The organism is Bradyrhizobium sp. I71 (assembly GCF_022354745.1).
GTDB classification, from domain to species: Bacteria; Pseudomonadota; Alphaproteobacteria; order Rhizobiales; family Xanthobacteraceae; genus Bradyrhizobium; species Bradyrhizobium liaoningense.
Genome location: NZ_CP059398.1, coordinates 6975711 through 7030415, shown reverse-complemented (window position 1 = coordinate 7030415; position 54705 = coordinate 6975711). Strand labels below are relative to the sequence as shown.

Genomic DNA, 54705 nt, shown 5'->3' with positions numbered 1-54705 from the left:
GCCTGGACCCGCGTCAACGGCTTCTCTGAGGCCGTGGTCGCGTGGATCGCGGCGTCGGAGACGGCGTTGCACTGATGCGCACAACGACAGCGGCCCCGGACGCAAGAACTGCGCCCGGGGCTTCAGAACTCTCGGAAATGAACCGCCGGCCCGTTATGGTGCGAGCGGAATGACAAGGACTACGACCATGCGACGACCCGATCCCTACATGGAACGCGCCCGCGAGCTCTGCCTCGCCGCCGGTGTCGATCCCGACTCGCGCGTCGGCGAAGGACGCGGCCAGCCGGCCTGGTGTCTGTACAAGGACGCCGCGCGCAAGGAGCATCTGGCCCGCGAGGCCAATGCAACCGCGAGCTCGATCGCCGAGTTCCGAATGCAGGACGCCCGCTTCCAGAATGCGCCGCTGAAGGTGTTCGGCCCGCACGAGGACGCGACGATCGCGCAGATGCGCAACTGCATGGCGGTCGGCAACGTCGTGTCGGGCGTGATCTGCGCCGACGGTCATCTCGGCTATGCGCAGCCGGTCGGCGGCGTCATCGCCTACGAGAAGCAGATCAGCATCTCCGGCGTCGGCTTCGATATCGGCTGCGGCAACATGGCGGCAAAGCTCGATACGCGCTTCGACGACATCGCAGGCCTCGTGCCCACGATCATCCGCGACGTCGCCAAGACGATCTCGTTCGGCGTCGGCCGTGCCAATGCCGAGCGGGCCGAGCACGATCTGTTCGACGACGGCGATGCCTGGCGCGAGAGCGACATGGAGGCCTACCGTCAGAAGGCGGTGAGCCAGCTCGGCACGGTCGGGTCGGGCAACCACTATGTCGACCTCATGCGCGACGAGGAAGGCTTCGTCTGGATCGGCGTCCACTTTGGCAGCCGCGGTCTCGGCCACACCTCCGCGACGCGCTACCTCAAGGCCGCCGGCGGCAAGGACGGCATGAACGTCCCGCCCGCCGTGGTCGACGAGGATAGCGAGCTCGGCCGCCGCTACATCGCGGCGATGCAGCTCGCCGGGCGTTACGCCTATGCGGGCCGCGAGTGGGTCGTCGAGCGCGTCCGCCGGATCATCGGCGGCAGCGTGACCGAGAGCGTGCACAACCACCACAACTATGCCTGGCGTGAGACCCACGACGGCAAGGATCTGTGGGTGGTACGCAAGGGCGCGACGCCGGCGTTTCCCGGCCAGAAGGGATTCGTAGGCGGCTCGATGGGCGACGACGCCGTCATCCTCGAAGGCGTCGACAGCCCGGAAGCCAAGGCTTCGCTCTACTCGACCGTGCACGGCGCCGGCCGCCTGTTCGGACGACGGGAGGCGAAGCGGCGCTTCTCGCGCGCGGAGATGGACCAGTGGCTCAACGAGCGCGGCGTCACCTTGATCGGTGCCGACCTCGACGAGAGCCCGATGGCCTATCGCCGCCTGCCGGACGTGCTTGCCCAGCACGCAGGCACCGTGCGGGTGCTGCACACGTTGCGGCCGTTCGCCGTCGCCATGGCCGGCGAAGGCGAGTTCGATCCGTGGAAGGACTGAGGACAGCATCGCGAGCGGGAGGCAACGCCTTCCGCTCGCCTTGCTTGTCGCGGCAGAGCTCGATGACCGGGCCGCGTTTCGCGTCAGCCCGCGCCGACCGCCTGATACGCCAGGCGCTTGAACTCGAAGAAGAACGGATTCCAGAAGCCCATGTAGCGCTGCGTCATCAGCACGCCGGCGGTATCGGCCTCAGGGCAAATCCACCAATGGGTGCCGGCAAGGCCGCCCCACTGGAATTCGCCGATCGAGTTCGGCGGATCGAACGGCGTCGGCGCGAAGGTAACGGCGCCGCCGAGGCCGAACCCCTTGCCGGGGATCGGCCCGAGAGTGGCAAAGCGGATGGTCTGGCCTCCGGGCAGCTGGTTCGTCATCATCTGACGGAGCGTGTCCGGCTTCAGCAGCGTGTCCGAACCGGGCAGCAGCGCGCGGACCAGCGCGAGCATGTCCGGCAGGGTCGAGACCAGACCGCCGCCGCCCGAGAGCCGCGGGAACGGCCGCCGATAGGCTTGCGGAAACGGCAGATTGTCCGCGCGCGTCAGGCCCGGCTTCATGGGGTCGAGCACGTCGGCGCCATTGTAGAGCGCGACCAGCCTGCCCTGCTGTGCCTCGGGAACGTAGAAGCCGGTGTCGGTCATGCCCAGGGGATCGAAGATGCGCGCCTTGAGGAAGGCATCGAGGGATTTACCCGAGACGACCTCCACGACGCGGCCGAGCACGTCGGTGGCAACGGAATATTCCCAGGCCGTACCGGGATGATAGGACAGCGGCAGATCGGCCAGCCTGTCGATCAGGTCGGCGAGCGGCGTCAGCGGATTGAGCACGCGCGCCTCGTTGTAGCCCTTGAACAGCACCGTGCCGGGATCGAAGATGCCGTAGCTGAGGCCGGAGGTGTGGGTCAGGAGCTGGCGGATCGTGATCGGGCTCTTCGCCGGCTCGACGTCCGACAGACTTGCCGCACCCTGCTTCAGCACCTTGCGATTGCCGAGCTGCGGCAGGAAGTTCTCGATCGCATCATCGAGCCCGATGTGGCCTTCCTCCACCAGCAGCATGATCGCGCAGGTGACGAAGATCTTGGTGTTGGAAAACGCGCGGAAGATATGGTCGGGCCGAAGCGTCGTGTTCGCCTCACGGTCGGCAAAGCCGACGCATTGCTGGTCGACCACCTCGCGTCCGCGCAGAACCGCCCAGGATGCACCCGGAATGATCTCCTGATCGACATAGCGCTGCATCGCCGTCCGTGCGGCGGAAAAATCAGGTGTCCTCGCGTCCATGTATTCCCCCAATTGTGGTTGGCATCGATATAGCGCGAATTCGCGGGATATGAAGCCCGCCGCGCAGCTCATCCCTGTTTCATCAGCACTGTGACGTGCAGGCGACGCCGAATCCGCATGCCCTGCCGTTGGTACAGCGCAATCGCGGACGTATTGTTGGAAAACACGTGCAGGAACGGAATCTCGCCGCGCGCCTCGATCCGCCGCGCGACCGCAGCTAACAGCGCCTGCGCATAGCCGCGCCCGCGATATTCTGGATGCACGCAGACGGCCGTCATCTCGACGAACTTTCCCGGCTTCATCCGCTCCCCCGTCATCGCAACCAGTTCGCCGCCGGAGCGAATGCCGAGGAACGTGCCTAGCTCATGGGTACGCAGCGAGAATGGACCGGGCTTCGTCAGTTCGGTCAGCGCCATCATCGCGGGAACGTCGGCAGCACCCAATGTGACGATCTCGGCATCGCGAAGCGAGCTGTCGGCCGGCGAGCCGATCATCTGCTCGCCCGTATCGGCGAGCACCACCTTGAAGCCGCCGGGAACTTCGACCGGCTCCGGCGTGAACAGCGCGGCGACCTGAGTGCCGGACAGCAAATCTCCCAGCGTTGCAAAGCTTGCGGCGGACATGTCGACCATGTCGGCAAAGGGCGTCATGTCCACGGGGTAACGCAGCGCCCGCGGACCACCCTCGGCCAGGTGCTTCTGGCTGGTCGTCAGCGCGCTCCAGATCGGACGATCCAGCAGCGCCTCATCGCTGTCGGACATCGACCTAGTCCTTGTCGAAACTGACGATGACGGCGGCGTTGGCGATGAGAATGGGGTCGTTGGCCACTTCCGTGGCCGAGGGGATCTCCAGCCCGCCCTTGACCGCAGTCACGGTCACCGTGCCGTAAGGCAGCTCCTTGGCAACGGCTTCCTTGTCCACGCTTTCCGGATTGGGCACCGCGATCGTGACGTCGACGAACATGTCGTTTGCGGTCTTGCCGATCATCCGGAAGAAGCCGAGGCTCGAATGCCTGATGGCATCCGACACGGCACGCTTGGCCGCCTTGGTGGCGTCCCTGCCGTGAACGTCGACGCCCATGCCCATCTCGGTGACACAACGAACGCGGGTCATTCTCTATTCCTGTGGTTGATTTGGTGATTGCGAGTGTGGGCGATCGGGGCGCGCGAGACAAGTGCGCCCCTCATGCAGGCTGGACGTACCCGCCCAGACCTCCGTCATTGCGAGCGCAGCGAAGCAATCCAGGATCTTTCCGCGGACGCAGTCTGGATTGCTTCGCTGCGCTCGCAATGACGAGGTGAGAGCCACGAACATCAATCACGCCTTCGCCTTTTCATGCGCCCGCAGCTCGTCGACCAGTACCCGCACATTCTCCGAATAGTCGATCGGGATCGACACGAGGTGCACGCCGCCCTCCTTGAATGCCGCCTCCAGCGTCGGGCCAAAGCCGTCGATGCTCTCGATCCGATGCCCTTTCGCCCCATAAGCCCTCGCGTAGAGGACGAAGTCGGGATTGCCAAAGGTCATGCCGTAATCGGCGAATTGATCGACGGCCTGTTTCCAGCGGATCATGCCGTAGGCGTTGTCCTCCAGCACCAGCACGACGAGATTGAGCTTGAGACGGACCGCGGTCTCCATTTCCTGGCTGTTCATCATGAAGCCGCCGTCGCCGGCGACCGCGAGCACGCGGCGGTCCGGATAGAGCATCGCGGCCATCATCGCCGACGGCAGGCCGGCACCCATGGTCGCCAGCGCATTGTCGAGCAGAAGCGTGTTGGCGACGCGGGTGCGGTAGTTGCGCGCGAACCAGATCTTGTACATGCCATTGTCGAGCGCGACGATGCCGTTCTCCGGGATCACCTGGCGGATGTCGTGCACGATGCGCTGCGGCGTCGGCGGCCAGCGCGCCTCGGTGGCGCGATCGGCGATATGCCCCAGGATCTCTTCGCGTAGCGGGAGCAGCGCCGCGGCCTGCGGCAGCTTGCCTTCGAGCCGATCCGCCAGCAGCTCCAGGCTCGGGCCAACATCGCCGACCACCTCGGCGTCCGGAAAATAGACCTGCTCGACGCTGGCCGACGTGTAGCTGACGTGAATCACCTTCGGCCCGGACGGGCCCATGATGAAGGGCGGCTTCTCGACCGGATCGTGACCGATCGCGACGATCAGGTCGGCGGCGTCGATGGCATCATGCACGTAGTCGCGTTCCGAGAGCGCGGCGGTGCCCATGTAGAGGTTGGTGCCGCCGGGCACGGTCCCCTTGCCCATCTGCGTCGTGAAGAACGGAATGCCGGTGCGACGCACGAAACTCGCGATACCATGTGTCGACCGCGGCCGGCTGGTCGCAGCTCCCATCATCACCAGCGGACGCCGTGCGGCCATGATCATCTCTGCGGCGCGGTCGAGCGCGGCGCGATGGGCGACGGGAATCTCAATCGGATGGACGGGGACTACGGGGACATCAGGCACCTCGTCACCCGCGATATCCTCGGGCAATTCGAGGTGCACCGGTCCAGGACGCTCCTCCATCGCCGCGCGGAACGCATCGCGCACCACGGTCGGAATGCTGGAGGCACTGACGATCTGTCGTGACAGCTTCGTCAGCGGCTTCATGGTCGCGACCACGTCCACGATCTGGAAACGCGCCTGCCGGCTGCTCATGATCGGCTTCTGGCCGGTGATCAGGATCATCGGCATCGCACCGAGATGCGCATAGGCGGCACCGGTAGACAGGTTGAGAGCACCGGGGCCGAGCGTCGACAGACAAACGCCGGGCTTTCCGGTCAGCCGCCCGTGCGTGGCGGCCATGAAGGCGGCGGCCTGCTCGTGGCGGGTCAGGATCAGCTCGATCCTGGAGGCACGCAGCGATTCGACCAGATCGAGATTCTCTTCGCCGGGAATGCCGAAGATGCGATCGACACCTTCGTTTTCGAGCGCCGCTACAAACAGGTCCGATCCTTTCACCTTGCGTTCCCGCTCGCTCAATGTCGCCTCCACCTGTTGTAGACCCGAATTCCCCGCGCGGGCGCATGGTAGCGGCTCGCGGCACGGGAACAACTCACAAAGAGGCGCGCTACCGGAAGCTCGATCGGCTCTCGCGATTGACAGGCCACGATATCTGACTAAAGTCAGACATTATGCTCGATGCCGTCTCCCGCGTCCGCCGCTTCAACCGTGCCGTCACGTCCGCCGTCGGTGCGCTCGACAATTCCTTCCTCGGGCGCAGCCGGCCGCTCGGCGCGGCGCGCGTGCTCAATGCGATCGGGCACGGACGCTCTGACGTGGCGGAAATCCGCGACTATCTCGGTCTCGACTCCGGGTTGATGAGCCGGCTGCTCCGCAGCCTCGAGGACGAAGGGCTGATCGAGACCACCGCGCGCGAAGACGATGCGCGCCGGCGCATGGCAAAGCTCACGCGGGCGGGCCGTCGCGAGTTCGCGGCCTACGAGGCCCTGTCGAACGCGCAGGCCGAAGGCTTCCTCGCACAACATTCGCAGCGCGAGGCGCTGCTGGCGGCGATGGACCTGATCGCGTCCGCACTGACGCGCGAGCGCGTCACTCTGGACGAGATGGACCCGCGATGCGAGGAAGCGCGCTATTGCCTCGGCGAATACTATGCCGAGCTCGGCCGCCGCTTCAGCCAAGGCTTCGACGTCTCGCTGTCGCGCGACCCTGACGCCAAGGACATGCGCCGTCCGCGCGGCACCTTCATCGTCGCGATGTCGGACAGGCTGCCGATCGGCTGCGTGGGCTTGAAGGGAACCGATCACGGCTATGCCGAGATCAAGCGGCTGTGGGTGGCGCCTGCCGCGCGCGGATTGCGGCTTGGCCGCCACTTGATGGATGGGGCCGAGAACGCGGCGCGGGAACTCGGCATCGCGCTGCTGCGGCTCGACACCAACAGTGCGCTGCCCGAAGCCGGTCAGCTCTATCGCAGCACGGGCTGGCGCGAGATCCCCCGCTTCAACGACGATCCCTATCCGGACCTGTTCTTCGAAAAGCGGCTGTGATGCCGCGAGAGGGAATCACGTCGTCCGCGTCGGGCGCACGACGATCTCGTTGACGTCGACGTCATCGGGCTGCTCGATCGCAAAGCGCACCGCGCGTGCGATCGCATCCGGCTGAAGCGCGATGGCGCGATAGGTCTTCATCGCTTCGGCCGCTGCGGGATCGGTGATGGTGCCCGCGAGCTCGCTCTCCACCACGCCGGGATGGATGCAGGTGACGCGGATGTTGTCGTGCTCCTGGCGCAGGCCGTCCGAGATCGCCCGCACTGCATGTTTGGTCGCGCAGTAGACCGCCGCGGTCGGCGATACGCTCAGTGCCCCGATCGAAGCGATGTTGATCACATGGCCGGAGCCGCGCGCGACCATTTCCGGCAGCACGGCCGCGATGCCGTAGAGCACGCCCTTGATGTTGACGTCGACCATCCGGTCCCATTCCTCGACCTTGAGAGAGGCCATCAGCGACAGCGGCATCACGCCGGCATTGTTGACGATCACGTCGACGCGGCCCCACACCCCGCGCGCGGCGTCTGCAAAGGCTGCAACGCTCGCGCGATCGGTCACGTCGAGCGGATGCGCGAGCGCCGTCCCGCCCGCCGCCTTCAGCTCGGCCGCGAGATCCTTGAGACGATCGACGCGACGCGCCCCAAGCAGGAGCTTTGCGCCGCCTCTCGCCAATTCGCGCGCGATGCCCGCGCCGATGCCGCTTGAGGCGCCGGTGATGAGAATGACTTTGTCGATTGGCATGAGGTCCTTCCTCGCGTTCGGATTGATGGCGTGGAAGATGGACCTGGGCCGCTGTCGTGATAAGACGACGATCCCTTACCAGCACGGCAAGCATATCTAACCAATGGAACCCGATCTCAACGCTCTCGCCGTCTTTGCGCTGGTCGCCGAGGAGCGGAGTTTTCGTGCCGCCGCCGACCGGCTCGGCGTGACCCGCTCGGCCGTGAGCCAGACCATCCAGCGGCTGGAGGAAAATCTCGGAATCGCACTGGTCCAGCGTACCACGCGCAGCGTCGGCCTCACCGAGGCCGGTGAGCGGCTGCACGCGGAGGTCGCCCCCGCCATCGCCGACATGCGCGCCGCGCTCGGCAACACTGAAGCGCTGCGAGGGCGGCCGCGCGGATTGCTGCGCCTTGCGGTCTCCTCGATCGCCGAGCATTTTCTCTCGGGGCCGTTTCTTGCGGCCTTCGCCGAAGCCAATCCGGAGGTACAGCTCGACGTCACCGTGACTGACGCGGAATTCGACATCGTCGCCGCGGGCTTCGACGCGGGAGTCCGGCTCGGTGAGGTCATCGAGCAGGACATGATCGCGGTGCCGATCGCCGGCGAGGAGCGCCAGCTTGCGGTCTGCGCTCCTTCCTTTCGCGACCGTTTCGGCGTGCCGGCGCACCCGTCCGAGCTTGCATCGTTTCGCTGCATCGGCTGGCGGCCTGCGCCGACCGTCGCTCCCTATCGCTGGGAGTTTGCGGAAGACGGCAGGGAGTTCAGCGTTGCGGTCGCTCCTGACATCACGACCAACGACATGGCACTGATGATCAAGCTCGCCGTCGCCGGCGCCGGCATCACCTTTGGAATGGAGGCGAGCTTCCGTCCCGCGATCGAGCGCGGCGAGCTCGTGCCGATCCTGGAAGACTATTGCCCGTTCTTCGCCGGCTTCTATCTCTACTACCCGAGCCGCCGCAACGTCGCGCCGAAACTGCGCGCGCTGATCGAGCACTTACAGCGGCGCAGTTGAGCCGAAGGAACCTGCCATGACCAGGGACGAGCTTGCCGCCATCTATCGCGATTACATCGGCTGTCTCAATCGGCGGGACTGGCCGGCCCTCGGACAATCCGTGCATGAGGAGGTCGTCCACAACGCGCGGCCCCTTGGGCTGGCCGGTTATCGCGCGATGCTGGAACGGGACGTTCGTGAGATCCCGGATCTGCAGTTCCGCATCGAGATGCTGATCTCCGATCCTCCCCGCCTCGCGGCCCGGCTGAAGTTTGATTGCACGCCAGCCGGGACATTCCCGGGTCTTGCGGTCAATGGAAAGCGCGTGTCCTTCTGCGAGAACGTGTTCTACGAATTTCAAGGCCGAAAGATCCGGCAAGTCTGGTCGGTGATCGACAAGGCCGCGATCGAGGCGCAGCTCTGACGCCGCGCCTCGATCCGGAGCTCACGCCGCCGCCGGCGCCACCTCCCCTTGCGGCTTTGCGAAGGGGCGGAACGTCATCGCCATCAGGAAGGCACCCAGGCCCATCGCCCAGGAGGCGATATAGAGCCAGGCATAGCTGGAGAAGGCGTCATAGATCAGGCCTCCGGCGAGCGGGCCGGTCGCCATACCGAGGCTGCCGGCCATCGCGGTGCCGCCGATCACCGTGCCCATCATCTTGAGCGGGAAGTTCTCGCGGATGAGCACGGCGTAGAGCGGCATGGTGCCGGCATAGATGAAGCCGAAGATGGCGCCGACCGCATAGAACGTCGTGAGCTGGTGCGCGAAGACGTAGGCGAGCGCGCCGAACGCCTGCAGCAGCAGGCCCGAGACCAGCACGCGCTTGGCGCCGAAGCGGTCGCCCATCAGGCCGAAGGCGATGCGTCCGCCGAGGCCGGCAAACCCCTCGATGCTGTAGATCGTCACCGCCGCGACCAGCGGGATGCCGCAGCTCACGGCATAGCTGACAGTGTGGATGATGGGGCCCGAATGCGTCGCGCAGCAGAAGAAGTTGGTGGCGAGCAGAATGAGGAATTGCGGCGAGCGCAACGCTTCGCCCATCGACATCTCGCCTTGCGCAGCGCCCTCGCCCCCCGATGCGGCCGCGGCATGCACCAGCGCCGGCGGACGGCGCACCAGGAACGAGACCGGAATCATGATGGCGCCGACCACCAGCGCGACGATCTGCATCGAGGTGCGCCAGTCGTGGCCGGAGACGAGCCAGGCCGCCAGCGGCGACATCGTCATCGGCGCCATGCCCATGCCGGCGGAAACCAGCGACACCGCGAGGCTGCGATTTGTGTCGAACCAGCCGGTGACGGTCGCCATCATCGGCGCGAAGATCGCCGCACAGGAGGCGCCGACCAGGAGGCCGAATACGACCTGGAACACGAGGAGCGAGGTCGCGTGGCTCGCCGCGAACAGGCTGAGCGCCAGCACGATCGATCCCGTCAGCACCACCGGCAGCGGCCCGAACCTGTCCGTCGCCGTGCCCCAGGCCATGCTGGTGAAAGCCATCGCCAGAAAGCCGATCGTCATCGCGCTGGAGATGCCCGTCACCGACCAACCGGTGTCCTTTGCGATCGGCTGCAGGAACACCGGCAGCGAAAACATGCCGCCGATCGCGACGCAGCCGAGCAATCCGCCGGCGGCGACGATCACCCAGCGATAGTTGGAAGAGGTCATTTCGGTCTCCCGTCAGGTCTGTCCGGGTGGAAGACGAAGGGGAACGGCGCGGACCGACAACGCTCACGTCATTTTTGCTGCACGCTCTTGTGACCTGCCAACAAGAAAGTCGAAAAACAACCCCATGCACAGTAGCCGGCCATTGTGGAATCAATGACTTACGAGGTCCGTCATTTGCGATGCTGGACGGCGAGTTGACCTGTCGGGCAAAACACCGGCACAATGTCATCATCCCCCAATCGACAGCATCGCAGCCCAGAGGCCAACGCCAGCCTGGGCTCACCGCAGCGCCGCGCTCGGTCAAGCCTCGAACAAGGCCTTGACGTCGTCCTCGGTGATCGATCGAGGTCGGCTCGCGCTCGCCCGGCTATCTCACGACATGCTCCGACCCGACATGATCAGCGCGAATTCAGACGGTCGGTTCGCGCACAAGCACGATACCCCTGCCCGCTCAATCCACCGCCAAGATAACCTTTCCAAATCCTCCGCCGCGCTCCACGCTGCGATGGGCATCGGCGGCGCGTTCAAGGGGAAACACCTGGTCCACCAACGGTTTCAGCCCACCCGACGCAAACAGCGGCGAAAACCCCTCGGAGAAGCGACGGACCATTGCCCGCTTCTCGTCCACGCCTCGCGATTTCATGACCGTGCCCACCAATCGCAAGTGGTTGTGGAGCAGCAGGTTGAGCGGAATCGAGGTGGCGTGCTGGCCGCTCAAAATGCCGACCTGAACCAGGGTCCCGCCAGGCCGAAGGCTGCGAAGGTTGCGCGGCAGGTAGTCGCCTCCGACGAAATCGATCACGGCGTCGGCGCCGCGATGATCGGTAAGCCTCGCGACAACGCTTTCGAAATCGTCGGCACGATAGTCGATGACAGCGACGGCGCCGATGCTGCCGACGTCCGCCAACCGCGAAGCGCTCGCCGTTGCGTAGACGGTGGCGCCCAGCGCATGGGCGACCTGCACGCAGGCGGAGCCCACTCCGCCCGCGGCACCGTGAACCAGGACGGTTTGACCTTGCCCGACGCCTGCAACATGTGAAACCGATTCGACGGCCGTGACGAATGATTCCATGATCGCCGCGCCCTCGACGAACGGGAGATTGCCGGGAATCCCGATCGCCATGCGACGGTCGACCCGGGCGAATTCGGCATACGCCCCTCCGCCGACGATCGCCATCACACGCTGCCCGATCGAGACGTCGTCGACTTCGCTGCCAACGCCAACGACTTCGCCGGCCAGTTCGAGGCCAAGCAGCGTGCTCTCGCCAAAGCTCTGGTTGCCGTAGGCGCCGTTTCTCTGGAGAATATCCGCGCGGTTGACGCCTGCCGCCTTCACACGCACCAGCAGGTCGTGGGGACGAATCTCCGGCCTCGGCACTTCGGCCAGGCGGAGAACCTCCGCCGGACCGAAGCCGTCATAGACGACGCCTCTCATTTTGCCTGCTCCTGCGCATGGGCCTTGGCGCGCCGCGCGATGCTGGCGGCGAACAACGGCGTCTCGCGGCGATTGTGGTCGCTTCCGGCCGCTTGGCGGGCGTTGGCGGCGTCTTCGAAGGCAATGCCGTGCTTGTCCAGGAATGCCATGAAGACATCGGTCGGATGTGCCGTGACGCTGTTCGTATAGCGTGTGCGCCCGTCATCGATGGTTTCGGCCTTCAGCTCCCAGATCACGTTGACCTGGGTCCGGCCATTTGTCGTAAACACGTCCGAGATCGAATTCATGCGGCAGTAGGTCTTGCCGGCCTCCTCCGCGACGTAGTGTTGGATCACCAGCCCGGTGCCGATCTGCTCGACGTTGATCATCATGCGGCGTCCGTCGTCTGTGGTGCTGACGCCGGCCGCAATGTGATCAGGCGGGCAGCAGCGCAGATATTCGGCTTCGGAGAGCGTGAACAGCCATTCGGCGATGTCCACCCGGTCGAGCGGCACATCAATGACCGCGGTATAGGCCGATTGCGACAGGATGCGATCGAGAACCTTCATGATAATCTCCTTTCATTCAAGGGCTTAGCCGGCAAGGCCCGCCTTTCGAGAGAGGAGATACGGCCTTTGAGGGATGATGATAATGAACGCTGAGCTCGAAACCCTTTTGCGAAAGGTGCAAAGATGAAAGACCCGCGCTTTGCGGAACATCTGGCCATCTATGTTGACGTGGTTCGTGGCGGGAGCTTCTCCAGCGCCGCACGTCATCGCGGTGTGACGCCCTCGGCCGTCGTCCGGCAGATCGACGCGCTGGAGCACAGTGTCGGGGTGCCGCTGCTGGTGCGCTCGACCCGCGCGCTCGCGGTGACCGATGCCGGAGAACGACTGTTTGAACGCGCGCAGCGATTGCTCGACGACCTGGCCGACACGCACGCAGAGATCGCCGCTTTCAATGGTGCGGTCGCCGGCGTTCTTCGCCTTGCCTGCTTTCCGACCTTTGGCAAGCGCTACGTGGTCCCCACCCTGGAAACGGTCATGCGGAATCATCCCGGCCTCACGGTCGAACTCGATCTCACCGAAAGGCTTGCTGATCCCGTGCTGGAGCGGCTCGATGCCGTGATCCGGATCGGCGAACTTGCCGACAGCACCCTCATCGCGACCAAGCTGGCATCGCAGAACAGAATGCTGGTCGCCACTCCTGCCTATCTCGATCGTCACGGCATACCGACCGAAACGAAAGACCTCACCGGCCATCGGCTGATTGACAAATTGCACGGCGCCGACCTGCTGGGCTGGACGGACGTGCTTGGTCACCCCGCGGGCGCAGCGCCCGGGCCGCAAGCCGTTTTTCGATGCGACGACTTCGAAGCGATGCGGCTCGCGGCACTCGCCGGCATCGGCATCGCATTCCTGGCAGACTGGGTCGTCGGGACAGACATACGCGCCGGTTCACTGACACGAATTTCGCTCGACGACGAACGGTGGAATGAGGCGAAGGCCGGCGTCTATCTGTTGCGTGCCCTGGCCCAGCCGTCTGCCAAACTGACGATCCTGACTGCCGCGTTGCGGGATTCCATCGGGTCGCCGCCGGTGTGGGCGTAGTTCCAACGCCAATGACATCATCACCATCCGTGCCTTGAATTGCAGGAGATCCCTCCATGCCAAAGATCGACATTGCCGTCGTGCCGGCCTGCAAGGGGTCCGGCTACCCCGCGCCCTTCGATGCTCCTTGCACCGATCGGATCCGGCAGCGGCTCGGCGATGCCGGGGGCCTGAAGGATTTCGGGATCAACCTGATGCGCCTGCCGCCGGGCGGCTGGTCGAGCCAGCGGCACTGGCATTCGCACGAGGACGAGTTCGTCTACATCCTCGAAGGTGAGGTGACGCTGATCGAGGATGGCGGCGAAACTGTTCTGCGCGCCGGCGATTGCGCGGCCTTCCCCAAGGCAAGCGGCAACGGCCATCACATGATCAACAGGTCGAATGCAACGGCTGTCTATCTCGAGGTCGGCTCGCGCTCGCAAGCCGACCTCATCACCTGCTCCGACATCGACATGATGAGCCCGGCATCCGACGGCCGCTTCCTGCACAAGGACGGCACGCCCTATCCGGACGCGTGAAGCGTCTGGAGCAACGCCTCACATGGCCGCGCTGCGGCGCCACGTGCTGACGGTGAGCCAGACCGCCGAGACGAGGAAGTAGAGCGCGCCGACCGCGGCGTAGCCCGCTACATTCGCGATCGATGGCACCGCAGGCATCGAGGCCTGAAAGATGAAGAAGCCGCCCGCCAGCGCCGACTGGCCACCGCTGAGCACCATGGCCCATTGCGCGCCGAAACGCTTCCAGCGGCGCACGGCCGTGCCGAGCTGGAGCAATCCGGAGAGGATCGCCCAAGCCCCGAAGATTCCGAGCACCCAGTTCATGCTCACCTGCAAGGCCAGGATGACCGCGATGGTGGTCGCCAGACTGACCAGCACGTTCAGGCCCTGCGTGCGGTTCTGATTCAAGCCGCCGCTGGAGAGCGCGTCGAGATAGCTGGCGGCAGCGTCCCAGGCCGGATAGGCGACGAGCAACGCCGCTGCGATCACCGCGGACGTTGGCGCGATCACGAAGGCCGCAATGACCCAGGCGACGGAAAACGCTGCACGCAGGAAGTAGTATTGCTTCAGCCATTGCGCCTGGTCGGCCGCCTCCAAAGCGATCTCACGATTCTTCATTTGCCTTCTCCTTACCTACTAGTTGGTAGTTTGCATCCGATGTGGAAACGCCGGGCCGCCCTGCCCGGCATGGCCTGTGTCGACCTCGTCAGTGCCTGGTGGAAAGCCGTTCCAGCAGCGGCCGGATGATGGTTCCGAACATCTTGGGATCGCCATAAGCGCGCGCCGACAGCATCGCGCCGTGAACGGTCGCCATGAATCCCTCCGCCTCGACCCGTGCCGTGGTGGCGAGATGGAGCCGACCTTGCCGCTTGCCGCGCTCCATGACCGATGCCAGCCAGGATGCCAGGAAACGGAAGTGCGCGCGGACTTCGAGCGCCACCTCCTCAGGCAGGATCGGAAGCTCGCTGGCCAGGAGCGCACACACGCAGAACGGAGCCGTCGCATCCTTGATGCACGCCTCCCAATACCCCACGTAGTTCCTGAGCTGGTCGGCGGGATCAGCGACATTGCGTTCGAGCGCCGACAACCCCGCCTGGGCCTCCTCGCGATAGCGCGACACGAGGGTGCGGACCAGGTCGACCTTGCTGGCGAAATGGTGATGGATGCTCGGCTTGCGGATGCCCACGACATCGGCGATGTCGGCGTAACTGAAGCCGTTATAGCCACCCGCGATGATCAGCGTGCGGGCGCAGGCAAGAATGTCGTCGGCGGTCGAGGAAACGGTGCTCATGGCGTCTAGCTACCTTCCAGTAGGTAGGTCGTCAACCTCGGATGCTTCAATGATCCGTGAGTGAGTGATAGGAGCCTGCATGACCATCCGCCCGATCGTGCGCTATCCCGACCGCCGGCTCGCGCTGCCGGCCCACCCCGTCACCGCCTTCGACGAGTCCTTGCGCGACCTCGCGAACGACCTGCTCGAGACCATGCGTGCCGCGCCCGGCATCGGCATCACCGCGCCGCATATCGGCGTGCCCTTGCGGGTCGTGGTGCTGGAGCTCGACGCCAAGGATGGCGCGCGCACTTACGTCAATCCGGAGATCACATGGGCCTCGCCCAAGATGATCCTGCACCGCGAGGGCAGTGTGTCGATGCCTGGGGTCAACGACGAGGTGCAGCGCCATGCGCGGGTGCGGATCAGCTATCAGGATCTCGATGGCAACATGCAACACGAGGAATCGGACGGCTTGCGCGCGGTGTGCCACCAGCACGAGATCGATCAGCTCGAGGGCATGTTCTGGCTCCAGCGGCTGTCGCGGCTGAAGCGCGAGCGGCTGGTCAAGAAGTTCGAGAAGATATCGCGACCTTGAAAGGTCAGCGAAGCCATGCGCCAGCGCCAGAGGCCAGGCGGATGGACTACGCCAGCGGCCTGCGCGCCCGCGCAAGCCGCTGGCAAATCCATGGCGTGATCGTTGAGAGGGCGTGACGAGCTTCGAGATGCAACCGCTCTTTCGGAGCGATGCAGTCGAACGCTCACACGCTCAGATCATCCCGCGTTGCCGGGTACGGGCGTGTTGAGCAGCTGCTGCTCCCACAGGTACGCGATGCCGCTTCCGCCGGCATGTTGGATGATCACCTTCGTCAGCGCGGCAGCTTGATCGGTCCGAGCCCAGTCGCGCTGCCATTCGGCCGCGAGCGCCAGCCAGGTCATCATATTCACGCCCGCCGCGATCATGCGCTGGATTGCGACCTGGTGGGCCTCCACCGAAACGGCGCCAGAGGCGTCGGTGATCACCGTTACATCCCAGCCTTCGCCACGAGCCTGAATCGCCGGCATCGCAACGCAAATTTCGGTCCACAGGCCAGCAATGATGAGCTGCTTGCGGCCCGTTGCCTTGACTGCGTCCACCACCTTTCGATCCTCCCAGGTGTTGATGAACGTCCGGTCGATGACTTCCTGGCCGGGGAAAACGTCCGTGATCTGAGGGAAAAGGAGGCCTCCCCGTTCAGCGATCACCGTGGTGAGGATCGTGGGGACGCCGAAGGCTTTGGCGGCCTTGGCCAGACCGGCCGTGTTGTTGATCACCATCTGCGGTTCGTGGCTGTTCACGTTCGCGAGCTGGTAAGGCTGGTGGTCGATCAAAACGAGCACGGAGTCTTCGGGACGAAGAAGCGAAGCAAGGCCGTTACGAAAAGTCATCGTTGCATCCTTTACTGCCGTTGTGAGCGGCACTGGTTTTTCGAAGACGTACGCCAGCAGCGACGTAGCCCGACGCCGAGATTGGTGTTCCCGGACGCGATACGGTAGTGTCGCGGCGAGGTACACCGTGTCGCGGAGCGAGGAACGCTGAATTGGATATTGAAGAAATACGAACGTTCGTCGAAATCGCTGATGCCGGAGGAATTTCGTCCGCCGCGGCCCGGCTGGGCGTCGCCAAATCGATCGTCAGTCGTCGGCTGCTGCGGCTTGAAGCGGAGCTTGGCGTCCAACTGCTTGCAAGAACGACCCGCGGGGCTGCGCTCACGGAAGCCGGCGTCACTTTCCGAGACCATGCCGCCAGAGTCAGCGCCGAGATCGACGCAGCGAGGGAGGCAGTTCTACCCGCCGGAGACTTGCGCGGCCGCTTGCGAGTTGCAGTGCCGCTTTCTTTCGGCCCGATCCACTTCGCGCCCATCCTTGCGGAGATGGCCCGGCGCCATCCCCATCTTCAGATCCAAACCTGCTACAGCGACCGGTTCGTCGATCTCATCGCAGAAGGATATGATTGCGCGATAAGAGTTGGCTATCTTCAGGACTCCGATCTGATCGCAAGACGCGTCGGACCTGTCTATGGGAAGCTGGTCGCGAGCCCGGACTACATCAAGGCCCATGGGTCGCCTGAATCGCCAGAGGAACTCCTCGCCCATGAAGCCCTCATGCAGGGCACCGAAGTGTGGCAACTCATGGATGGCGACAAGATCCTCACGGTGCGTCCGCAGGGTCGCTTCAAGGCCGACAACGGCACAGCTCTGGTTTTCGCTGCGCTGGCGGGACTTGGGATCGCCTATCTTCCCGACAGGCTCACCCATGAATACGTAACCTCGGGCGCGCTTGTGCCGGTCATGACACGATATCCCCCGGCTCCGGCGGGTGCATATGTGATCCGCCCGCCGGGCCAGCATCCCGCACGGAAGATACGGGTCCTCACCGAGTTGCTGATCGAGTATTGCGAGCCGGCTCCGCAGCCCGCGTGACCTCGCTCCTCACTCCCAGTTCGCGATCACCTCAAGCTCTTTTCCCGCTCCTTTTGGTGAGCGGCGCGTTGCGACGCTCACGTTTGCCGCGCGCGATCTCGGTTGCCAGTGCGTCCAGCTTCGGCTCCCAGAAATTCCTGAACTGACCGATCCAAGCATCGACCGCTTGAAGCCCCGCCACGTCGACCGAATAGAGGCGCCTCTGCGCCTCCGCCCGAACGGTTGCGAAGCCGCTCTCTCGCAGCACCTTGAGGTGCTGCGAGACCGCTGCCTGGGTAATCCCGAATTCGGCCCCGATCGCTTCGACGACCTCGCCGGACGTCATCTCCCCGGGCGCGAGCAGTTCGAGGATCCGACGGCGCACGGGATCGGCGAGGACCTCGAAGACGTGCATCAGCTTCCTGTGCCGGGATGTGCGATGTCGGGCGGCATCTCGCCGCGATAGAACGCAATGGTGCGGTCCGAGCGCTGCTTCGCCGTGTCGGGATCGACCCCGCTCGCGACATGCGCCGCACGCCAATACTCGCCGCTTGCTGTCATGAAGTCCTTGCCCTCGGGCGAGACCATCCACGCCTCGGCCGTCTCGTGGGCGACCGACGCCCCGGTCGCAAGATATCGCTCGAGTCCCGCGAGCGCGAGGTCCCAACCGATGCCCACCGCACCGGGGCCGAACTGATTCCAATGATCCTCGATGATCGCGGTGTGCTCAAGCGTCAAGCGCGCCTGACTTCGTTCTGCCGACAGCTTGACGTCGATCCAGCTCGTCGCGCCACCGAATTCCCATGTCGCGGCAAAATGGGTCGGCGGCGTACACGCCGTGATGGTGCCGCCGGCATTGCCCTTGACCTGATACCTTCCGCCGAGCCGAAGGTCTCCCTCGACCGGCGCAAACCAGCGCGGGATGCGCTCCCTGCTGGTCACCGCGTCCCAGAGATCGTCGAGGCCGGTGTCGTAGAGACGCGTCAGAGTCACCGCGCTGGCCGGCTTCCCGTCCTTCTCAAAGCTCCTCACCGAGCGCGTCACAAGTCCCAGGACCCTGGCGACGTCGATCTGCATTGCGCTTCTCCTTAGCTTCTTTGGCAGAGGAATATCAATCGCAACTAATATAAGTCAATGCTTATATTAAGCCCTGCCGCTGCGTCAAACCGCCTCGTGCGGCGATGCGAACAAAATGCCTGCCCAGGCGTCTATCCGTGCCCCCTGCCAAGCCTGCACAACACGGAATGAATTCATGAAAGTTCGCAAATTTGCCATCTCCGACGCTTCGCTCGAGCGCTCGCCGGGACAGGACGGCGATATCTTCGTCGGCAACCTGGTCGACCAACGTCACGGCGGACCGATCACGATCGGCTTCGGACGCTACGCACCGAACCAGAATCTCGAGGAGACGATGAGCGTCGACGATGTCATGATCGTCCTCGAGGGGAAGCTCTCGGTCACGAGCGCCGGCGACACCATTACTGCGGGTCCCGGCGAGATCGTCTACATGCCGAAGGGCGAGACGGTCACGATCCGCTCGCACGAGCAAGGCGCTCTCACCGCCTACGTCACCTATCCGCATTGGCAGGAGGCGCATGGTCAAGTCGGGCGATGACAGCGAGTGCGGGGCGCGAGGTCGCGATGCGGCAACCCTACCCGCCCGCCATCAGCGCCTTCGCCAGCGCCATATACGCCGGCAGCGTCACGGGGTCGTTGGCGGCGTTGCCCGCCATGGGGTGCGAGGCGTAGCGCGCGATCACCATCTCGGCCCTGGGATCGATGTAGATGCCCTGGCCGTAGACGCCGCGCGCCATGTAGGCGCCGTGGGCGTTGTGCGTGACCCACCATTGATTGCGGTAGGACGCGCCCGGCAGAGTGGTGTAGCCGGCCGGCTTGAATTTCTCGGGGTCGCCGCCGCGCGCGATGTCCTCGACCACCTGTGACGGCACGATCTGGCGGCCGTTGAAGCGGCCGTGATTGCGCATGGTCTCGCCGAAGCGGGCGAGATCGCGCAGCGTGGTGGAGAGCCCGCCGCCGCCGCTCTCGGTGCCGATGCGGTCGACGTGATAATACGCATCCTCCTCCGCACCCATCGGCTGCCAGATGCGCTCGGAGAGCAGGTCGGACAGCGTCGTGCCGCTGGCGCGCCGGATGATCCAGGCCAGCACGTCGGTGTTGACGGTCTTATAGGCGAAGGCCTTGCCGTGCTCGCCCTGCTTCTTCTGCGCGACGAGGAAATCGAAGATGGTGGTCGGGCCGTCATAGTCAGGCGGAATCGGCGCCATGCCGTTGGCGCGCCGCAGACCCCACACGTCCGAATTCTTGTCGGTGTAGACCTCGGTGTAGGCAAGCCCCGTGGTCATATCCATGACCTCGTGCACGCGCGCGTCGCCGAACGCGCTCGCCTTCAGCTCCGGCACGTAGTCGGTCACCGGCGCCTGCGGATCGATCTTGCCCTCGGCGACCAGAATGCCGGCGAGAACGCCGGTGAACGACTTCGTCACCGACATCCCGATATGCGGCTTGTGCGGCTGCAACGCGCCGAAATAGCGCTCATAGATCAGCCTGCCCCGATGCAGCACGGCGATGCCGTCGGCATAAGTCTCCTCCAGCATCTTTGCGAAGGTCATGGGCCGGCCGTCCATCGTGGTCGAAGCCACCGCGCCGATGTCGTGATCCTCCCGCGGCAGCACCGATGCAGGCCCTGCCCCGCGCCAGACGTTCACCGTCGGCACCAGCTGGCGGATGTTGCTCCAGGCCCAGCGCAGTTCGGGGAAGTTACGGAACGAGCCGTCCTGGAAGGTGATGGTGCGATCGGGCGACGGCGGAAAGCCGCGCATCCAGCTGAGGGTTTCGGGGTCGGTGGCAGTGGCAGATGACTGGCTGGCGGCAGTAGCGACGGACATGAAGGCAAGCTCCGAAGGGGACCATACGGATCACCTATCACGGGAGAACGTGACGGACATCCGACGTTTCCGCCGGGGCGCTACGCGCGGTCAGGTTGGCCCCGCTGCGACGCTTCGCAGCCTGTGGTGCTCACATGGACGGGCCCAGGAACTTGAATGGCTCAGCCTCCTGGAAATTCGCGGTCGCATCGCCGGAGAAAATGCGCGACTGTTGGGACCCCAGATCGAGCTTCTTCACTTTTCCCTTCTCAGGTGAGAAATCGATTCCCTTGAGATCCACCCAGAATATGTTCGGGGTCAGCACGGATTCGAAGAAGTACAGCTTGCGCTGATGGTCCGCGACGGTGCGCCACCGCGTCGAGGAAATGTTCGGCTGGTCCGGCGTTGAAATGCCGAACGGCACGGACACGTTGCGGATCACGCTGAAGACGCTGGCGACGGCGCGGTCGGGATCTTCATCTTTCGGAATCGCGTCGACGTAGAAGGACGCACGCGCGAACCGGTCTGCGGCACGGTTCGTGCCCGGCAGCATCACCGTGCCGCCGATCTCCTTCCAATACTCGTTCAGCGCCAGTTGCTGTTCGAAGATCGGGGAATTCGTCATCACCTGGTACTTGCGGTCGTGATGGATGACCGGCCGGCCATTGATGTATTCGATGATCGCGCTGTCACCCGTGGCATCCGAAAGAGACAGGTGAAGCGTGGTGAGCAATTTCTGTCCGGGCACGTTGTCGGTGACGATCGTGAAAGGATCCGTCTCGAGGACCGCAACCGCATCCCGGACGGTGGCGAAATTGTCGAGCACGTATTGGGCCCAGGCGGCAATGGACAGGCCGGGTTTGCCGGAATCCAGCTTCGGGTATTCGGATTCGGTGAGCCAGAGGACGTTGGCGACCAGTCCTGCCTCGTTCATCCCGTCCGACGTCGAAACCTCGTAAGCGGAGGCAACAACGCTGCCGAACTTGGATTTCCATTTCAGCGAGTTCGGTCCGCCCTCTCCGCTGCGCGCCATGCCTCTCGGGAAGATCCAGAGATTGGTCGGCATCTCAAACCGCCAGTCCATCGACCGCGCCGTGACGACTTGCCCGTTGGCGCCGAGATAAACCAGCCGCGTACAGGCGAGCGAGAGCGATGGTGCAACCGCGATCACAGCCGCCATGGTCGCCAGGAAAATGCGCGATAGGGCCGGACTCTTCATTGTCATCGAACTCGCGATAGCTCTTGAACCGACAGGAGCACGCTACCGGCTTCGATGATCGTCATCATGAGGTAAGTCAAACTGCGAGGTGCACGGGCCAGTGGGCTTGTCGCCGGCGGCTGAGGTCATACCGGTTTTGCAAGCAGCCCCGAGGCCAGGCAACGGAAGGCCTCGACAGCTTTCGGGAGAACCTCTTTGGGATCTTTGCTGGCCGCAATCCAGAGGGCAGCGTTGAGCCCGGCGCCATTGAGAAGCCGCGCTGCGGCCTCGGTGTCCACCGGCTTCAGAACTCCCTGTGCGATCAGCCGCTCCACGGTCGCCTTGGTCGCCTGCAGGCAACTGTTCTGGCTCGGCCATTGCGACGGATCTCCGAGGACCGCGGGCCCGTCGAGCAGAACAATGCGCTGGACTTCGGGATCGAGCGCCATCTCGATATAGGCCGCCCCCTCAGCCAGCAGCCCCTCCCAGTCGTCTCCCGCCTGGCCGCCAATCTCCTGCGCACGCGAAGCCATTTCAGCGTCGATCTGGTGAACCACCGCAGCCAGAAGCCCACGCTTGTCCCCGAAGTTGTGGTAGAGGGCCCCTCGCGTCAGACCGACATCGGCGGTCAACTCATCCATGGAGGCGGCAGAGTAGCCCTTTTCGGCAAAGGCCTTTCGCGCCGCCGCGATCAGCTTTGCGTGGTTCTCCTCCATCTTTTCGATGCGCCGCTTCGCCATCATCGTCGCCCCGCGTTCACATACGCAGCGTATATGAGTTGACATACGCCACGTATGCCCGTATCTCACATACGCACCGTATGTCAAATGGCGCGACCGCGTGAACCTTGGAAGTTCGCGTCCGCTCCTTGCGCGCCGGCGACGATGAAAAGGAATCATGAGATGGCACAGCGAGAAGCGGTCTTTCCCGCCAACAGGCATGCACTTTACGAGGCCCATGGCTATTCGGCCGCGATCCGATCCGGCGACCTTCTCTTTGTCTCCGGGCAGGTCGGCAGCCGTTCCGATGGGAGCCCCGAACCTGATTTCGGACGTCAGGTCCGATTGGCCTTCGACAACCTCAAGGCAACGCTGGAAGCCGCCGGCTGCTCCTTCGCCGATATCGTCGATGTGACGACGTTTCACACCGATCCCGAAAACCAGTTCGAGACCATCATGGCCGTCAAGAACCAGATCTTCAGCGCTCCGCCCTATCCCAACTGGACGGCGATCGGTGTGAACTGGCTTGCCGGCTTCGATTTCGAGATCAAGGTGATCGCTCGCATTCCCCAAGCGACATAGGCGCTACTGCCGAAGCGGTCCGATGAGCTTCGGGCTGGCGCAGGCGCCCCGCTTCCATGTCGCGGCCGATCTCGCCAGCGGCGCGCTTTCCGGCTATATTACTGGAAATAGCCGAGGACCGCATGGGAAACTCACAGAAGCGCGCCATCCAGAACTATCGGTCACGCCTCAGTAAGCGCGGCTTGGCGCGTTTCGAAGTGCTTGGCCGGAATGCCGACCGCGATTTGATCCGTTCGCTCGCCAAACGGCTCTCGGAGGATACGCCAGAGGCCTTGGAGCTTCGCGCCACCGTGAGCAGATCGGTCGGGGGCCAGCCGCCGAAACCCGGCGGCATCCTTGCCGCATTGCGTCGCTCTCCGCTTGTCGGAGCCGATCTCGACCTGTCTCGCCCCCGTGAAAAGGGCCGCAAGGTCGACCTGTGACGCGCTATCTCCTCGACACCAACATCATCAGCAACGTCGTCAAACCGCGACCGTCGGAATCGCTGATGTCATGGCTGTCGATGCAGCGCGACGAGGACCTGTTCATCGCCTCCTTGACCGTTGCAGAAATCCGCCGCGGCATTTTGGAGAAGCCGCGAGGCAAGAAGCGCGATATCCTCGACCATTGGTTCGCAGGGTCCGAAGGACCGCAGGCGCTTTTTGCGGGCCGCATCCTGTCGTTCGACGACAAGGCGGGACTCGTCTGGGCGCGATTGATGGCCGAAGGCAAAGCGGCAGGCAAACCGCGAAACACGCTCGACATGATCATCGCCGCCGTCGCCAATACAAACGACTGCGTCGTGGTGACGGACAACGAAAAGGATTTCGCCGGGATCAAGGTCCTCAATCCGGTACGCGGATGAGCGTGATGTAGTTGTAGGATGGGTGGAGTGCAGCGATACCCACCAAGTCCGCTCGACAGGCGCGATGGGTTTCGCTGCGCTCTACCCATCCTACGGGCTGTGCGATGGACTTCCCTTCCGCTCTACCCGGCTACGTATCTTGGTTGGAAGGCACTTCCCGCTCGGTGTATTGAATGGGCAAATCAGAAAAATTGGCCCGCCAGTCGTCGAAAATTTTCGGCACAACGGTCCGATCGGCTGGAACATTCGTGAAGTATCGAACCACCGCATCGTCAATGTAGGCAGCCCACATTTCACCGGAATCGTTGAGCATCACAATGCTTTCCATAATTGTGTAGAGTCCAGCTACGCCACCAGAGATAACCCTTGCCGCGGCAGCATCAAGATCCTCTCGCTCATGGAGGTCGCTCGTGCAATCCCGCATCTTATCGATATGCTCTCCTAAAAGCCCATACAAACGAACGACCTCTAACTCGTTCATAACTCCAGCATCGAACCACGGCTCCCTTTGACGGGTGAAGTTGCCGCCGAACGAAGCCCGAGCCCCCCGAAAACTACCACACGCTGCGATCTCTTCGATTTCTATGATGCGCTTGCCGCTCTCCATCCGACGCCGGAATATTAGTTCCCCGTCCTCATCCGTCTCTCCGTTACGCACCCGGCAGTAAGCTACGTCTTGCGAGACGATGCGAGCATACGAGGTAATTGAGCCCGAATGCGCTCCGTGGAAAACAACAAGATCAAAGAAAAAGCCGTTCGGCCCCACTTCACGAATGAACAAGTTGCCCCCAAAGGAGGCAGCATCGAAATCCCATTTTCCCCACCAAAGTTGCACTTCTGCCCCGCTTGCAGTGACGCTTGATGACCCCGCTTCCAAAGCCATTCGCAGTCCGTGCTCGAGACGTCCCTGAAGCAGGGATCTCGCCTCGATCCGATCACCCTTCTCCATGGCCTCGTAAACCACGATGCGTCGCCCTCGCAGATCGAACGGCAGCAATTCAGGCCCGCCAAACGCACTATTCTGAATCAGAATGATTCTACTCCATCCAAGCCGAGCGACAGCGTAACCCAACTCAACGAGCACATTGGGGTTAGGAGTTGGACGAGCAGCGCCAGAATTAACGATACTAACGTCCGCAACAAATGCGTCAGCGAAAGATATCTTAGCCAAAATGCTATGCGCGATATCTGGGGCGCCTGCGAGGTTGGCCGTGTCCCTATCGAGCACAGGTTCGATCTTGGCGTCTGCATCTCGACCGATCGAACGAATAGCCCGACTTAAACTATCCTGGATCAGATTGCGATTAGTCGCTGCAGGGAGGTCAGACTGCCAAGAGTAGAACACAGTTCTTCGCATAGCGCCCTACTGAAAATTTCATTTATCCGAACGTCTGCCACGAGCGCAAAAGAAAGGTGTGCTCGTTGCACTTTATCGATCTTACGGGTTTCCCTTTGCAAAGCGCTAGCTTTTGGAGGACAAAAGTCAGAGAGAGACCTTAACTTCTAGCGCCGCGCCTCACTCCCACTCAATCGTCCCAGGCGGCTTGCTGGTCACGTCATACACCACCCTATTCACGCCCTTCACCTCGTTGATGATGCGCGTCGCGGTCTCGCCCAGAAACTTCATGTCGAACTGGTAGAAGTCCGCGGTCATGCCGTCGGTGGAGGTGACGGCGCGCAGGCCGACGACGTAGTCGTAGGTGCGGCCGTCGCCCATGACGCCGACGGTCTTGACCGGGAGCAGCACGGCGAAGGCCTGCCAGATCTCGTCGTAGAGGCCGTGCTTGCGGATCTGGTCGATGTAAACGGCGTCCGCCTTGCGCAGGATGTCGAGCTTGTCTTTGGTGATCTCGCCGGGGCAGCGGATGGCGAGGCCGGGGCCCGGGAAGGGGTGACGGCCGACGAAGATTTCGGGAAGGCCGAGCTCACGGCCGAGCTTGCGCACCTCGTCCTTGAACAGCTCGCGCAAGGGCTCGACGAGCTTCATGTTCATGCGCTCGGGCAAGCCGCCGACATTGTGGTGCGACTTGATGGTGACGGACGGTCCGCCGGTGAAGGAGACGCTCTCGATCACATCAGGGTAGAGCGTGCCCTGCGCGAGGAAGTCGGCGCCGCCGATCTTCTTGGCCTCGGCCTCGAACACCTCGATGAAGAGGCGGCCGATGGTCTTGCGCTTGGTTTCGGGGTCGGTGACGCCTTCGAGCTCGCCCAGAAACTGCTTCGAGGCATCCACGTGCACGAGCGGGATGTTGTAGTGGTGGCGGAAGAGGTCGACGACCTGCTCGGCCTCGTTGAGGCGCATCAATCCGTGATCGACGAAGACGCAGGTGAGCTGGTCGCCGATGGCCTCATGAATCAGCACGGCCGCAACGGCCGAATCGACGCCGCCGGACAGGCCGCAGATCACCCTGCCCTTGCCGACCTGCGCGCGGATCTTGGCGATCTCCTCCTCGCGGAACGCGCGCATGGTCCAGTCGCCGGTGAGGCCGGCGATCTTGCGGACGAAGTTGCGGATGAGTTTTGCGCCGTCGGGCGTGTGCACCACTTCGGGGTGGAACATCAGGCCGTAATATTTGCGCGTCTCGTCCTGGATGATCGCGAACGGCGCGTTCGGCGATGTGCCGGCGACGGAGAAGCCCGGCGGCATCCTGGTGATGCGGTCGCCATGGCTCATCCAGACCTGGTTCTTGCTGCCTGACGACCAGACGTCCTCGAACAGCTTGCTCTCGGCCTTGACCTCGACGTCGGCGCGTCCGAATTCGCGGTGATGGCCGCCCTCGACCTCGCCCCCGAGCTGCGCGGCCATGGTCATCTGGCCGTAGCAGATGCCCATCACGGGCACGCCGGAGGCGAAGATCAATTGCGGCGCGCGGGGCGAGCCGGCCTCGTGCACCGACTCGGGGCCGCCGGAGAGGATCACCGCCTTCGGCTTCATCTCCTTGAACGCCTCTTCGGCCTTGTTGAACGGCACGATCTCGCAATAGACGCCGTCCTCGCGCACGCGACGCGCGATCAGCTGCGTCACCTGGCTGCCGAAGTCGACGATGAGAATCTTGTCGTGCGCCGAGGCCACCGAGGGCGTCGACGCGGAGCGGTCGTTCTGTGCTGCTGTCATGGCCAGCAGATACGCTGGCGGCGGGCGCGCCGCAACCGCGCTCGCCGCGCGCCCACATGCTTCTTTGGGCATGGACAAGCGGATATAGGTCAGTAATATTGACCTATTATCGACCCGCTCTGAAAAGGGTCGATCAGGGAGAATGCCATGTCACAGCATCATCAGCCATCAACGCTTGCCGCGCTCGGCCGGACCTGGGTCGAGGCCTGGAATACTGGCGATATCGAGCGCGTGCTTGCGCTCTATGACGAGGCGGCCGTGATGACCTCGGACCGCATCCCCGCGATGGGGTTCGACGCCAGCGGCACCGTACGCGGCAAGGACAGCCTGCGCGCCTATTGGGGCAAGGCGCTGGGGCTGCTGCCGGAGCTGCACTTTTCGCTGATCGATCTGTTCGTCAGCCCGGACAGCGTGGTGGTGTTCTACGAAAACGAGCGGGGGAAGAAGATCTGCGAATATCTGCGGGTGAACGAGGCCGGGCTGATCGTGCAGGGCTCGGCGAATCATTTGCCCCATTGATCCGTCTGCGCCGCGAGATCAGCCCTTGCGTGCGCCGACCTTTCGCACCTTCGTGTCGGACCACGTCAGCGGCCGGCCGGTTCGCGACGGCAGCACCAGCAGCCCAACCGGCTGGCCTGCCTGGTCCACCAGGTCGGAATGCGCCTCGCCGCGCGCATAGAGATGCGCCTCGCCCCATTGGCGCAAACCGACGATGACAGGAAACAAGTCGCGTCCCCGCCTCGTCAGCGCGTATTCCTGATACGCGCTGCCGTCGGCAGCTGGAACCAGTTCGAGCACGTTGAGCTCGACCAGCTTGCGCAGGCGCGTGCTGAGCATGCCCTTGGCAATGCCGAGGTTCTTCTGGAAATCGCCGAACCGGCGCAGCCCGTCGAAAGCATCGCGCACGATCAGGAGCGACCACCAGTCTCCGATCGCATCGAGCGCGCGCGCCACCGGGCAGTCGGCCTCGGAAAAACCTGTCCGCTTCATTCTCCCGCTCCAATCTGGTTCTAAAATAGGACTAGACAGCGCCGTGCGCAACTGGTCCTATTATAGGACCAAGAAAGCAGTGCCGGAGATGACAGATGACGAGCAATGACCTCGCTGGAGGCACCCCGAAGACCAGTGCCGGGCCGGCCGGGCACGGGCTTTCTTCCGCGATGGCGCTGCTGCTCGCGCTGGCTTGCGGCCTCAGCGTCGCCAACATCTACTTCGCCCAGCCACTGCTCGACGCGATGGCCCAGGACCTCGGCATCGCTCCCGCAGCGATCGGCATGGTCGTGACCTTCACGCAGATCGGCTACGCGTTCGGCCTGATCCTGATCGTGCCGCTCGGCGACCTCTGGGATCGCCGACGTCTGATCGCCGGCCAGATTGCACTGTCGGCAACCGGACTCGTGGTCGTCGGCACCGCATCGCACACCGCGGTCCTGCTCGCGGGACTGACGCTGGTCGGCGTGCTTGCCGTCGTCGTGCAAATCCTCGTCGCCTTTGCCGCAACGCTCGCGACTCCGGACGGCCGGGGCCGCGCCATCGGGACAGTGACCAGCGGCGTCGTCGGGGGAATCCTGCTCGCGCGTTTCGCCTCGGGCGCGCTGGCCGATATCGGCGGCTGGCGCACGGTCTACCTGGTCTCGGCCGGCCTCATGCTCGCCATGGCCGTCCTGCTGTTGCGCGTCCTGCCCCGCGGTCCGCACGCGGCAATGGCCGGCTCATCGTATCTGTCGCTGTTGCGATCGACGGCGGCGTTGTTCGCAGAGGAGCCGATCCTGCGCGAGCGCGCCCTGTTTGCGTTCCTGATCTTTGCCGACCTCAACGTGTTCTGGACCTCGATCGTACTGCCGCTTTCGGCGCCCCCCTTCGTGCTGTCGCACACCACGATTGGACTGCTCGGGGTCGCCGGCTTCGCCGGAGCACTCGGCGCGCGCAATGCTGGCCGTCTCGCCGACCTCGGATGGGCCCAACGCACCACCGGACTGTCGCTGATGCTGATGCTCGCCGCCTGGGGCGCGATCGCCTGCCTGCATGTCTCGCTCTGGTTCGTCGTCGCAGGCGTGATCATGCTGGATCTCGGGCTGCAGGCCGTGCATGTGACCAGCCAGAGCCTGATCGTCGCCGCCCGTCCCGACGCAGCGAGCAGGCTGGTCGGCGCCTACATGGTATTCTACTCAATCGGCAGCGCGGCTGGCGGAATCGCGGCGACCATGGTGTACGCGATAGGAGGTTGGAGCGGCGTTTGCATGCTGGGTTCCGGCATCAGCGCCGCAGCTCTGCTGGTCTGGGTCATCAATGCGAGCAGGATGCAAGAGGCGGCCGGCTGTGCGCTGACGCCCTCGCCGCCCAGGTAAAGTGCACGACCCGGAAATCGGCATCGGCTAACAAGCGATGCACCGCATCAAGGCAGGATCCTTTCATGAAACTCCCCACCTCCCCCTTTACCGTCACCGACTGGAGCCGGATCGAGGCGACCACGCATCCCGGCGAGAACGGTGAGGCCAGGTGGCGCACGCTCAATATCGGCGATCTCCGGGTGCGGATGGTGGAATATTCGCCGGGCTATCTTGCCGATCATTGGTGCGATCGCGGCCACGTGCTCTACGTGCTGAAGGGCGAGCTCGACTCCGAGCTGCGCGACGGGCGCAAATTCAAGCTGACCGCAGGCATGAGCTACCAGGTCTCGGATTTCGGCGACGCGGCGCACCGGTCCTCGACGGCCACCGGCGCCACGCTCTTCATCGTGGACTGATGCGCCCGGGGCGGTTCATTGCACCGCAAAATAGCAAACAGGCGCGACATCCCGAGCCACGGGTGGTGCCTTGAAGTAGCCCCAAATTCTCGCTATATTGTGATCATCGATACTTGGCCGAACGACTGGGCCGCTTCGCTTCGTTACAGACGGGCGCGCACGCTTCAGATGACTTCTCCAAAAATCGACTGAACAGGATCAAGGGCGCAGCGACGCGTACCGGTCCGCGTGCGTACCCTCTCTAACAAAGGAAATTCCCATGGCTATGGGCACCGTGAAGTGGTTCAACACCCAAAAGGGTTATGGTTTCATCCAGCCGGACGACGGCCAGAAGGACGTGTTCGTGCACATCAGCGCGGTCGAGCGCGCCGGCCTTTCGACCCTCAACGAGGGCCAGAAGGTCTCGTTCGACATCGTCGCCGACCGCCGCAGCGGCAAGTCCTCGGCTGACAATCTCCGCGTCGGCTAACGCCCGCGCATCGTTCTGACCACGGACGTACCGGCAGAACGCTAGAACTAGAAAGCCCCGCGACCGGGATCGGTGCGCGGGGCTTTTGTTTGGGCTCTCGTCCGTCATTCGAGGCGGGATCAGCCACTCTTCCGCAGCACCGAGACGAAAAACCCGTCCGTTCCGGTCCGTCGCGGTGTCATCAGCCAGCCCTCCGGCGACCGGAGCGCGGCCTCGCCAAAAGCTTCCGCCTTGTCCCAGAGCACGCTCGCGGTCTGCTCGGGCGGCACCACGCCGAACTCGGGATGGCGCGCGACGAGCGCCCTCACCTGCTCGCCGTTCTCCTCCGCCAGCACCGAGCAGGTGATGTAGGCGATGCGGCCACCCGGCTTCACCAGCGGCACCGCACGCGCGAGCACCTCGGCCTGGTCGCGCAGGCGGATCTCCAGCGCGCCCGGGCGCATGCGCCATTTGGCATCGGGGTTGCGGCGCCAGGTGCCGGTTCCCGTGCAGGGGGCGTCGATTACGACGAGGTCGGCCGAGGCGCGAATGTCCGCCAGCGGATCGGCCTCGCCCTTGGGCGTGCGAACGTCGGCATTGTGGACGCCGGCGCGCGACAACCGCTCATGGATCGGCGCGAGCTGGCGCTTGTCGCGGTCGGTCGCGATCAGGCGGCCCTTGCCCTGCATCAGGGCGGCGAGCGCCAGCGTCTTGCCGCCGGCGCCGGCGCAGAGATCGATCACCTGCTCGCCGGGCTTTGCCGCGGTAAGCTGGGCCGCAAGCTGCGATCCTTCATCCTGCACTTCAATTGCGCCCTTGATGAAATCCTCTTCCGCCTGGATGCCCGGGTTACGCGCGTCGGCCGAAAGCTCGATGCGCAGGCCCGTTGCCGACCACGGCGTCGGTTTCGCATGAAGATGAGCAAGTGCACGCAGCACCTTGTCGCGATTGGACTTTAGCGTGTTGACGCGCAAATCGAGCGGCGCCCGGCTCGCCATCGCGGCGGCTTCCGCAGCACGGTCCCCACCGAAGACTTTTTCGAGGTGCGGATCCAGCCATTCGGGATAGTCGCTGGCCACGGCGGCTGGCGCGTCCTTCAGGGAGCGCGAGGCGAGCGCGGCCTGCTCGGCCTCGGTCAGCGGCGCCGGCGCAAACCGGCTGCCGTCGAACATCGCGGCCATGGTGGCCGTGTCCATATTGCGCTCGAGGCGGAGCATGCCGATCAGGCGCGCCCGCGCGGTATCGGAATCCATCAGGAACGCGCTCGAGGCGTAGCGGCGCAGCACGTCCCAGACGAGACCGGCGATCGCGGCGCGGTCGCCCGAGCCGGCGAAGCGGTGCGCGGTGCCCCACTCCTTCAGTGCCTTGGCCGCGGGCACGCGGTCCCTCTCGATGGTGTCGATCAGTTCGATGGCTGCGGACAGCCGGGCAGCGGGGGTCATTTAAATCTTTCGGTTTTGCGCATGATCTTCTCGGAAAACCGGGATCCACTTTTCCGGATCATGCGCGCTCAGATCAGCAGCAAGAGCTTCAGCGCGAAGTAGATCCACATCGCCAGCAGCACCAGCACACCGGCAAGCCAGACGGTGGAGCGCCGGCCCATATCGTTCGAGGACACGAAGATCCCGGCATGGGCAAAGCGCGCCACGACGAACACCCAGGACATCAGCACGATGAAGAGATCGGCGCGGCGCAAGGGCAATGCCAGCGCGATCAGGACGTAGAACAGCACCGGCAGCTCGAACTGGTTGCGGTAGCAATTGGCGATTTGTGTGGCGCCCTTCGGCCAGTTCGGCTCGCCCAGCGCAATGTCGCGAATCCTGGTTTCGCCGGAGACCAGCGTCTTGCGGCGCGCGACGACCATGCCGATCAAGAGCGCGAAGGTGAGAGCGACCTGCACGAAGACCGGCAGCAAAACCATTTGAACGGACATCGGAACTTTCCCGAGAGGCGAAATGCCGCCGACCGTCATTAGCCGCGACTTCTGCCGCTGACAATGAACGACTTGAACCGGCGTTCCCGGCCTTGCGACCAACCACCGACAACTAAAGCGATTTCGGCCCCTTGGGCCCGCAGCAAGATAGCGCCATGATGACCTGGTCCAGCCTCTTCACCGAATCCGCCGACGGCCGGCTCGGCATCCTGATGTCGGCGCTGTCAGGTATCGCGATGGCGCTCGCGGTCGCGCTGGCGATGACGGTGTACCTCCGCTCGAGCTATCGGATGATCTACGTGACTTGGCGCGACGCGGCCCGGTACGGCCTTGCTGCCTTCGCCGCGTGCGCCCTGTTCGCCTTTGCCGCCTACGACATGCGCCATGCTGCGCTTGCCTATCTCGGCCTCAATCCGTCCAAGCCCGCCGTCGCGTTCGAGATCCGCATGCCCCGGGAGATGCTGACGGCGGTGGCGGCCGACACCCAGATCGAGCTGCATACCGACCGCAACCAGACGCTGGCGCTGGTCGAGGGGCTGCACGACCTCTCGGACGGGCGGGCGGTGCTGCGCGGCGCAGTCGCGCTCAACCATCGCACCGCGGACCGCGTTCTGGTCGTGAACCTGCCGGGCAAGGGCACCTTCGAGTTCCGCCTCCGTCTGCCGGCCGAGCCGCATCGCTCCGAGCAGTTCGGCCCCTGGCATCTCGCCGACCGCATCGCCTCGCCGCTCGCCGGCCCCGTCGCCCCGCAGGACGGCTACACGATCCGCTACCGCGTGCTTTAAACTTTGTTCGTTGCGATCCATGCCCGCGCCGTCATCGTTCCGACGCGCGACAACGGGTAGGATGATCGCATGCCCGAATTTCGCCTGACCCAGATTTCCGACACCCATCTCGGCCGGCGCTTTCCCGGCCTGATCGCCAACTTCCACCGCGTCAGCGAGCACATCGACGCCGACAGGCCCGATCTCGTCGTCAACACCGGCGACGTCTCGTTCGACGGGCCGGCCGGCCGCGACGACGCCGAATTCGCGAAGGGCCTGCACGACGCCCTGCCCGTCGCCTGCCGCTACCTGCCCGGCAATCACGACATCGGCGACAATCCGACCGCGATCGGGCCGGCGCCGAAGCCGCCCGTCAGCCCGGCTCACCGGCGGCAATTTTGCGACATCATCGGCGAAGACCATTGGTCGTTCGACGCCGCAGGCTGGCGCTTCATCGGCCTCAACTCGCTGGTGATGAATTCGGGGCTCGGCTTCGAGGCCGAGCAGTTCGACTGGCTCGCCTCCGAGCTATCGCGCACGAACGGCAGGCCGGTCGCGCTGTTCCTGCACAAGCCGCTGTTTCTCAACCTGCCCGACGACCCCGAGACGCCGGAGACTTCGATCCGCTATGTGCCGCAGCCGGCGCGGGCGCGGCTGATCGAGATGTTCGGGACTATCGACCTGCGTCTCATCGCCAGCGGTCACGTGCACCAACGCCGCGACTTCACCTGGCGCCGCACCCGCCACGTCTGGGCGCCGTCGGCCGGTTTCGTCATCAACGATCAGCGCCAGGACCGGATTGCGATCAAGGAAGTCGGGCTCGTCGAATACCGCTTCCAGCCCGACAGTCTCGAGGTTCGTCACGTCCGCGCGGCGGGCCAGGTGGACGTCGACATCGAGGAGCTGCTCGTCCAGATGGGCGGCGAGCACTAAAGCAGCTCGCCATCGGTTCTCAGGCGACGCTCTTGAGATCCTGCTGGATCGCGGCGAGCAGGGATTGCAGCGCCTCGCTGTTCACTGGCTTGGCCGCCGGATCATTGGCGGGCGGGTGCCCGGCAGTTTGCGCAACTCTGACCGGACGTCTCGGGAATGGCGGTGGCGGCACCGGCATCGCGGCCAGCGCAAAATCACCCTCTTCGTCGACGTGGACGAACTTGCCATGGATGACGTCGTCGCGACGGCCCATGACGAACATGGTCGCCCAATAGCCGGCGGCCAGCACAATGACGCACAAAATACCAATCTCTAACATCGCAGCACCTAAAATATCTGCGATGATTCAATGCCTTCGTCGGCCCGTCAATCAACCGGCGCACACACCTGCGGCTTTTGCCAGCAGGTGTGGCCAATCGGTAACTCTTTCTTAACCATCCCGCCCCTGCGGGGCCCGGAAGAGGCGGCTCAGGCCTTGTCCGGCCCGACCCGCACCAGCTGCTTGCCGAAATTGGCGCCCTTCAGGAGCCCCATGAAGGCGCCGGGCGCACTCTCCAGGCCCTCGGTGACGAATTCCTTATACTTGACCTTGCCGTCGCGAACCCAGGCGGACATGTCCCGCAGGAAGTCGCCATGGCGCGCGGCAAAGTCGGAAACGATGAAGCCGCGGAAGGTCAGCCGCTTGGTGAGGATGTTGCGCATCATCGCGCCGGCCCATTTCGGCGGCTTGGCCTCGGTGTCGTTGTAATGGGCGATCAGGCCGCAGACGGGCACGCGCGCGAACGGGTTGAGCAGCGGGAACACAGCCTCGAACACGGCGCCGCCGACATTCTCGAAATAGACGTCGATCCCCTTCGGGCAGGCCTCCTTGAGCCTGGCGGCGAGATCGGGATCGCGGTGATCGATACAGGCATCGAAGCCGAGCTCCTTGACCACGTAGTCGCACTTGTCCTTGCCGCCGGCGATGCCGACCGCGCGTGCGCCCTTGATCCTGGCGATCTGGCCGACGGCCGAGCCGACCGCCCCGGAGGCACCGGCAACGACGACGGTCTCGCCGGGTTGCGGCTTGCCGATGTCGAGCAGGCCCGTGTACGCCGTCATGCCCGGCATGCCGAGCACGCCGATCGAGGTCGAGATCGGCCCGAGCTTGGGATCGACCTTGATCAGGCCCTTGCCGTTCGAGATCGCATGCGTCTGCCAGCCGGAGCGGATGCGCACGATGTCGCCGACCGCGAAATCGGGATTGTTGGAGGCCGCGACCTCGCTGACCGCCTCGCCTTCCATCACCCCGCCGATCGGCACCGGTGCAGCGTAGGACGGCCCCTCGCTCATGCGCCCGCGCATGTAGGGATCGAGCGACAGCCAGATCGTGCGCAGCAGGACCTCACCCTGTCCGGGTGTCGGAACTGCAAATTCCTCCAGGCGAAAATCGGACGGCTTGGGTTCGCCGGCGGGACGCGCGGCGAGAACGATGCGTTTGCCTTGGGACATGACTTCCTCCGGAGTTTCGTCGGCGCGAGCGAAGCGGAGGGAGAGAAGCGCGTCAATACAAAAGCGGTGGACCGGTTATGCGGAGACGTACACAGCACTCGTGTCCCGGACGCGCTGCAACGTGAAACGTTGCTGCGCAGAGCCGGGACCCAGAGCGCAACACGGCAGGACGCGGAGGCATGGGCCCCGGCTCTGCAGCGCACCACCGAAGAGGTGCTGCGCTGCGTCCGGGGCACGAGGCCGGCGGCTAACCCCCGCCCGGATAGTTCGGGCTCTCGCGCGTGATCGTCACGTCGTGGACGTGGCTTTCGCGCAGGCCGGCGCCGGTGATGCGGACGAACTGGGCCTTCTCGTGCAGCTCCTTCATGTCGCGTGCGCCGACATAGCCCATCGCGGCGCGCAGGCCGCCGGCGAGCTGGTGCATGACGTGGCCGACCGCACCCTTGTAGGGCACCTGGCCCTCGATGCCTTCAGGCACGAGCTTGAGCGTGTCCTTGATGTCCTGCTGGAAATAGCGGTCGGCCGATCCGCGCGCCATCGCGCCGACCGAGCCCATGCCGCGATAGGCCTTGTAGGAGCGGCCCTGCCACAAGAACACTTCGCCGGGCGTCTCGTCGGTGCCGGCGAGCAGCGAGCCCACCATGGCGATGTCGGCACCGGCGGCAAGCGCCTTCGCAAGGTCTCCGGAGTATTTGATGCCGCCGTCGGCGATGACCGGGATGTCGGACTTCTTCGCAGCTTCCACCGCATCCATGATCGCGGTGAGCTGGGGAACGCCGACGCCGGCGACGATGCGGGTGGTGCAGATCGAGCCCGGGCCGATGCCGACCTTGATGCAATCCGCGCCCGCGTCGATCAGCGCCTGCGCGCCTTCGGTGGTGGCGACGTTGCCGGCGACGACCTGCACCGAGTTGGACAGACGCTTGATGCGGTTCACCGCGTGCAGCACGTGACGGGAATGGCCATGCGCGGTGTCGACGACGACGAGGTCGACGCCGGCATCGATCAGGCGCTCGGTGCGCTCGAAGCCGGTATCGCCGACGGTGGTGGCCGCGGCGACGCGCAGGCGCCCTTGCGCGTCCTTGCAGGCGAGCGGATGGGCGACCGCCTTCTCCATGTCCTTCACGGTGATGAGACCGACGCAGCGATATTGCTCGTCGACGACGAGCAGCTTCTCGATGCGGTGCTGGTGCAGCATCCGCCGCGCCTCGTCCTGGCTGACATTCTCACGGACCGTGACGAGGTTTTCGTGCGTCATCAGCTCGGAGATTTTTTGCTGGCGATTGGTCGCAAACCGCACGTCACGGTTGGTGAGAATGCCGACCAGCTTGCCGGGCGTGGACTTGCCCGCGCCGGTGACGACGGGAATGCCGGAGATGCCGTGATCGCTCATCAGCTTCAGCGCGTCGTCGAGCGTGGCCTCGGGGCTGATGGTGAGCGGGTTCACCACCATGCCGGACTCGTAGCGCTTGACCTGCCGCACCTGGGCGGCCTGCCCTTCGGGATCGAAATTGCGGTGGATGACGCCGAGGCCGCCGGCCTGCGCCATGGCGATCGCCATGCGGGCCTCGGTGACCGTGTCCATGGCGGAGGCCATGATCGGAATATTGAGCGGAATGGCGCGGGTGACGCGGGAACGGATGTCGACCTCGCCCGGCATGACGTCGGACAGGCCCGGCTTCAACAGCACGTCGTCGAACGTAAGGGCTTCGCGGATGCCTTGAAGTTGCACCGTGGCCATCTGCCAACTCCTTCCTGCGGCCCTGCCGCAAATGCTTATGGATGAGCGCCGCCCTCGGCGTACCTTGCGGCATCGCCGGAGAATCGGAGCCCATCGGTGGGGTTGACGCGGGTCGATAGCACGGCCGCGTGACGAATCAAAGCAATTCGGGCCGCCGGCCAGCCATGCACAGGCATTTTACGCAAATTCGGCGGGGATAGCCCGAGCGCGGCCCACCCGCGGCCATTCCGGGGCGCGACGAAGTCGCGAACCCGAAAATCCATCCCACCCGGTCCCGCGGCCCAATGGATTCTCAGGTGCGCCATTGCGCACCATAGCTCGCGCCAGGCCGCGCGCCCCGGAAGGACGGAGACGGAGGGTCACACCGTTGTTACGCGGGATTTAGGTGCCATGCGTCGATCCGCAATGGTCTCCGCCGGGTGGCGATGATAAGCCGCAATTCCGTCCTATCTCCCGATCCTATCTCCCGATTTCATTACCAATCCGTCATGGTCGACAAGCAACGCGTCATTCCGCTGATCGTGGCCACTGCTCTCTTCATGGAGAACATGGACTCGACGGTGATCGCCACCTCGCTGCCCGCGATCGCGGCCGACATCGGCACCAGCCCGCTGACGCTGAAGCTCGCGATCACCTCCTATCTGCTGTCGCTGGCGGTGTTCATTCCGGCGAGCGGCTGGACCGCCGACCGGTTCGGCGCGCGCATGGTGTTCGCGATCGCGGTCGGGGTGTTCATGGTCGGCTCGGTCGGCTGCGCGCTCTCAACCTCGGTCACCGACTTCGTCTTCGCGCGCATCCTGCAAGGCATGGGCGGCGCGATGATGACGCCGGTCGGACGCCTCGTGCTGCTGCGCTCGGTCGACAAGAGTGCGCTGGTCAATGCCATGGCCTGGGTGACGGTCCCTGCCCTCATAGGCCCCGTGATCGGCCCGCCGCTCGGCGGCTTCATCACCACCTACGCGTCCTGGCACTGGATATTCCTGATCAACATCCCGATCGGGCTGCTCGGCATCTTCATGGCCCTGCGCTTCATCGATCCGATCAAGAGCGAGGAACGCGAGCCCTTCGATCTCTACGGCATGGTGCTCGCGGGCATCGGGCTCGCAGGCATCGCCTTCGGCCTGTCGGTTGCCGGCCTCAATCTGCTGCCGTGGAGCACCGTTGCCGCGCTGATCGCGGGCGGTGCGATCTCGATGACGCTCTACGTCATCCATGCCCGGCGCACGGGATCGCCGGTGCTGGATTTCTCGCTTCTGAAGCTGCCGACGCTGCGCGCGGCCGTGTTCGGCGGCTTCCTGTTCCGCCTCGGCATCGGCGCGCTGCCGTTCCTGCTGCCGCTCTTGATGCAGATCGGCTTCGGGCTGACCCCGTTCCATTCCGGCCTCGTCACCTTCGCCTCCTCGCTCGGCGCGATGGGCATGAAGACGCTGGCCGCCCGCATCATCCGCACCTTCGGCTTCCGCAATCTGATGACGGTGAACGCGATCGTCAGCGCGTTCTTCCTCGGCGTCTGCGCGCTGTTCACGGTGTCGACGCCGCTGCTGATCATCATGGTCATCCTGGTGGTCGGCGGCTTCTTCCGCTCGCTGGAGTTCACCGCGATCAACACGGTCGCCTATGCCGAGGTCGAGACCGCGCAGATGAGCCGTGCCACCACCCTCGTCAGCGTCAACCAGCAGCTCGCGGTTTCGGCCGGCGTCGCCGTCGGCGCGGCCTGCGTCGAGACGACGATGTGGTTCAACCATGTCAGCGAGATCGACGCCACCGTGTTCGCGCCGGCCTTCGTCGTGGTGGCGCTGACCTCGGCGGCATCGAGCTGGTTCTTCTGGCAGATGCCCGCCGACGCCGGCAACGAGATCTCCGGTCGCAAGGCGGCGGAGATCGCGAGCCGCAAGGGCGCCGGCAAAGGCGCGGCGAAGGCCGCCGTCAAGGCGGCGAGCGAGGATACGCAGGACGTTCGGGACCAGCGGCTGGGGTAGTTTCTCGCTCGTCATTGCGAGCGCAGCGAAGCAATCCAGAATGCCTCCGCGGCAACTGCCTGGATTGCTTCGTCGCTACGCTCCTCGCAATGACGGATGATGTGGCTACTGCTGTGTCCCGCCGCGAAATCCCGTCGCCAGCACGTAGCGCTCCGAGGAATCCTGCCGGCTCGCGGCCGGCTTCACGTGGCGCACCGTCGCAAAGTCGCGCTTGAGCTGGGACAGCAGCTCGGCATCGGCGCCGCTCTGGAACGTCTTTGCGAGGAACGTGCCGCCGGGCTTGAGCACGTCGCAGGCAAACGCAGCGGCTGTCTCGACCAGGCCGACGATGCGGAGCTGGTCGGTCTTGCGGTGGCCGGTGGTGTTGGCGGCCATGTCGGACATCACGACGTCCGCCTTGCCGCCGAGCATCGCGGTGAGCTTTTCCGGCGCGTCATTGTCCATGAAGTCGAGCTGCGCGAAATCGACGCCGGGGATCTCGGGCATCTCCAGCAAGTCGATCGCGACGACCCTGCCCTTGCCTTCCGCGGAGCCGACGCGCTTGGCGGCGATCTGGCTCCAGCCGCCGGGCGCGGCGCCGAGGTCGACCACGGCCATGCCGGGTTTCAGCAGCCGATACTTGTCATCGATCTCCAAAAGCTTGAACGCGGCGCGCGAGCGATAGCCTGCCGCCTTGGCCTTCGCGACATAGGGATCGTTGAGCTGCCGCTCCAGCCAGAGCTTGGACGACAATTTGCGCTTGCCGCCGGTCTTGACCTGGACGTGCAAGCGGCCGGTGGTGTCTTTCGCCATCTCACCAGCTCCTGAGCGCGCCGTCCTCGCGCATCATCTCGACCAGCATGCCCTCGCGCAGGCCCCGGTCGGCGACGCGCAGGCGCGGCAGCGGAAAGGCGCGGCGGATGGCATCGAGGATGGCGCAGCCGGCCAGCACGAGATCGGCGCGCTCGACGCTGATGCAGCTGTTGTTCGCGCGCTCCTCGTAGCTCATGCCGAGCAGCCTGTTGATGGTCGCGGTGAGGTCCGCATCATTCATCCAGATGCTGTCGATACGGCGGCGGTCATAGCGCGGCAGGTTGAGATGGATGCCGGCGAGTGTCGTCACCGTGCCGGACGTGCCGAGCAGGTGCATGTCGGTGAGATCACGGCCGTGCTCCTCCGCGAACGGGGCGACATGGTTTGCGACCTCGCGCTCCATCGCGGCATAGATCCCGGCCGTCACGTCGCGGCCGCCGAACTGCTCGGCGAGCGTGACCACACCGTACGGGATCGACATCCAGGCCTTGATGCGCGGCTGCGGATTTGCGGGATCGCGCTCGATCCGCACCAGCTCGGTCGAACCGCCGCCGATGTCGAACAGGATCGCGCCGCGTCCTCTGGGGTCGACCAGCGGCGAGCAGCCGAGCACGGCGAGCGAGGCCTCGGTCTCGCGGTCGATCACCTCGAGCTCGATCCCGGTCTCGGCCGCGACGCGGCTGCGGAAACCTTCCGCGTTCGAGGCGGCTCGGCAGGCTTCGGTCGCGATCAACCGCAGCCGCCGCGCCTTCCTCAGATTGATCTTGTCGCGGCAAATGCTGAGCGCCGCAATGGCGCGCTCGATCGCGGCCTCGCTGATGCACCCGGTCGCGGAGACGCCCTCGCCGAGGCGGATGATGCGTGAGAAGGAATCGACCACGCGAAAGCCGTCGTGGGTCGGACAGGCGATCAGCAGCCTGCAATTGTTGGTGCCGAGGTCCAGCGCCGCATAGACGCCGGTTCCCGGCGCTTGCGCGCCAATGGCCGGATCGGCGGCCAACGCCACCGCCGTCATCGACCCCTCCAGCTCGCCGTGCGGCCCATGTTGGCTTACATGGCCGTCGCGGAGCCGCGTGTGGTCATTCATACAAATTGTCTTTCCGCGGCCGGTCGGGCCGGTCTGGAATTGATTTTTCGCCTGAAACATTAGCAGCGCGGCAGGCCTGCGCAACAACGCATCACATGGGACCATGCCCATTCGTGCGTTGTCGTGAACGGGGTGGTGGGTTATCTGAGGAAAGTCCGGTCTCCCGCTGCCGCGAAAATGCGCAAATGCCGGCTTTTCAGGTCAATTCCATGCAAGAACACACCAAATCGTCCACGCTTGAGAACGCTATTGCACTGCAAAAATATGGCGTCGGGCAACCGGTCCGCCGCAAGGAGGACGACACGCTGGTGCGCGGCAAGGGCCGCTACACCGACGATTTCAACCTGCCCGGCCAGGCCTATGCCGTGATCGTCCGCTCCACCCATGCCCATGGCATCATCCGCGGCATCAACAGCGAGGCTGCCAAGGCGATGCCGGGCGTGCTGGGGGTGTGGACCGGCAAGGATCTCGATGCCGCCGGTTATGGCCCCTTCACCTGCGGCCTGCCGCTGAAGAGCCGTGACGGCTCGCCCCTGCTCCAGACCAACCGCCAGCCGCTCGCGACCGACAAGGTCCGCTTCGTCGGCGATCCCGTCGCCTTCGTGGTGGCGGAGACGCTGGCGCAGGCGCGCGACGCCGCCGAGGCGGTCGAGCTCGACATCGAGCCGCTGCCCGCGGTGACCGATCCCGAGGAAGCCGCCAAGCCCGGCGCGCCGCAGCTTTACGACCACATCCCTGATAACGTCGCGCTCGACTACCACTATGGCGACATGGACAAGGTCAACGCGGCCTTTGCCAGCGCCGCCCATGTCACAAAGCTCGACATCGAGAACACCCGCGTCGCCGTGGTCTCGATGGAGCCGCGTGTCGGCCTTGCCTCCTACGACAAGAAGACCGAGCGCTACACGCTTCAGGTGCCGACGCAGGGTGTCGCCGGCAACCGCGCCAATCTCGCCAAGAACCTCAACGTGCCGAATGACAAGGTGCGCATCCTGACCGCCAATGTCGGCGGTTCCTTCGGCATGAAGAACATCAACTATCCCGAATACATGTGCATCCTGTATGCGGCCAAGGCGCTGGGACGTCCGGTGAAGTGGCTCGACGAGCGCTCCACCAGCTTCCTCTCCGACAGCCACGGCCGCGCGCAGAAGATCCATGCCGAGCTCGCGCTCGACGCCGAGGGGCATTTCCTCGCGGCAAAGCTGTCCGGCTACGGCAATCTCGGCGCCTACATCACCGGCGTCGCGCCGGGGCCGCTCTCGCTCAACACCGGCAAGAATTTCTCCAGCGTCTATCGCACGCCGCTGATGGCGGTCGACATCAAGACGGTGCTGACCAACACCACGTTGATGGGCGCCTATCGCGGCGCCGGCCGGCCCGAGGCGAACTACTACATGGAGCGGCTGATCGACCGCGCCGCCGACGAGATGGGCATCAACCGGCTGGCCTTGCGCAGGCGCAACTTCATCAAGCCGAACCAGATTCCGTTCCCGGCCTCCTCCGGCGTCACCTATGACAGCGGCGACTTCCAGTCCGTGTTCAACAAGGCGCTCGAGATTTCCGACCACGAGAATTTCGCCAAGCGCAAGAAGGAGAGCAAGAAGGCCGGCAAGCTGCGCGGCATCGCGATCGGCTCCTATCTCGAGGTCACCGCGCCGCCGAGCCCCGAGCTCGGCAAGATCGTGTTCGATCCCGACGGCACCGTGCAGCTCATCACCGGCACGCTCGACTACGGGCAGGGTCATGCGACGCCGTTCGCGCAGGTGCTGTGCCAGCAGCTGGGCGTCCCCTTCGACAGCATCAAGCTGGTGCAGGGCGACAGCGACATCGTCCACACCGGCAACGGCACCGGCGGCTCGCGCTCGATCACCGCGAGCGGCCAGGCCATCGTGGGAGCCGCAAAGCTCGTCATCGAGAAGGGCAAGCGCGCGGCGGCGCACATGCTGGAAGCGTCCGAAGCCGACATCGAATTCGCAGATGGCAGCTTTGCGATCGCCGGCACCGATCGCAGCATCGACATCATGGAGCTCGCCAAGAAGCTGCACGAGGGCAAGGTGCCGGAGGGGGTGCCCGACTCGCTCGACGTCGATCACACCAGCGAACCGGTCGCCTCGGCGTTCCCGAACGGCTGCCACGTCGCCGAGGTCGAGATCGATCCGGAGACCGGCGTGGTGCAGATCGTGCGCTATAGCGCGGTGAACGATTTCGGCACGGTGATCAACCCGATGCTGGTCGCGGGCCAGCTCCATGGCGGCGTCGTCCAGGGCATCGGCCAGGCGCTGATGGAGCACGTCCGCTACGACGAGAGCGGCCAGCCGATCACGGGCTCGCTGATGGACTACGCCCTGCCCCGCGCCGAGGACGTACCGAACATGGCGGTCGGCGACCACCCGGTGCCGGCCACGACCAATCCGCTCGGCAGCAAGGGCTGCGGCGAAGCCGGCTGCGCCGGCAGCCTGTCGACGGTGGTGAACGCGGTGATCGATGCTCTCTCCGAGTACGGCATCAAGCACATCGACATGCCGCTGACCCCGGAGCGCGTGTGGCGCGCGATCCAGGAGGCAAAGGCCAAGGCGGCGTAGGGCGTAGGAGCTCTCTCCGCCGTCATGGCCGGGCTTGACCCGGCCATCCACGCCTGACGCACAAAGAACGTGGATGCCCGGGACAAGCCCGGGCATGACGATGTGGTGACGGCGTGCCCCTTCCGCCTACGCCGCCGCCTGCTCGCGCGGCTGGTAGATCGCGGTGTGCTGGCAATGCGCCAGCGGCGTCGTGCCGTTGGCGACCACCAGCGCGTCGAGCTCGACGAAGCGATGGCCTTTCTTCTCGTAATTGGCGGTGACCTTCGCCCGCGCGGTGATCTCGTCGCCGGCGCGTGCGGCGGACAGCAACTGCATGCGGCTGCCGACGTGAATCCAGGGGCCCAATATGGTGTTGTCGACCAGCACGCGGTTCATGACACGCTGGATCAGGCCGGGATGGCCGAACCCCTCGCGCGCGAAGATCGGATCCTTCTCCCTGATGTCGGCGAGATAATCCGTTGCGTCCTGTCCGGCCCAGCGGCGCGGCGCCGTGCCGAGCCATTTGCCCGTCTCGAACGTCGCCGGGCTGACCGGCTTTCGCTCGGCGACCGCGGGGACCTCGACATAGTCGCTCAATGACACGGCAGGCGCCTTCGCCGGCAGCGAGGCCGTCCCCGTGGCGCAAAGCTCGGTGCGGCTGAACACCTCGATCGTGAGCAGGTCGTTGTGCTCGGTCGCATCGACGTCGGCGGTTTCGCCGTCATAGACCGGCTTGATGAAGCGGGCCTCGACCAGCCCGCGCGACAGAAAATCGTGGCCCCAGCGGGCAATCGGCACGTGCATCATGTAGGCGAACACATCGACGCCGGGGACCAGTCCGCCGGAAAAGCCGAAGCGGCGAGCGACCGTGTCGTCATGCATCTTGTTTTCGGACTGCTTGGCGGTGTTGTAGGCCTCGACGCGGTAGGTTTCGAGCCGGTTCGGCATGGGGCATCTTCCCTGTTTTCTTGTTGTTCAGGAGCGATCGTACGGCCTGAGGAACCGGGGTCAATCCCCTCGCCTTTAGGGCTCGAATGGGGTACCACGCGGCGAATGACTGACACCCCCACCCGCATCTATGTCGACGCCGACGCCTGTCCGGTGAAGGACGAGATCTACCGTGTCGCGCTCCGGCACGGAGTGCCCGTGAGCGTCGTTGCCGGCAATTTCATTCGCGTGCCGCAGGACCCCTTGATCGAGCGGATCGCCGCAGGTGCCGGCATGGACGCAGCGGACGACTGGATCGCGGAGCGCGCCAGGCCCGGCGACGTCGTCGTGACGTCGGACATTCCGCTGGCGAGCCGCTGCGTGAAGGCGGGCGCCGACGTGATCGCGCCGAACGGCAAGCCGTTCACCGAAGAATCGATCGGGATGACGCTGGCGGTGCGCAATCTCATGACGGATCTGCGCTCGGCCGGCGAAGTCACGGGCGGGCCGCGATCGTTCGCGCCGCGCGACCGCTCCGCCTTCCTCTCGGCGCTCGACCAGACGCTGCGCCGGATCCAGCGCCGCCGCGCTGATGCGGCCGCCACCAGTCGGGGCTGATCATGGCGCCCCCGCTGATCCAATTGAAGGACATCAGGCTGACCTTTGGCGGCACGCCGCTCCTGAGCGGCGTCGAGCTCAACGTCGCGCCCAGCGAGAGGGTCTGCCTGATCGGCCGCAACGGCTCCGGCAAATCGACACTGCTCAGGATCGCCGCCGGCCTGGTCGAGCCTGATTCCGGCACACGCTTCGTGCAGCCGGGCGCGACCGTGCGCTACCTGCCGCAGGAGCCTGACTTCGGGGACCACAAGACCACGCTCGCCTATGTCGAGGCGGGGCTTGCGCCCGGCGACGATCAGCACCAGGCGCGTTACCTCCTGGAGCAGCTTGGCCTCACCGGCGACGAGAACCCGCAGAATCTTTCCGGCGGCGAAGCGCGCCGCGCCGCGCTCGCCTGCGTGCTGGCGCCCTCGCCCGACATCCTGCTGCTGGACGAGCCGACCAACCATCTCGATCTCTCCACCATCGAATGGCTGGAACAGGAGCTCGACAGCCGCCGCGGCGCGCTGGTGATCATCAGCCATGACCGCCGCTTCCTCACCAATCTGTCGCGCTCCACCGCCTGGCTCGACCGCGGCAGGATCAAGCAGATCGACCGCGGCTTTGCCTCGTTCGAGACCTGGCGTGACGAGGTGCTCGCGGAAGAAGAGCGCGACCAGCACAAGCTCGACCGCAAGATCGTCGACGAGGAGCACTGGCTGCGCCACGGCGTCTCCGGCCGGCGCAAGCGCAACGTCAAACGGCTCGCCAATCTGCATGCGCTGCGCGACCAGCGCCGCAACTATCGCGGCACCGCCGGCAGCGCCAATCTCGCGGCCGCTGAAGCCGAGCAATCCGGCAAGCTGGTGATCGAGGCGAAAGGCATCACCAAGGCCTATGGCGAGCGCAAGATCGTCGAGAATTTTTCGACCCGCATTCAGCGCGGCGACCGGCTCGGCATCATCGGCCCGAACGGCGCCGGCAAGACCACGCTGGTCAACCTGCTGACCGGCGGCATGCATCCGGATTCCGGCACGGTGCGGCTAGGTGCCAATCTGGAGATGGCGACGCTCGACCAGCACCGCGAAAGTCTCGATCCCAAGTCGACGCTGGCGGAAGCGCTGACCGGTGGCCGCGGCGACCAGATCATGGTGGGCGGCAAGCCGAAGCATGTCGTCGGCTACATGAAGGACTTCCTGTTCGCGCAGGAGCAGCGCGGCACGCCGCTCGAAGTGCTCTCCGGCGGCGAGCGCGGCCGCTTGATGCTGGCGCGCGCGCTGGCAAAGCCGTCGAACCTCCTGGTGCTGGACGAGCCGACCAACGATCTCGATCTCGAGACGCTCGACGTGCTCGAGGAGATGCTCGGCGACTACGAGGGCACGGTGATCCTGATCAGCCACGACCGCGATTTTCTCGACCGCGTCGTCACCTCCGTGATCGCGCCCGAAGGCAACGGCAAGTGGATCGAATATGCCGGCGGCTACAGCGACATGCTGGCGCAACGCGGCGCCGACCTGAAGCGTGAGACGGCGAAGGCGCAAGCCCCGGCGGAGAAGAAAGAGGAGCGCTCCGCTGCCCCGGCGGCGGCGCCGAAACGGAAGCTGAGCTTCAACGAGAAGCACGCGCTGGAAACGCTGCCGAAGAAAATGGAGACGTTGCAGGCAGATATTGCAAAATTGCAGCGCGTGCTCGACGATCCCAATCTCTACACCAGGGATCGCAAGAAATTCGACGACACCTCCGCCGCGATCGCCAAGGCGCATGAAGAATTGTCTGCTGCCGAAGAGCGCTGGCTCGAACTTGAAATGCTCCGCGAAGAGATAGAACAGGCTTAAACCGTAGGATGGGTAGAGCGCAGCGAAACCCATCCTACAGGACCGAACATAGAGACATCCCATGACCACATCCCTCGCCGCCAAGATCGCCCGCGAATACGGCACGCCCTGCGCCGTCATCGACATGGACCGGGTCGAGCGCAACATCGTGCGGATCCAGAAGGCCTGCGACGACGCCGGCGTCGCCAACCGCCCGCACATCAAGACGCACAAGAACCCGACCATCGCCAGGATGCAGATCGCGGCCGGTGCCAAGGGCATCACCTGCCAGAAGCTGGGCGAAGCCGAGATCATGGCCAATGCCGGCATCGACGACATCCTGATCAGCTACAACCTGCTCGGCGAAGAAAAGATGGCGCGCCTCGGCGCGCTGCAGGCGAAGGCGAACATGACGGTGGCCGCCGACAATTCGACCGTCGTCGCCGGGTTGCCCAAGGCAGCCGCATCATCCGGCCGTCCGCTTTCGGTCGTCGTCGAATGCGACACCGGCCGCAAGCGTGCGGGTGTCGAGACGCCGGCCGAGGCGATTGCGCTGGCGCGTGAGATCGCAGCCTCCAAGGGACTCGAGTTCGCCGGCTTCATGCTGTACCCGACCGAGACCGGCTGGGCGGACGCGCAGAAATTCTATGACGAGGCGCTGGCCGGCGTGCGGGCGCACGGGCTCGATGCCAAGATCGTTTCGACCGGCGGCACGCCGAATCTCGTCAATCTCGGCAAGCTCAAGGGCGGCACCGAGCATCGCTTCGGCACCTATATCTATAATGACCGCATGCAGGTTGCCGCAGGCTCGGCGACCTGGGACGATTGCGCGCTCCACATCTATTCGACCGTCGTGAGCCGCGCCGCGCCCGAGCGCGGCATCCTCGATGCCGGCTCGAAGACGCTGACGTCAGATACCGGCGGCCTCGACGGCCACGGCCTGATCCTGGAGCATCCCGAGGCCAAGATCGCGAAATTCGCCGAGGAGCACGGCTTCCTCGACCTCTCCCGCAGCAACACGCGGCCGAATGTCGGCGACGTCGTCCGCATCGTGCCGAACCATGTCTGCGTCGTCGTCAACATGATGGACGAAGTGGTGATGGTGCGCGGCGAGGAGATCATCGGCACGCTGCCGGTCGCGGCGCGGGGGAAGCTGCGGTAGGGCCTGCGTCGCTGGCATCGGAACGCCCGCGCATCCTTCGAGGCTCCCGGCGCGCTGCTTTGCATCGCGCCACTCGCACCTCAGGATGACGCTCTCTCTAGACTAAGCCAGCGCAAGCTGACGCTCTTTCGTAGCCGTCACCCTGAGGTGGCCGCTTCTTCAGCGGCCCTCGAAGGGCGGCGGCGTTCTACGAACGCTTCAGCCATTCCAGCACGCCCCTGCCCGCAGCAAGCCCCGTCGCGAACGAGGCCTGCAGCAGGTAGCCGCCGGTCGGCGCTTCCCAGTCCAGCATCTCGCCGGCGGCGAACACGCCCGGCAACTTGCGCAGCATGAAGCGGTCGTCCAGCTCGTCGAAGGTGATCCCGCCCGCGGTCGAGATCGCGCGCTCGATCGGGGCGACGCCTGTGAGCTGAACCGGAATGGCATTGATCAGCTGCGCAAGCTCCGCCGGCGCGAACGAGGCCAGTTGCCGCCCCGATGCGATGGCGGCCTCCTGCATCAGGCCGATGCCGACCGGCGTCACTTGCACCGCCTTGCGCAAGAAATTCGCCAGGGATTGCTTGCCACGCGTGCCCGATAGCCGCGTGGTCAGCGCGGCGGCGTCGAGGTCGGGCCGCAATGCGATCGTCAACGTCGCCTGGCCGAGACCCAGCACCGCCTCGCGCAGCTCGGCCGAGAGCGCGTAGATCGCACCGCCTTCGATGCCGCTGCGAGTGATCATGGCTTCGCCGCGCACCGTGTGCGCACCAATCGTCAGCGCCACGCCTTTGAGCGGCTGGCCCTCGAAACGGTCTCGGAACACATTTGACCACGCGACCGTGAAGCCGGAATTGGCCGGCCGCAGTCTGGAAATGGCAACGCCTTTGGCAGCGAGGAGCTCGACCCAGCCGCCATCCGAGCCGAGCCGCGGCCAGCTCGCGCCGCCAAGCGCGAGGACCGTGGCGTCGGCAACGACGGCCGCCTCGCCATCGGGCGTTCGAAACAGCAGCCGCCCCTCGGCATCCCAGCCCGTCCAGCGATGACGAAACGCAAAGCGCACGCCGGCGGCATCGAGCCGCCGCAGCCATGCGCGCAGCAAGGGCGAGGCCTTGAACGCTTTCGGGAACACCCGCCCGCTGGTGCCGACGAAGGTCGTCTCGCCCAGCGCCTCGCTCCAGGCGCGCAGCGCGTCCGGCGGGAACGCCGCGATCGCCGCTTGCAGATTCGGTGCCGCCTCGCGATAGCGCGTCATGAACTGCGACAGCGGCTCGCTGTGGGTGAGATTGAGCCCGCCGCGGCCGGCCATCAGGAATTTGCGGCCTGCGGACGGCATCGCGTCGTAGACGGTGACGCGGGCGCCGCCCTGCGCCAGCACCTCCGCCGCCATCAACCCGGCGGGGCCGGCGCCGATGACGGCGGCGGCCGTCAGAGCTTGATCCCCGCCCGTGCCGCGGCCTGCGCGACGTATTTCTGCGTCTGCTCGAAGGCGCCTTGCAGCGCTTTCGCCTTCGACATGTCGCTGATCTCTTCGAAATGCGCAGCGACCGCGTCCGGCGTCCATTCGGACTCCGGCAGGTTGATGCCTTCGCTCTCGAGAATCTTGATCACGGCGAAGGAGCCGGCCCCGGCGCCCATGATGGTGCGGGTCGGCGCGTCCTCGCTGAGCATGTACTCGACCGCCGGCGTGATCGCGTTCGGCTTCATCAGCTGCAGCGCCTGCGGCGGCAGCAGCTCTTCCGTCATGCGGGTCGCCGCCGTGGGCGAGATGATGTTCACGCGGATGTTGTTCTTGCGGCCCTCTTCCGCGAGCACGTTCATCAGGCCGACCATGCCGGACTTGGCCGCACCGTAATTGGCCTGGCCGAAATTGCCGTAGAGGCCGGACGACGAGGTGGTCAGCACGATGCGGCCGTAATTGCGGTCGCGCATGCCGGCCCAGGCCGCCTTGCAGCAATAGAAGGTGCCGACGAGATGCACGTCGAGCACCTTCTGGAAATCGGCGGCTTCCATCTTGCCGAACGACTTGTCGCGCAAAATGCCGGCATTGGCGCATAGGAGGTCGACGCTGCCCCATTCCTTGGTGGCGCGCTCGACCATGGCGGTGACCTGCTCGAAATTGGACACGTCCGCGCCGTCGGCCATCGCGGTGCCGCCGGCCTTGCGGATCTCCTCGACCACGGATTCGGCCGGCGACAGCGAGCCGCCGGTGCCGTCGCGCGCGCCGCCGAAATCGTTGACGACGACCTTGGCGCCGCGGCTGGCCAATCCCAGCGCGTGCGCCTTGCCAAGACCATTGCCCGCGCCGGTGACGATGGCGACGCGTCCGTCGAACCTGATTGCCATGAGTAAAGGTCTCTATCGTTCTTCCCTTCTCCCCTTGCGGGAGAAGGTGGCGCGAAGCGCCGGATGAGGGGTCTCTCTCGGCAGATGCGCTCGCGGAGAGAGACCCCTCACCCGCCTCGCGTTCCGCGAGGCGCCCTCTCCCACAAGGGGAGAGGGCGAACCCCGCTCTGGGTTGCCTTTTTGAGCAGCGATGGGTTGCCGGGTCAAGCCCGGCAACGACACGCGGTATCAGGCGAAATAGATCAGGCCGAGCCAATCCGCGACCAGCGCCGGCTTGTCCTCGCCTTCGATCTCGACCGTGACGTTGGTGCGGGACTGCAATTCGTTGGGCTTGCGCAGCTTGGCCTCCGCCAGCACGAAGCGGCCGCGGACGCGCTTGCCCGAGCGGACCGGTGAGATGAAGCGCAGTCGGTCGAAGCCGTAGTTCACCCCCATCGTGGTACCTGCGATGACGGGCATCACCTCGTAGGACATGATCGACAGCAGCGACATCGTCAGGAAACCGTGCGCGATGGTGCTGCCGAAAGCGGTTTCCTTCTTGGCTCTTTCAGGGTCGACGTGGATGAACTGGTGATCCTCGATCACGTCGGCATAGGTGTCGATGCGGGGCTGGTCGATCAGGTGCCACGACGACACGCCGATCTCCTTGCCGACCATGGCCTGATAGGCCTGAAGCGTAATCGGCGGCTTCTTCCAGACTTCGTTCACTTAGGTCTCGCTCCGTGTCTTTGCCAGCTCCGGAAACTCCTCCTCGCGGAATTCCCGGCCGCGCAGCGGATCGTCGCGATCATTGTCGCGTTCCAGCCGTCGTAGCTGGACGCGACGGATTTTTCCAGAGATCGTCTTCGGCAGTTCGGTGACGATTTCGAGACGGCGAATGCGCTTGAATGGCGCGAGGCGCGTGTGCAGATGTTTGAAGATGGAGAACGCGGTCTCGGGTGAACGCTCCGCGCCCGACGTCAGCAGCACGAAGGCCTTGGGAATGGCGAGCCGGATCGGATCCGGGCTCGGCACCACCGCGGCTTCCGCGACCAGCTCATGCTCCAGCAGCACGCTCTCGAGCTCGAACGGACTGATGCGGTAATCCGACGACTTGAACACGTCATCGGAGCGGCCGACGAAGGTGAGATAGCCCTCGTCGTCTTCGAACACGACATCGCCGCTGCGATAGAGCTCGCCCTCGGCGCCGGACAGTTTGCCGTCGTCGCTTTGATAGCCCTGCATCAGGCCGGCCGGGCGCTCAGTCCCGAGCACCAGCGTGACCTCGCCTTCCTTGGCCGGGTTCCCATCGGCGTCGCTGATCTGGACGCGATAACCCGGCAGCGGCCGGCCCATCGAGCCGACCTTGATCTTCTGGCCCGGCGAGTTGCCGGCGAGCGCCGTGGTTTCGGTCTGGCCGTATCCGTCGCGGATGGTAAGTCCCCAGGCCGCCCGCACCTGATCGATCACCTCGGGGTTCAGCGGTTCGCCCGCGCCGCAGACCTCGCGCAAGGCCACCTTGAACGATGCAAGATTCTCCTGGATGAACAGACGCCATACCGTCGGCGGCGCACACAGCGTGGTGACGCCGCAGCGGCCGATGGTGGCGAGCAGCGCCTTGGCATCGAAGCGCGGCTGGTTGACCACGAATACGGTCGCGCCCGCGTTCCACGGCGCGAAGAAACAGCTCCAGGCGTGCTTGGCCCAGCCGGGCGAGGAGATGTTGAGATGGATGTCACTGGGCTTCAGCCCGATCCAGTACATGGTCGAGAGATGGCCGACCGGATAGCTGCGCTGGCTGTGCCGCACCAGCTTTGGTTTCGCCGTCGTGCCCGAGGTGAAATAGAGCAGCATCGGGTCGTCGGCGTTGGTCGGGCCATCCGGCGTGAAGCCCTCCGGCATCTTGGCCGCCTCGTCATAGGCAAGCCAACCGTTGTCAGCGGCGCCGACCACGACGCGAACGACGTTCTCGGTGCCCAGGCTCGCGAACTTTGCGACCTGATCCTCGGCGGCCACCACCGCCTTCGCCTTGCCGCGATCGAGCCGGTCGCGAAGTTCGTCGGCGGTGAGCAGTGTCGTCGCGGGAATCACGACGACGCCGAGCTTCATCGCCGCCAGCATCGTCTCCCACAACGGCACCACGTTGCCGAGCAGCAGCAAAAGGTGGTCGCCGCGCTCGAGGCCCTGCGCGCGGAGGAAGTTGGCGACCTGGTTCGAGCGCTTCGAGAGCGCCGCGAATGACAGTTTTGTCTGCTTGTCCTGCGCGGCATCGACAATCCAGAGCGCGGGACGGTCCTTGCTGTCCGCATTCGCCGCCAGCTCGGCGTCGAACCAGTCGAGCGCCCAGTTGAAAGGAACCGGATCGGGCCAGCGGAATCCCTTGACCGCGGCCTCGTAATCCGTGCGGTGCTCTAGGAGAAAAGCGCGCGCTTCCTGGAATGTCGTCATCAAGCTTTCCCGGCCAGACTCCTAACGTGCTTGATAATTCCGGAAAAATCCACCCCACCCTGCCCGGCTGCGTCGAAAGACTGATAGATCTCCTGCGCATGCTTGCCGAGTGGCGTCGCCGCGCCTGCAGCCTTCGCGGCGTCCTGCGCCAGCGTCAGATCCTTCACCATCAGCGCAGAAGCAAAGCCCGGCTTGTAGTCGTTGTTCGCCGGCGAGGTCGGCACCGGTCCCGGCACCGGGCAATAGGTCGTCAGCGACCAGCATTGGCCGGACGAGGTCGAGGCGACGTCGAACAGCGCCTGGTGCGAGAGTCCGAGCTTTTCACCGAGCGCGAAGGCCTCGCTCACCGCGATCATGGAAATGCCGAGGATCATGTTGTTGCAGATCTTGGCGGCCTGCCCTGCGCCGGCGCCGCCGCAATGCACGATCTTCTTGCCCATGTTTTCAAGGACCGGCTTGGCAGCTGCGAACGCCTTCTCCTCGCCGCCGCACATGAAGGTGAGCGTCGCGCCCTTGGCGCCGCCGGTCCCGCCGGAGACCGGCGCGTCGACCGAGAGTACGCCGTGCTTGGCGGCCAGCGCATGCGCCTGCCGCGCGCTTTCGACGTCGATGGTGGAGCTATCGATGATCAGCGCGCCCTTGGTCATGGCTGGAACGACCTCGTTCCAGACGCCGAGCACGTGCTTGCCTGCGGGGAGCATGGTCACGACGACATCGGCACCCTTCACCGCGCCCGCGGCGCTGTCGGCAATGCCGGCGCCGTCGGCCTTGGCCTGATTGCGGGAGGCCTCGACGAGGTCGAACGCCACCACCTTGTGGCCTGCCTTGACCAGATTAGCGGCCATCGGGCCGCCCATGTTGCCGAGACCGATGAATGCGATCGTGGCCATTGTCGTTTCCTCCGCTGTCGCGTTGTTAGTTGAACTTCAGCTCGTCGGCGCCGATCTCGGCGAGATACGGCGCAAGCATCTCCGGCGTCACATCCTCGATCCGCGGCGGCGACCAGATCGGATTGCGGTCCTTGTCGATCACGGCGGCGCGCACGCCCTCGCGGAAATCGTCGCTGCGGAAGACTTCCAGCGCGGCGCGGTATTCGCGCACCAGGCACTCTTCCAGGTTCGACGCCGTGCGCGCAAGCCGCAGCAATTTCAACGTCACCACCATGCCGCGCGGCGATTTCTCGTTGAGCGTCTTCAGCGTCGCCTGTGCGAATTCGGAGCCCTCGCGCTTCAGCGCCGCGACGATATCCTCCATGCGCTCGAAGCCGAACAGAGCGTCGATGGCCGCCTGCTTTGCGGTCACCGGCCCGGCCGTCTCGCCCGTCGCAAAGCCATTGATGAGCTTGCTGACGTCGGCTGCGGTCGCGCCCCGACGGAGCTTGGTCAGCGCCTCGCGCAGCTCCGGCCATTTGGCCGCCGGCACCACGGCATCGGCGAACTTGGCGTGGATGGCGTCCGGCCCGTTCATGGTTTGCCCAGTCAGGCCGAAATAAGTGCCGATCTCGCCGGGCGAGCGCGACAACAACCAGGTGCCGCCGACATCGGGGAAGAAGCCGAGCCCGACTTCGGGCATCGCAAGCTTGGTGCGGTCGGTGACGACGCGGTGGCTGGCATGGCCGGAGAGGCCGACGCCGCCCCCCATGACGAGGCCGTCCATGAACGCGACGTAGGGCTTCGGATATTTCGCGATCCGCGCATTCATGACGTATTCCTGGCGCCAGAACCGCGCGCCGAGATCGCCGCCCTCGCGCGAGCTCTCCCAGAGGCCGCGGATGTCGCCGCCGGCGCAGAGGCCGCGCTCGCCGGCGCCTTCCAGGATGATCAGCGCGACTTCGGGATCGGTCTCGAACCGGTCGAGCGCCGCATCGATGCCGATGGACATCTCCAAGGTCATGGCGTTGATCGCCTTCGGACGGTTGAGCCGGATCACGCCCACTCCGCCCTCGCGGCGAACGATGAGATCGCCCTCCTCTGCCGAGCTCATCGCGCGCCCTCGATCAGCTTGCGCGCCACGATCAGCCGCATGATCTCGTTGGTGCCTTCGAGGATCTGGTGCACGCGCAGGTCGCGCACGATCTTCTCGATGCCGTACTCGCTGAGATAGCCGTAGCCGCCATGAAGCTGGAGCGCGTGGTTGGCGACCTCGAAGCCGACATCGGTGCCGAAACGCTTGGCCATCGCGCACAGCATGGTGGCGTCGGGGTCCTTGCGGTCCAGCGCT

58 protein-coding genes (2 of these 58 running past the window's edge) are annotated in these 54705 nt (G+C 65.0%); 24 read left to right on the top strand and 34 right to left on the bottom strand.

Annotated features, from left to right (window positions below):
- Nucleotides 1–75 carry the end of a TROVE domain-containing protein gene (locus FJV43_RS33310; protein ID WP_239623198.1) on the top strand. The gene continues 1251 nt to the left of window position 1, outside the view, so 75 of the gene's 1326 nt are visible here — the last part of the coding sequence; its start codon lies off the left edge, out of view; its stop codon occupies nt 73–75.
- 112 nt (nt 76–187) lie between these two features.
- Nucleotides 188–1528 (top strand): RtcB family protein, encoded by a 1341-nt coding sequence (locus FJV43_RS33305; protein ID WP_239623197.1) that lies wholly within the window; start codon nt 188–190, stop codon nt 1526–1528.
- 83 nt (nt 1529–1611) lie between these two features.
- Here the strand turns inward: FJV43_RS33305 and FJV43_RS33300 are convergent, their stop codons facing one another.
- The 4 genes from FJV43_RS33300 to FJV43_RS33285 all read right to left on the bottom strand — a co-directional run bounded on the left by FJV43_RS33300 (nt 1612) and on the right by FJV43_RS33285 (nt 5781).
- On the bottom strand, nt 1612–2799 hold the full coding sequence (locus FJV43_RS33300) for a serine hydrolase domain-containing protein (protein WP_239623196.1): 1188 nt from the start codon (nt 2797–2799) through the stop codon (nt 1612–1614).
- 68 nt (nt 2800–2867) lie between these two features.
- Nucleotides 2868–3560, bottom strand: a complete 693-nt coding sequence (locus FJV43_RS33295; protein ID WP_239623195.1) for a GNAT family N-acetyltransferase — start codon at nt 3558–3560, stop codon at nt 2868–2870.
- Nucleotides 3561–3564: 4 nt separating this feature from the next.
- Nucleotides 3565–3912 (bottom strand): Lin0512 family protein, encoded by a 348-nt coding sequence (locus tag FJV43_RS33290; RefSeq protein ID WP_239623194.1) that lies wholly within the window; start codon nt 3910–3912, stop codon nt 3565–3567.
- A 204-nt stretch (nt 3913–4116) separates the two neighbouring features.
- On the bottom strand, nt 4117–5781 hold the full coding sequence (locus FJV43_RS33285) for an acetolactate synthase large subunit (RefSeq protein WP_239623193.1): 1665 nt from the start codon (nt 5779–5781) through the stop codon (nt 4117–4119).
- 152 nt (nt 5782–5933) lie between these two features.
- Here FJV43_RS33285 and FJV43_RS33280 point away from each other — a divergent pair, with 152 nt between their 5' ends.
- Nucleotides 5934–6806 (top strand): bifunctional helix-turn-helix transcriptional regulator/GNAT family N-acetyltransferase, encoded by an 873-nt coding sequence (locus tag FJV43_RS33280; protein ID WP_239623192.1) that lies wholly within the window; start codon nt 5934–5936, stop codon nt 6804–6806.
- A gap of 15 nt (nt 6807–6821) precedes the next feature.
- Here FJV43_RS33280 and FJV43_RS33275 read toward each other — a convergent pair whose 3' ends face one another.
- Nucleotides 6822–7547, bottom strand: a complete 726-nt coding sequence (locus tag FJV43_RS33275; protein ID WP_126258671.1) for an SDR family oxidoreductase — start codon at nt 7545–7547, stop codon at nt 6822–6824.
- A 103-nt stretch (nt 7548–7650) separates the two neighbouring features.
- Between FJV43_RS33275 and FJV43_RS33270 the strand changes: the two genes are divergently transcribed.
- Both FJV43_RS33270 and FJV43_RS33265 read left to right on the top strand, forming a co-directional pair.
- On the top strand, nt 7651–8541 hold the full coding sequence (locus FJV43_RS33270) for a LysR family transcriptional regulator (protein WP_239623191.1): 891 nt from the start codon (nt 7651–7653) through the stop codon (nt 8539–8541).
- A gap of 16 nt (nt 8542–8557) precedes the next feature.
- Nucleotides 8558–8944: an ester cyclase gene (locus FJV43_RS33265; RefSeq protein WP_239623190.1), complete on the top strand. Its 387-nt coding sequence runs from the start codon at nt 8558–8560 to the stop codon at nt 8942–8944.
- 21 nt (nt 8945–8965) lie between these two features.
- Here FJV43_RS33265 and FJV43_RS33260 read toward each other — a convergent pair whose 3' ends face one another.
- The 3 genes from FJV43_RS33260 to FJV43_RS33250 form a co-directional block, all read right to left on the bottom strand.
- A complete protein-coding gene (locus FJV43_RS33260; RefSeq protein WP_239623189.1) occupies nt 8966–10186 on the bottom strand; it encodes an MFS transporter in 1221 nt (406 codons plus the stop codon).
- Between the two features lie 451 nt (nt 10187–10637).
- Complete coding sequence (locus FJV43_RS33255; RefSeq protein WP_239623188.1) at nt 10638–11621, bottom strand: NAD(P)H-quinone oxidoreductase; 984 nt, start codon at nt 11619–11621, stop codon at nt 10638–10640.
- Nucleotides 11618–12169 (bottom strand): hypothetical protein, encoded by a 552-nt coding sequence (locus FJV43_RS33250; protein ID WP_239623187.1) that lies wholly within the window; start codon nt 12167–12169, stop codon nt 11618–11620. Before FJV43_RS33250 ends, FJV43_RS33255 begins: the two co-directional genes overlap by 4 nt.
- Nucleotides 12170–12292: 123 nt before the next feature.
- Between FJV43_RS33250 and FJV43_RS33245 the strand changes: the two genes are divergently transcribed.
- Both FJV43_RS33245 and FJV43_RS33240 read left to right on the top strand, forming a co-directional pair.
- Nucleotides 12293–13210 carry a LysR family transcriptional regulator gene (locus tag FJV43_RS33245; protein ID WP_239623186.1) on the top strand — a complete coding sequence of 306 codons (918 nt, stop codon included), beginning with the start codon at nt 12293–12295 and terminating at the stop codon, nt 13208–13210.
- Between the two features lie 56 nt (nt 13211–13266).
- Complete coding sequence (locus FJV43_RS33240) at nt 13267–13728, top strand: cupin domain-containing protein (protein WP_239623185.1); 462 nt, start codon at nt 13267–13269, stop codon at nt 13726–13728.
- 18 nt (nt 13729–13746) lie between these two features.
- Here FJV43_RS33240 and FJV43_RS33235 read toward each other — a convergent pair whose 3' ends face one another.
- Nucleotides 13747–14325 (bottom strand): DUF308 domain-containing protein, encoded by a 579-nt coding sequence (locus tag FJV43_RS33235; protein ID WP_239623184.1) that lies wholly within the window; start codon nt 14323–14325, stop codon nt 13747–13749.
- Nucleotides 14326–14413: 88 nt separating this feature from the next.
- Entirely contained in the window at nt 14414–14998 is a 585-nt protein-coding gene (locus tag FJV43_RS33230) for a TetR/AcrR family transcriptional regulator (RefSeq protein ID WP_239623183.1), read from the bottom strand.
- Between the two features lie 79 nt (nt 14999–15077).
- On the opposite strand from FJV43_RS33230, the gene FJV43_RS33225 reads away from it, so the two are divergent.
- Nucleotides 15078–15575 (top strand): peptide deformylase, encoded by a 498-nt coding sequence (locus FJV43_RS33225; protein WP_239623182.1) that lies wholly within the window; start codon nt 15078–15080, stop codon nt 15573–15575.
- Nucleotides 15576–15751: 176 nt separating this feature from the next.
- On the opposite strand, the gene FJV43_RS33220 is transcribed toward FJV43_RS33225, so the two are convergent.
- Nucleotides 15752–16405 (bottom strand): hydrolase, encoded by a 654-nt coding sequence (locus tag FJV43_RS33220; protein WP_239623181.1) that lies wholly within the window; start codon nt 16403–16405, stop codon nt 15752–15754.
- Nucleotides 16406–16557: 152 nt separating this feature from the next.
- Between FJV43_RS33220 and FJV43_RS33215 the strand changes: the two genes are divergently transcribed.
- Nucleotides 16558–17439 carry a LysR family transcriptional regulator gene (locus FJV43_RS33215; RefSeq protein WP_239623180.1) on the top strand — a complete coding sequence of 294 codons (882 nt, stop codon included), beginning with the start codon at nt 16558–16560 and terminating at the stop codon, nt 17437–17439.
- A gap of 31 nt (nt 17440–17470) precedes the next feature.
- On the opposite strand, the gene FJV43_RS33210 is transcribed toward FJV43_RS33215, so the two are convergent.
- Together FJV43_RS33210 and FJV43_RS33205 are read right to left on the bottom strand one after the other, a co-directional pair.
- Nucleotides 17471–17833, bottom strand: a complete 363-nt coding sequence (locus FJV43_RS33210; protein WP_239623179.1) for a metalloregulator ArsR/SmtB family transcription factor — start codon at nt 17831–17833, stop codon at nt 17471–17473.
- Nucleotides 17833–18495 carry an SRPBCC family protein gene (locus FJV43_RS33205; protein ID WP_239623178.1) on the bottom strand — a complete coding sequence of 221 codons (663 nt, stop codon included), beginning with the start codon at nt 18493–18495 and terminating at the stop codon, nt 17833–17835. Before FJV43_RS33205 ends, FJV43_RS33210 begins: the two co-directional genes overlap by 1 nt.
- A gap of 175 nt (nt 18496–18670) precedes the next feature.
- Between FJV43_RS33205 and FJV43_RS33200 the strand changes: the two genes are divergently transcribed.
- Nucleotides 18671–19033: a cupin domain-containing protein gene (locus tag FJV43_RS33200; protein WP_239623177.1), complete on the top strand. Its 363-nt coding sequence runs from the start codon at nt 18671–18673 to the stop codon at nt 19031–19033.
- A 37-nt stretch (nt 19034–19070) separates the two neighbouring features.
- On the opposite strand, the gene FJV43_RS33195 is transcribed toward FJV43_RS33200, so the two are convergent.
- The 3 genes from FJV43_RS33195 to FJV43_RS33185 all read right to left on the bottom strand — a co-directional run bounded on the left by FJV43_RS33195 (nt 19071) and on the right by FJV43_RS33185 (nt 22241).
- Nucleotides 19071–20324 (bottom strand): serine hydrolase, encoded by a 1254-nt coding sequence (locus FJV43_RS33195; protein WP_239623176.1) that lies wholly within the window; start codon nt 20322–20324, stop codon nt 19071–19073.
- A gap of 130 nt (nt 20325–20454) precedes the next feature.
- Complete coding sequence (locus FJV43_RS33190) at nt 20455–21522, bottom strand: linear amide C-N hydrolase (protein WP_239623175.1); 1068 nt, start codon at nt 21520–21522, stop codon at nt 20455–20457.
- A 125-nt stretch (nt 21523–21647) separates the two neighbouring features.
- Nucleotides 21648–22241, bottom strand: coding sequence for a TetR/AcrR family transcriptional regulator (locus tag FJV43_RS33185; protein ID WP_239629722.1), 594 nt, complete (start codon nt 22239–22241; stop codon nt 21648–21650).
- A 162-nt stretch (nt 22242–22403) separates the two neighbouring features.
- Between FJV43_RS33185 and FJV43_RS33180 the strand changes: the two genes are divergently transcribed.
- From FJV43_RS33180 to FJV43_RS33170, 3 genes are all read left to right on the top strand, one after another.
- On the top strand, nt 22404–22802 hold the full coding sequence (locus FJV43_RS33180; protein ID WP_239623174.1) for a RidA family protein: 399 nt from the start codon (nt 22404–22406) through the stop codon (nt 22800–22802).
- A gap of 122 nt (nt 22803–22924) precedes the next feature.
- The gene (locus FJV43_RS33175; protein ID WP_239629720.1) at nt 22925–23224 is read left to right on the top strand and encodes a hypothetical protein; all 300 of its coding nucleotides are present in this window, start codon (nt 22925–22927) and stop codon (nt 23222–23224) included.
- On the top strand, nt 23221–23646 hold the full coding sequence (locus tag FJV43_RS33170) for a type II toxin-antitoxin system VapC family toxin (RefSeq protein WP_239623173.1): 426 nt from the start codon (nt 23221–23223) through the stop codon (nt 23644–23646). The genes FJV43_RS33175 and FJV43_RS33170 overlap by 4 nt, the downstream gene beginning before the upstream one ends.
- A gap of 130 nt (nt 23647–23776) precedes the next feature.
- Here FJV43_RS33170 and FJV43_RS33165 read toward each other — a convergent pair whose 3' ends face one another.
- The gene (locus FJV43_RS33165) at nt 23777–25003 is read right to left on the bottom strand and encodes a nucleotide-binding protein (RefSeq protein WP_239623172.1); all 1227 of its coding nucleotides are present in this window, start codon (nt 25001–25003) and stop codon (nt 23777–23779) included.
- Nucleotides 25004–25162: 159 nt separating this feature from the next.
- Nucleotides 25163–26761 carry a glutamine-hydrolyzing GMP synthase gene (gene guaA, locus FJV43_RS33160; protein WP_239623171.1) on the bottom strand — a complete coding sequence of 533 codons (1599 nt, stop codon included), beginning with the start codon at nt 26759–26761 and terminating at the stop codon, nt 25163–25165.
- Nucleotides 26762–26908: 147 nt separating this feature from the next.
- Here guaA and FJV43_RS33155 point away from each other — a divergent pair, with 147 nt between their 5' ends.
- Nucleotides 26909–27280, top strand: coding sequence for a nuclear transport factor 2 family protein (locus FJV43_RS33155; RefSeq protein WP_239623170.1), 372 nt, complete (start codon nt 26909–26911; stop codon nt 27278–27280).
- An 18-nt stretch (nt 27281–27298) separates the two neighbouring features.
- Here the strand turns inward: FJV43_RS33155 and FJV43_RS33150 are convergent, their stop codons facing one another.
- On the bottom strand, nt 27299–27751 hold the full coding sequence (locus FJV43_RS33150; RefSeq protein WP_239623169.1) for a helix-turn-helix domain-containing protein: 453 nt from the start codon (nt 27749–27751) through the stop codon (nt 27299–27301).
- A gap of 95 nt (nt 27752–27846) precedes the next feature.
- Here FJV43_RS33150 and FJV43_RS33145 point away from each other — a divergent pair, with 95 nt between their 5' ends.
- From FJV43_RS33145 to FJV43_RS33135, 3 genes are all read left to right on the top strand, one after another.
- Nucleotides 27847–29109, top strand: a complete 1263-nt coding sequence (locus FJV43_RS33145; RefSeq protein ID WP_239623168.1) for an MFS transporter — start codon at nt 27847–27849, stop codon at nt 29107–29109.
- Between the two features lie 65 nt (nt 29110–29174).
- On the top strand, nt 29175–29507 hold the full coding sequence (locus FJV43_RS33140; protein WP_239623167.1) for a DHCW motif cupin fold protein: 333 nt from the start codon (nt 29175–29177) through the stop codon (nt 29505–29507).
- Nucleotides 29508–29766: 259 nt separating this feature from the next.
- Complete coding sequence (locus FJV43_RS33135) at nt 29767–29976, top strand: cold-shock protein (RefSeq protein ID WP_015686739.1); 210 nt, start codon at nt 29767–29769, stop codon at nt 29974–29976.
- A 119-nt stretch (nt 29977–30095) separates the two neighbouring features.
- Here the strand turns inward: FJV43_RS33135 and FJV43_RS33130 are convergent, their stop codons facing one another.
- Both FJV43_RS33130 and FJV43_RS33125 read right to left on the bottom strand, forming a co-directional pair.
- Complete coding sequence (locus FJV43_RS33130; RefSeq protein WP_239623166.1) at nt 30096–31397, bottom strand: RsmB/NOP family class I SAM-dependent RNA methyltransferase; 1302 nt, start codon at nt 31395–31397, stop codon at nt 30096–30098.
- Nucleotides 31398–31465: 68 nt separating this feature from the next.
- The gene (locus FJV43_RS33125; protein WP_131871470.1) at nt 31466–31888 is read right to left on the bottom strand and encodes an MAPEG family protein; all 423 of its coding nucleotides are present in this window, start codon (nt 31886–31888) and stop codon (nt 31466–31468) included.
- A gap of 155 nt (nt 31889–32043) precedes the next feature.
- On the opposite strand from FJV43_RS33125, the gene FJV43_RS33120 reads away from it, so the two are divergent.
- Together FJV43_RS33120 and FJV43_RS33115 are read left to right on the top strand one after the other, a co-directional pair.
- Complete coding sequence (locus tag FJV43_RS33120) at nt 32044–32673, top strand: acriflavin resistance protein (RefSeq protein ID WP_239623165.1); 630 nt, start codon at nt 32044–32046, stop codon at nt 32671–32673.
- Between the two features lie 69 nt (nt 32674–32742).
- Nucleotides 32743–33585 carry a metallophosphoesterase gene (locus FJV43_RS33115; protein WP_239623164.1) on the top strand — a complete coding sequence of 281 codons (843 nt, stop codon included), beginning with the start codon at nt 32743–32745 and terminating at the stop codon, nt 33583–33585.
- A gap of 19 nt (nt 33586–33604) precedes the next feature.
- On the opposite strand, the gene FJV43_RS33110 is transcribed toward FJV43_RS33115, so the two are convergent.
- The 3 genes from FJV43_RS33110 to guaB form a co-directional block, all read right to left on the bottom strand.
- The gene (locus FJV43_RS33110) at nt 33605–33904 is read right to left on the bottom strand and encodes a hypothetical protein (protein WP_239623163.1); all 300 of its coding nucleotides are present in this window, start codon (nt 33902–33904) and stop codon (nt 33605–33607) included.
- Nucleotides 33905–34053: 149 nt separating this feature from the next.
- Complete coding sequence (locus tag FJV43_RS33105) at nt 34054–35076, bottom strand: NADP-dependent oxidoreductase (RefSeq protein ID WP_239623162.1); 1023 nt, start codon at nt 35074–35076, stop codon at nt 34054–34056.
- A gap of 247 nt (nt 35077–35323) precedes the next feature.
- Nucleotides 35324–36817 carry an IMP dehydrogenase gene (guaB, locus tag FJV43_RS33100; protein ID WP_028178447.1) on the bottom strand — a complete coding sequence of 498 codons (1494 nt, stop codon included), beginning with the start codon at nt 36815–36817 and terminating at the stop codon, nt 35324–35326.
- A 488-nt stretch (nt 36818–37305) separates the two neighbouring features.
- Between guaB and FJV43_RS33095 the strand changes: the two genes are divergently transcribed.
- On the top strand, nt 37306–38796 hold the full coding sequence (locus FJV43_RS33095; protein WP_239623161.1) for a DHA2 family efflux MFS transporter permease subunit: 1491 nt from the start codon (nt 37306–37308) through the stop codon (nt 38794–38796).
- A gap of 105 nt (nt 38797–38901) precedes the next feature.
- On the opposite strand, the gene FJV43_RS33090 is transcribed toward FJV43_RS33095, so the two are convergent.
- Together FJV43_RS33090 and FJV43_RS33085 are read right to left on the bottom strand one after the other, a co-directional pair.
- Nucleotides 38902–39588, bottom strand: a complete 687-nt coding sequence (locus tag FJV43_RS33090; RefSeq protein WP_239623160.1) for an RlmE family RNA methyltransferase — start codon at nt 39586–39588, stop codon at nt 38902–38904.
- Between the two features lies 1 nt (nt 39589).
- On the bottom strand, nt 39590–40675 hold the full coding sequence (locus tag FJV43_RS33085) for a Ppx/GppA phosphatase family protein (protein WP_239623159.1): 1086 nt from the start codon (nt 40673–40675) through the stop codon (nt 39590–39592).
- A 209-nt stretch (nt 40676–40884) separates the two neighbouring features.
- Between FJV43_RS33085 and FJV43_RS33080 the strand changes: the two genes are divergently transcribed.
- Nucleotides 40885–43257 carry a xanthine dehydrogenase family protein molybdopterin-binding subunit gene (locus FJV43_RS33080; RefSeq protein ID WP_239623158.1) on the top strand — a complete coding sequence of 791 codons (2373 nt, stop codon included), beginning with the start codon at nt 40885–40887 and terminating at the stop codon, nt 43255–43257.
- Between the two features lie 126 nt (nt 43258–43383).
- Here the strand turns inward: FJV43_RS33080 and FJV43_RS33075 are convergent, their stop codons facing one another.
- Nucleotides 43384–44184: a hypothetical protein gene (locus FJV43_RS33075; RefSeq protein WP_239623157.1), complete on the bottom strand. Its 801-nt coding sequence runs from the start codon at nt 44182–44184 to the stop codon at nt 43384–43386.
- A 105-nt stretch (nt 44185–44289) separates the two neighbouring features.
- On the opposite strand from FJV43_RS33075, the gene FJV43_RS33070 reads away from it, so the two are divergent.
- From FJV43_RS33070 to FJV43_RS33060, 3 genes are all read left to right on the top strand, one after another.
- Nucleotides 44290–44781 (top strand): YaiI/YqxD family protein, encoded by a 492-nt coding sequence (locus FJV43_RS33070; RefSeq protein ID WP_239623156.1) that lies wholly within the window; start codon nt 44290–44292, stop codon nt 44779–44781.
- A 2-nt stretch (nt 44782–44783) separates the two neighbouring features.
- Nucleotides 44784–46595 carry an ATP-binding cassette domain-containing protein gene (locus FJV43_RS33065; RefSeq protein ID WP_239623155.1) on the top strand — a complete coding sequence of 604 codons (1812 nt, stop codon included), beginning with the start codon at nt 44784–44786 and terminating at the stop codon, nt 46593–46595.
- Between the two features lie 61 nt (nt 46596–46656).
- On the top strand, nt 46657–47736 hold the full coding sequence (locus FJV43_RS33060; RefSeq protein WP_239623154.1) for a D-TA family PLP-dependent enzyme: 1080 nt from the start codon (nt 46657–46659) through the stop codon (nt 47734–47736).
- 187 nt (nt 47737–47923) lie between these two features.
- Here FJV43_RS33060 and FJV43_RS33055 read toward each other — a convergent pair whose 3' ends face one another.
- The 7 genes from FJV43_RS33055 to FJV43_RS33025 all read right to left on the bottom strand — a co-directional run.
- Nucleotides 47924–49102, bottom strand: coding sequence for a TIGR03862 family flavoprotein (locus FJV43_RS33055; protein WP_239623153.1), 1179 nt, complete (start codon nt 49100–49102; stop codon nt 47924–47926).
- A gap of 38 nt (nt 49103–49140) precedes the next feature.
- Nucleotides 49141–50058, bottom strand: coding sequence for an SDR family NAD(P)-dependent oxidoreductase (locus FJV43_RS33050; protein ID WP_239623152.1), 918 nt, complete (start codon nt 50056–50058; stop codon nt 49141–49143).
- Nucleotides 50059–50286: 228 nt separating this feature from the next.
- On the bottom strand, nt 50287–50766 hold the full coding sequence (locus tag FJV43_RS33045; protein ID WP_158669717.1) for a MaoC family dehydratase: 480 nt from the start codon (nt 50764–50766) through the stop codon (nt 50287–50289).
- On the bottom strand, nt 50767–52485 hold the full coding sequence (locus FJV43_RS33040) for an AMP-binding protein (RefSeq protein ID WP_239623151.1): 1719 nt from the start codon (nt 52483–52485) through the stop codon (nt 50767–50769).
- Nucleotides 52485–53375, bottom strand: a complete 891-nt coding sequence (gene mmsB / locus FJV43_RS33035; RefSeq protein ID WP_239623150.1) for a 3-hydroxyisobutyrate dehydrogenase — start codon at nt 53373–53375, stop codon at nt 52485–52487. Before mmsB ends, FJV43_RS33040 begins: the two co-directional genes overlap by 1 nt.
- 25 nt (nt 53376–53400) lie before the next feature.
- On the bottom strand, nt 53401–54468 hold the full coding sequence (locus tag FJV43_RS33030; protein WP_239623149.1) for an enoyl-CoA hydratase/isomerase family protein: 1068 nt from the start codon (nt 54466–54468) through the stop codon (nt 53401–53403).
- On the bottom strand, nt 54465–54705 hold the 3' portion of the coding sequence (locus tag FJV43_RS33025; protein ID WP_239623148.1) for an isobutyryl-CoA dehydrogenase. Its footprint extends 905 nt past the window's final position; only the last 241 of its 1146 coding nucleotides appear in the window; its start codon lies beyond the right edge, outside the window — the gene reads right to left on this strand; it ends in the stop codon at nt 54465–54467. The genes FJV43_RS33030 and FJV43_RS33025 overlap by 4 nt, the downstream gene beginning before the upstream one ends.

Coding starts and splice junctions, on each gene's coding strand:
- FJV43_RS33050 (WP_239623152.1), bottom strand. CDS start 50,058: ATGGCAATCAGGTTCGACGGACGCGTCGCCATCGTCACCGGCGCGGGC.
- FJV43_RS33145 (WP_239623168.1), top strand. CDS start 27,847: ATGACGAGCAATGACCTCGCTGGAGGCACCCCGAAGACCAGTGCCGGG.
- FJV43_RS33095 (WP_239623161.1), top strand. CDS start 37,306: ATGGTCGACAAGCAACGCGTCATTCCGCTGATCGTGGCCACTGCTCTC.
- FJV43_RS33125 (WP_131871470.1), bottom strand. CDS start 31,888: ATGTCCGTTCAAATGGTTTTGCTGCCGGTCTTCGTGCAGGTCGCTCTC.
- FJV43_RS33085 (WP_239623159.1), bottom strand. CDS start 40,675: ATGAATGACCACACGCGGCTCCGCGACGGCCATGTAAGCCAACATGGG.
- FJV43_RS33080 (WP_239623158.1), top strand. CDS start 40,885: ATGCAAGAACACACCAAATCGTCCACGCTTGAGAACGCTATTGCACTG.
- FJV43_RS33040 (WP_239623151.1), bottom strand. CDS start 52,485: ATGACGACATTCCAGGAAGCGCGCGCTTTTCTCCTAGAGCACCGCACG.
- FJV43_RS33225 (WP_239623182.1), top strand. CDS start 15,078: ATGACCATCCGCCCGATCGTGCGCTATCCCGACCGCCGGCTCGCGCTG.
- guaA (WP_239623171.1), bottom strand. CDS start 26,761: ATGACAGCAGCACAGAACGACCGCTCCGCGTCGACGCCCTCGGTGGCC.
- FJV43_RS33240 (WP_239623185.1), top strand. CDS start 13,267: ATGCCAAAGATCGACATTGCCGTCGTGCCGGCCTGCAAGGGGTCCGGC.
- FJV43_RS33260 (WP_239623189.1), bottom strand. CDS start 10,186: ATGACCTCTTCCAACTATCGCTGGGTGATCGTCGCCGCCGGCGGATTG.
- FJV43_RS33110 (WP_239623163.1), bottom strand. CDS start 33,904: ATGTTAGAGATTGGTATTTTGTGCGTCATTGTGCTGGCCGCCGGCTAT.
- FJV43_RS33165 (WP_239623172.1), bottom strand. CDS start 25,003: ATGCGAAGAACTGTGTTCTACTCTTGGCAGTCTGACCTCCCTGCAGCG.
- FJV43_RS33300 (WP_239623196.1), bottom strand. CDS start 2,799: ATGGACGCGAGGACACCTGATTTTTCCGCCGCACGGACGGCGATGCAG.
- guaB (WP_028178447.1), bottom strand. CDS start 36,817: ATGGCCACGGTGCAACTTCAAGGCATCCGCGAAGCCCTTACGTTCGAC.
- FJV43_RS33270 (WP_239623191.1), top strand. CDS start 7,651: ATGGAACCCGATCTCAACGCTCTCGCCGTCTTTGCGCTGGTCGCCGAG.
- FJV43_RS33305 (WP_239623197.1), top strand. CDS start 188: ATGCGACGACCCGATCCCTACATGGAACGCGCCCGCGAGCTCTGCCTC.
- FJV43_RS33265 (WP_239623190.1), top strand. CDS start 8,558: ATGACCAGGGACGAGCTTGCCGCCATCTATCGCGATTACATCGGCTGT.
- FJV43_RS33185 (WP_239629722.1), bottom strand. CDS start 22,241: ATGGCGAAGCGGCGCATCGAAAAGATGGAGGAGAACCACGCAAAGCTG.
- FJV43_RS33235 (WP_239623184.1), bottom strand. CDS start 14,325: ATGAAGAATCGTGAGATCGCTTTGGAGGCGGCCGACCAGGCGCAATGG.
- FJV43_RS33230 (WP_239623183.1), bottom strand. CDS start 14,998: ATGAGCACCGTTTCCTCGACCGCCGACGACATTCTTGCCTGCGCCCGC.
- FJV43_RS33290 (WP_239623194.1), bottom strand. CDS start 3,912: ATGACCCGCGTTCGTTGTGTCACCGAGATGGGCATGGGCGTCGACGTT.
- FJV43_RS33150 (WP_239623169.1), bottom strand. CDS start 27,751: ATGAAGCGGACAGGTTTTTCCGAGGCCGACTGCCCGGTGGCGCGCGCG.
- FJV43_RS33135 (WP_015686739.1), top strand. CDS start 29,767: ATGGCTATGGGCACCGTGAAGTGGTTCAACACCCAAAAGGGTTATGGT.
- FJV43_RS33070 (WP_239623156.1), top strand. CDS start 44,290: ATGACTGACACCCCCACCCGCATCTATGTCGACGCCGACGCCTGTCCG.
- FJV43_RS33155 (WP_239623170.1), top strand. CDS start 26,909: ATGTCACAGCATCATCAGCCATCAACGCTTGCCGCGCTCGGCCGGACC.
- FJV43_RS33055 (WP_239623153.1), bottom strand. CDS start 49,102: ATGGCGGCGGAGGTGCTGGCGCAGGGCGGCGCCCGCGTCACCGTCTAC.
- FJV43_RS33090 (WP_239623160.1), bottom strand. CDS start 39,588: ATGGCGAAAGACACCACCGGCCGCTTGCACGTCCAGGTCAAGACCGGC.
- FJV43_RS33060 (WP_239623154.1), top strand. CDS start 46,657: ATGACCACATCCCTCGCCGCCAAGATCGCCCGCGAATACGGCACGCCC.
- FJV43_RS33120 (WP_239623165.1), top strand. CDS start 32,044: ATGATGACCTGGTCCAGCCTCTTCACCGAATCCGCCGACGGCCGGCTC.
- FJV43_RS33190 (WP_239623175.1), bottom strand. CDS start 21,522: ATGAAGAGTCCGGCCCTATCGCGCATTTTCCTGGCGACCATGGCGGCT.
- FJV43_RS33245 (WP_239623186.1), top strand. CDS start 12,293: ATGAAAGACCCGCGCTTTGCGGAACATCTGGCCATCTATGTTGACGTG.
- FJV43_RS33075 (WP_239623157.1), bottom strand. CDS start 44,184: ATGCCGAACCGGCTCGAAACCTACCGCGTCGAGGCCTACAACACCGCC.
- FJV43_RS33195 (WP_239623176.1), bottom strand. CDS start 20,324: ATGTCCGTCGCTACTGCCGCCAGCCAGTCATCTGCCACTGCCACCGAC.
- FJV43_RS33140 (WP_239623167.1), top strand. CDS start 29,175: ATGAAACTCCCCACCTCCCCCTTTACCGTCACCGACTGGAGCCGGATC.
- FJV43_RS33220 (WP_239623181.1), bottom strand. CDS start 16,405: ATGACTTTTCGTAACGGCCTTGCTTCGCTTCTTCGTCCCGAAGACTCC.
- FJV43_RS33250 (WP_239623187.1), bottom strand. CDS start 12,169: ATGAAGGTTCTCGATCGCATCCTGTCGCAATCGGCCTATACCGCGGTC.
- FJV43_RS33175 (WP_239629720.1), top strand. CDS start 22,925: ATGGGAAACTCACAGAAGCGCGCCATCCAGAACTATCGGTCACGCCTC.
- FJV43_RS33105 (WP_239623162.1), bottom strand. CDS start 35,076: ATGTCCCAAGGCAAACGCATCGTTCTCGCCGCGCGTCCCGCCGGCGAA.
- FJV43_RS33115 (WP_239623164.1), top strand. CDS start 32,743: ATGCCCGAATTTCGCCTGACCCAGATTTCCGACACCCATCTCGGCCGG.
- mmsB (WP_239623150.1), bottom strand. CDS start 53,375: ATGGCCACGATCGCATTCATCGGTCTCGGCAACATGGGCGGCCCGATG.
- FJV43_RS33255 (WP_239623188.1), bottom strand. CDS start 11,621: ATGAGAGGCGTCGTCTATGACGGCTTCGGTCCGGCGGAGGTTCTCCGC.
- FJV43_RS33275 (WP_126258671.1), bottom strand. CDS start 7,547: ATGCCAATCGACAAAGTCATTCTCATCACCGGCGCCTCAAGCGGCATC.
- FJV43_RS33205 (WP_239623178.1), bottom strand. CDS start 18,495: ATGCAGATCGACGTCGCCAGGGTCCTGGGACTTGTGACGCGCTCGGTG.
- FJV43_RS33280 (WP_239623192.1), top strand. CDS start 5,934: ATGCTCGATGCCGTCTCCCGCGTCCGCCGCTTCAACCGTGCCGTCACG.
- FJV43_RS33030 (WP_239623149.1), bottom strand. CDS start 54,468: ATGAGCTCGGCAGAGGAGGGCGATCTCATCGTTCGCCGCGAGGGCGGA.
- FJV43_RS33180 (WP_239623174.1), top strand. CDS start 22,404: ATGGCACAGCGAGAAGCGGTCTTTCCCGCCAACAGGCATGCACTTTAC.
- FJV43_RS33210 (WP_239623179.1), bottom strand. CDS start 17,833: ATGCACGTCTTCGAGGTCCTCGCCGATCCCGTGCGCCGTCGGATCCTC.
- FJV43_RS33065 (WP_239623155.1), top strand. CDS start 44,784: ATGGCGCCCCCGCTGATCCAATTGAAGGACATCAGGCTGACCTTTGGC.
- FJV43_RS33130 (WP_239623166.1), bottom strand. CDS start 31,397: ATGACCCCCGCTGCCCGGCTGTCCGCAGCCATCGAACTGATCGACACC.
- FJV43_RS33200 (WP_239623177.1), top strand. CDS start 18,671: ATGAAAGTTCGCAAATTTGCCATCTCCGACGCTTCGCTCGAGCGCTCG.
- FJV43_RS33295 (WP_239623195.1), bottom strand. CDS start 3,560: ATGTCCGACAGCGATGAGGCGCTGCTGGATCGTCCGATCTGGAGCGCG.